The organism is Nocardia sp. CDC153 (assembly GCF_035818515.1).
GTDB lineage: Bacteria > Actinomycetota > Actinomycetes > Mycobacteriales > Mycobacteriaceae > Nocardia.
In genome coordinates this window covers 795,293-850,114 of sequence record NZ_JAYKYU010000004.1, presented here as the reverse complement: position 1 = coordinate 850,114, position 54,822 = coordinate 795,293, and the positions used below count along the sequence as shown (strand labels likewise).

Sequence of the window (54,822 nt, the reverse complement as noted above, 5' to 3'; positions counted from 1 at the left end):
GGATACCGCGTCGGCCGCTTCCGCCGACGACAAGCTGGACATCGGCGTCCTCAAAATCGCCGGCGTCGTGGTGCTCGGCGCGATCATGTCGATCCTCGACGTGACCGTCGTGACCGTCGCCATCCCCACCTTCCAGGACAAATTCCACACCACCACCGCCATCGCGGCGTGGTCGATGACCGGCTACACCCTGGCCCTGGCCACGGTCATTCCGCTGACCGGCTGGGCCGCCGACCGATTCGGCACCAAACGCCTCTACATGATGGCGCTGGTGTTCTTCGTCATCGGCTCGGTGCTGTGCTCGACGGCCTGGAACATCGAGTCGCTCATCGCCTTCCGCGTCGTCCAGGGCCTGGGCGGCGGCATGCTCATGCCCCTGGGTATGACGATCATGACCCACGCCGCGGGCCCGCAACGCATCGGTCGCGTCATGGCCGTGCTGGGTGTGCCCATGCTGCTGGGCCCGATCATGGGTCCGATCCTGGGCGGCTGGCTCATCGACTCGTTCTCCTGGCACTGGATCTTCCTGATCAACCTGCCCATCGGCATCATCGCGCTGGCGTTGGCGTTCATCGTGTTCCCGCGCGACAACCCCGAGCCCTCGCAGACCTTCGACTTCGTCGGCATGCTGCTTGCCTCGCCGGGTCTGGCGGCGTTCCTGTTCGGTGTGTCCTCGATTCCCGGTGAGGGCACGGTGGCCTCGGCCAAGGTGCTCATCCCGGCGGTGATCGGGCTGATCCTATTGGTGGCGTTCGTGTTCCACGCGCTGCGCACCGAGCATCCGCTCATCGACCTGCATCTGTTCCAGAACCGCTCGCTGCGGTTCGCGGTGCTGACCATGACGTGTTTCGCCATGGCGTTCTTCGGATCCGGGCTGTTGTTGCCGACCTATCTGCAGCAGGTGCGCGGTGAGTCCACGCTGATGGCCGGTCTGCTCATCGCCCCGCAGGGTTTGGGCGCGATGTTGACCATGCCCATCGCGGGCCGACTGGTCGACAAGATCGGTCCCGGCAAGATCGTGCTCACCGGTATCGCCGTGATGTCCCTCGGTATGGCGTTCTTGACCCAGGTCAGCGCCAGCACCCCGTATCCGATGCTGTGCGCGGTGCTGTTCGTGATGGGGTTGGGCATGGGCTGCACCATGATGCCGACCATGACCGCGGCCATTCAGACCCTCACCCACGCCCAGGTGGCGCGCGGGTCGACGTTGATGAACATCGTCAACCAGACCGCCGGATCCATTGGCACGGCCACCATTTCGGTGGTGCTGACCACCCTGCTCAACCGCGGCGACACCCTCGGTTCGCGTGGGGTTCCGGTGCCGCCGGGCGTGGCCGATCCCTCGCTGGCCAACGCTGCGATCGGGTCGCGCCACAGCGAGCAGCTCGCGCATCTGCCGCAGTCGCTGCTCAGCGAGGGCTTCGATCTGGCGGCGCGCGCGTTCTCCCACACCTTCGTGGTGTCGCTGTGCATCCTGGTGGCCACGCTGATTCCGGCGTTCTTCCTGCCGCGCAGCAAACCCGCCGTGCCCGCGGACGCGAGCGACGCACCCGTGGTCGTGCACTGAGCGCGACAGTGCACTCGATGCCTGCTGTGGCCCATCCGGAAGGCGATTCCGGATGGGCCACAGCGCGTTTCAGGGCAGTTGTGAGCCGGTGGTGGACAGGTGCTCGCCGTAGAAGGCGATCAGACCCGTCGCCGAGGCGATCGCCGCCAGCAGCCAGAAGCGGATGGTGACCGTGGTCTCGGGCCAGCCGGTCAACTCGAAATGGTGATGGAAGGGAGCCATTTTGAACAACCGGGTCCGGGTGGTGCGGAACATGACGATCTGCAACAACACCGACAGAATCTCGGCCACGAACAACGCGCCCACGGCCACCATCAACAACTCGGTGCGGCTGGTGATCGACAACCCCGCGAGCAGCCCACCCAACCCCAGCGCACCCGTATCACCCATGATGATCTTCGCCGGAGCCGCGTTCCACCACAGGAATCCCACACACGCCGTCGCCCCGGCCGCGCACACGATCGACAAATCCAGCGGATCACGCACCGTATAACACCCCGGCACCGCCCTGAGTGCACACGAATGGCTGTACTGCCAGAACGTGATCAACACATACGCACCCAACGTCAACCCCATCGAGCCCGCGGCCAACCCGTCCAGGCCGTCGGTGATGTTGACCGCGTTCGACCACGCCGCCACCAGAATGCAGGTCGCGGCCAGAAACCCGATCAGCCCCAGCGACACCGTCGAGACGTCCCGCACGATCGAAATCTGCTTGCTGCCCGGCGTCAACCCGCCCCCACCCCGAAACTGCAGCGCCAACACCCCGAAAACCACTGCCGCACACAGCTGCCCGAGCCACTTGCCCGACGCGGTCAACCCCAGACTGCGCCGCTTGGACAACTTGATGTAGTCATCGAGAAACCCCACCGCACCCAGCGCGGTCGCCAACCCCAACACCAACAACCCCGACGCCGTAGGCCCGCTCTCACTGTCATGGCGCCCGATCAGATGCGCCCCCAAATACCCACACCACATCCCCAACAAAATCGCCAACCCACCCATGGTCGGCGTCCCCCGCTTGGCCAAATGCGTCCGCGGCCCATCCTCCCGAATCGGCTGCCCCAGCCCCCGCCGCGCGAACACCCGGATCAACAACGGCGTCACCGTAATCGACACCGCCAACGCCACCATCGCCGCCACCAAAATCTGCCGCATCCGCCCCCCTCGAGACCCAATCCGGACACATGCTAACCGCCCCACCCCACCCCGGCCGCCCCACAACACCCCGCCCGCACCACCCACCGCCGGACACCGCGGCTCTCCTGTCGGAGCCCCTGTCACGTCGAATTCGGTGCGATGGGCCTATTCGTGCACAAATCGCTGTGGGAGGACAGGTTTCTGTCAATTCAGCGATCATTGTGCAGGTTTTGGCCCGTGATCAACTTCGGGTGGGGCGGATTGGGGTGGCCGCCAACGAGAGTGAGGGCTCGGGGCTCGGGGACTCCCAGCATCAGCAGGGTGGTGATCGTGGCTGGGCGAGGGTCGGGGGGTTCGGTCGACAGGGTGTGGTCGGCGATGGTGAAGACGGCGCTGTAGGCCAGTTGGCTCAGGATGGCTGGGGGGAGGTGGTGGGCGAATGCGCCGGTGTGTTGGCCTCGTTGGACGAGGTTGGCGAGGAGGTCGTCGATCGGGCCGAGCAGGCTGTGGATCTCCTCGCCGTATTCGCCGCGGCGCAGCGCGACCAGGACTCGGTAGCGGTGCGCCACCGGCCACAGGCGGGTGATGAATTCGGCCCATGCGGCGTCCGCGGCGGTGTCGGAGGTGTCGACTTCGGTGAGCACGGCGGTGATTTCGGTGACCGCGCGGCCGGTGAGTGTGCGCACCAACTCCAGGCGCGAGGGGAAGTGGCCGTAGACCGTGCGGCGGACGACACCTGCGGCGGAGGCGATTTCGCCCATTCCGGCGTCGGGGTCCTCTCCCAGCACGGTGAGAGCAACCTCGAGGATGCGGTCGCGTGTGTCGTTCATCGCGCGCGCTCGGGAGGACTCGGTAGACACCACACCATCATTGCACACTGGTGTGCAACGGAGCAGTTTGCACACCAGTGTGCAATGAAGAGTTGTGCTTCGAAGCTCAGGAGAAGGCAATGCCCGCTCAGAAGGCAACGGCCGCTCAGAAGACAATGGCCGCACCGACATCCCCGCTCGTACGCCCGTTCACCATCTCGATCCCGGACACCGAGATCGACGACCTGCGGCAGCGACTGGCCAGAACTCGATGGCCGGATCCGGAAACGGTGGGGGACTGGTCGCAAGGGGTCCGCCTGGCCAACGCCCAATCGTTGATCGACTACTGGCAGCGCGGCTACGACTGGCGGCGCCTGGAATCCGAACTCAATCACTTTCCCCAATTCCTGACCGAGATCGATGGGCTCGACATCCATTTCCTCCACGTCCGCTCCCGGCATCCCGGCGCGATGCCGCTGCTGCTCACTCACGGCTGGCCGGGCTCGATCCTCGACTTCGTGAAGCTGATCGGCCCGCTCACCGATCCGGTGTCCTTCGGCGCGGACGCCGCCGACGCCTTCGACGTCGTCGTCCCGTCGCTGCCCGGGTTCGGGTTCTCCCAGAAACCCACGCGCACCGGGTGGACGGTCTCGCGCATCGCCAGCGCGTGGGTGGAGCTGATGCAGCGGCTGGGCTACTCGAAATGGGTTGCGCAGGGCGGAGATTGGGGTGCGGTCGTCACCACCGCCCTCGGCGCCATGCGACCGGAGGGGCTGCTCGGGATTCACCTGAACACCCAATACGCTTTTCCCACACCGATACCCGACTCCCTGTCGCCCGCACAGCGCGACGCCGTGGAGTCCCTGGCCCGCTACACCGGCGAACTCGGTGGGTCCAATCACCTGCAGGGCACCAAGCCCCAGACCGTCGGCTTCGCGTTGGCGGACTCGCCCGCCGGGCAGGCCGCCTGGATCTACGAGAAGTTCCAATCCAAGACCGACAACCACGGGCTCGCCGAGGACGCCCTCAGCGTCGACGACATCCTCGACGCCATATCGCTGTACTGGTTCACCAACAGCGCCGCCTCCTCCGCCCGCATCTACTGGGAGAACAGATCAGCCACCTTCGCCGGTCCGAAACTGAGCCTTCCGGTCGCGGTGACCGTCTTCCCGAAAGACATTCCCCGCCTGCCACGAAGCTGGATCGAAGACACCTACAGCACCCTGATCCACTACGGCGAGGCCGACAAGGGCGGACACTTCGCCGCCCTGGAACAGCCCGAGATCCTCGTCAGCGAGATCCGTACCGGCCTGCGCGCCCTCCGCTCCTGACGTCGACGCGCACGGGCATGTGATGGGCTCGACGGGTTATTCCCGCAGTGACTCAGGAGGTCATCATGGGAGCGTTGAACAAACTATTGGGTGCGGTATTGGGCATCCTCGGAGCCGTGCTCGGCGCGGTGCTGGGTATCGTGGCGGGACTGGTCTGGCTGGTCGGAATCATCTTGTCCGCCACCATCATCCTGGCACCGGTCGGCATCCCCGTCGTGAAGCTCGGCAAGAGCCTTTTCTCCATCTCCGGCAACCTGATGCACCTGTCGTAACCTCGCGGTTCGAATCGCGAAGGCCGAATCCCGCCAGCGTGGAGATCGAGTCGCTGTGAGGGTGGGGAGCATGACAGTCGATGTGATGACCAGGCTGCGGGACTTCTACGCGGCCGAGGCCGCCTACCTCACCGAGGGCGCCGAGTTCGAGCAGATGGCCGCGCATTTGGCCCCCGATGTCGTGATGTATCAGGCGTCGAGCCTGCCCTACGGCGGCGAATGGCATGGGCACGAGGGGTTTCGCAGGTTCATAGCCGCCATGGGCGACAACTGGGACGGTCTGTGGTTCGACGAGCAGCAGTTCGTCAGTGACCGGGATCGGGTCGTGGTCTACAGCCGCGGGCGGCTGCGCGCACGGCGGACCGGCCGGACACTGGAAACCTCGCTCCTGCAATGGATCAGCTTTCGAGACGGCTTGATCACCGAGTTTCGCCCGTACTATCACGACACGTCCGCGGTGTTGGCAGCACTGACCGAGTGATCTCGCCGGAGGAAGGCGAGCAGGTTCGGGCCTCCGCGCAGGCACCAGAGCGCGATCACCGGGTCGCAGATCGCGCAGCCCAGGGAGGAGTTGTGCGCGAAGGGGACGATCGGGTGGCCTTTGAGGTGGTGCAGGACATCGCTGGCGGTGTGCAGTAGCCAGGCGATACCGATGAATGTCCACGAATCCAGGCCGCGGAACGCGCAATAGGTGATGGCGGCGGCGAACGCGTACTCCCACGCCCCGAGCCCACCGCCACTGAGATAGGCGGCCCCGGCCCCGGCGACCATGATCGCATTGAAGGTGCGGCGATGCGGTTCGCGGATCAGCGACATGAGCAGGGCGTAGACGCCGCCGATCAACAGCGGCACAACGACGGTGGCGACAGCAGAAACCATGACCGGGTGACTCCTGAGAGCAGGCTCGGGGGAACGAATCGGACACGAAGCTATCGCCCTGTCGAGTCCGGTCCCAGTGGCCTTTCCGCCACACATCCACGGAAAAACGCCACCGTCGCTCTGCCAGTCCAGTCACCGTCGCCTCGGCGCTAGCGGCCTGTTCACGGCCATGACGCGAATCCGACGATGGGGTAGCTTCACGCCATGCACACGGTCGCGGTTCTGGCCTTGGACGGGGTCATACCCTTCGATTTGTCCACTCCCGTCGAGATTTTCGACCGCACCCGCCTGCCCGATGGCCGCCGCGCCTATCAGGTCCGCATCTGCGCCGAGCGGCCGGAGGTGGACGCGGGCGCCTTCACGCTGCGTGCGCCCTGGGATCTGGCCGCGGTCGCCGAGGCCGACACCGTGATCGTTCCAGGGGTCTCCCATCCGACCGTCCCACCCTCGCCGGCCGTGCGCGACACCATCCGCGCCGCGGCCGCGGCGGGCACCCGGATCGCCTCCATCTGCACCGGCACATTCCCCCTCGCCGCGACCGGCCTCCTGGATGGGCTGCGGGCGACCACGCATTGGGTCGTCGCCGACCTGCTGGCGGCCACCTATCCGCGCGTCGAGGTCGACCCGGACGTGCTGTATGTCGACAACGGCCACGTCCTCACCTCCGCGGGCGCTTCGGCCGGACTGGATCTGTGCCTGCACCTGATTCGCCGCGACTACGGCTCGGCCGTGGCCGCCGATGCCGCCCGACTGTCGGTCATGCCCCTCGAACGCGAGGGTGGACAGTCCCAATTCATCGTCGAGCAGCTTCCATCCGCATCGCACGGGGCCGGACTGGAGCCGCTGCTGCTGTGGTTGCAGGACAACATGTCCCGCGAACTCACCATCACCGACATCGCCGCCCAAGCAGGCACCAGCACCCGAACCCTGTTGCGGCAGTTCCGCACTCACACCGGCACCACCCCGCTGCGTTGGCTACACCGCGCCCGCATCCGCCGCGCCCAGCACCTGCTCGAGACGACCGACCACACCATCGAACGCGTCGGCACCCAAGTCGGATTCGGCTCCCCGACCGCGTTCCGCGACAATTTCAAACGCACCGTCGGCGTCTCCCCGAACGCCTACCGCCGCGCCTTCCGATGAAACGGTCGGGGACCGTCCCGACGGGCGGCCAGACGATCTGGCCGTCACGGCATTTCGGGCGGGTCCTGTGAAGTGCGCACCGTGAGCGAGCGTGGAGGGCATGCTGGTTCTGACGGGGTGAGGAGGGGGTATGGAAAGCGCACCGAGCAGGACGGCGATGTTCGCGGCCGTGTCGCGTGGATTGTTTCGCCTGGAAACGGCGCCGCCGTGGGTACTCGACGATGTGCTGGCCCTGGTGCTCGTCGGCCCGATCTGGCGGCAGCTGCGAGATCGGTTCGACCCACTGTTCCCCGCCCCGGTCCGCCTGGAATCACGCGCGGCGGTCTGCACCCGCAGCCGCTACGTCGAGGACCGGCTGACCGCTGGCGCTTTCACCCAATACGTGATTCTCGGCGCGGGGCTCGACTCGTTCGCATGGCGGCGCCCGGATCTGCTCGCCTCGCTGACGCTGTTCGAGGTCGATCACCCTGCCTCCCAAGCCTGGAAGCTCGAGCGAGTCCGCGAACTCGGTCTGCCGCTGAGCGACTCACAGCTATTCGTGCCGACAGATTTCGAGGCCGCACCGATGCAGGATGCGCTCCGCGCCACCGGATTCGACTGGACCCAACCGACAATGTTCTGCTGGACCGGCGTCGCCCCCTACCTGACCGCACCGGCAATCGAATCGACACTGCACACCATCGCCACAGCCGCCCCCGGCTCCGAAGTGGTGTTCTCCTACCGCGCCGAGGACGCCGCCCTCGACAACACGGGAACCGAATTCGCCCGCATCTACACCCCGATCGCCGCCTCCGTCGGCGAGCCCCTCCACCCCGGCTGGCCAGCATCCAAGATCGAGACCCTGATCACCCACTGCGGCCTGACCGTCGTCGACCACCCCACCCGCACCGACCTCCAACACCGCTACTTCCCCAACCGCCCAGACGGCCTGCGCCCCTACACCTTCGAAACCCTGGTCACCGCACAGGTCACCTGAGCGTCGGCGTCTGGAGGGGTTCGGTTGGAGGTCTCGGCGATAGTGATCTAGGTTGATTGTCGTTCGATTTGCTTGTGGTGGGGGAAACACGTGTTCGGCTTCTACGTGGTGATGCTGTTCGTCAGCGGAATCGTCGTGCTCGGTGTGGCGCTGCTGGCCTCCGGAATGCACCGCGGCCGCCGCATTGTCAACTGTCTCCTCGGCACCGCGTTCCTCGGTTACGGCATCTACCTGGCCGCGTTCTTCCACAGCGGTGAGTACCGAATCTTCTTCTGGGTCTTCATCCTGCCGTTCAGCGTGCTCGCCGACGCCGTCCGCACCGCCGAAGCCCCCGCACCCCGGCGGCCCGCGGCGCGCCGCCCGAGCACTCCCCGCCGCCGCCCAGCCCCGGCGCCGACTCCGAGTCGTACTGCCGCCACCCGCGAACGCAGGGCCGCGGCCAAGGCTGCCCAACTCGAGGCCCTTCGCGCCAAGCATGCCGCCGGAAGCGACGCGTCCGACGATCGCGCGCCATCCACACCTGTCTGACCAAAGTAGGGACGTTGAGGCTATTTCGAGGCTCGGAACCTCGGAGGGGTGAACGAACCGGCCACCGGTGATTGTTAGCGTGAGGTATGAGGACCGAGGGTGTGCGGCGGGAACAGTTGCGAGAATTTTTGCGCGACAGGCGTGCCCGGGTCAGGCCTGAGCAGGTGGGGTTGCCTGCTGCCGGGCGTCGGCGCACGCCGGGGCTGCGGAGGGAAGAGGTTGCGGTGCTCGCCGGGGTTGGGGTGTCGTGGTATACGTGGCTCGAGCAGGGGCGGGATATCACCGTGTCCGGTGAGGTGCTCGACGCGGTTGCCGGTGCCTTGCGTTTGGATGCGGTCGAACGTGCTCACCTTTACGTTCTGGCTGGGCTGAATCCGCCGTGTCGGGCCGGGGACAGCGGGCCCGAGATCGCCCCGGCGCTGCGCAATCTGCTCGACGCCTGGGATCCGCGTCCGGCCGTGCTGCGCGATCGGTACTGGAATGTGTTGGGGTTCAACGATAGTGCCCGCGCCGTGTTCGGCTATGCGGGGCCCAGGCACAACTGCCTGGTCACCTACTTCACCAATCCGCGGTATCTGGCGATGCGTGAGGTGTGGGCCGAGGCTGCTCCCGCGGTCGTGGCCGCATACCGCGCCGACTCCGCCCTGTGCCCCGGAGACCCCGGATTCGATGCGGTGTTGACCGAACTGTCTTCGCGCAGCGACGAATTCGCGGCCCTGTGGGCGCGTCACGATGTCGGCGTCGCACGCCAGTCGGTCAACGCGCTGCGTCACCCCGAGGTCGGTGAGCTCTACTTCGACACCACCCCGCTGACCGTCACCGACCAGCCCGACCGCCACATCGTGCTCTACAACCCGCGCCCCGACACCGCGACCGCCGAAGCCCTCGATCGGCTTCGGCGGTTGCGGCTGGCCGCTCCGGCCTGAAACCCGCTCAGCCCTTGACGACCTGGGTGCCGTCGGCGAAATTGTCGTGCCAGCCCTGCTTGGTGGGGCTCGCGCCGACCGTGACCGCGATGGCGATGGCCGCGCAGAACCACAGCAGGCCACCGACCCACGGGATCAGGTTGAGCAGCATGTAGGCGTTGCGCTTGGCCGAGTCGGCCAAGCTGGGGCGGGGTGCGCCGCCGGAACCGTTGACGTGCAGGCCCAGCAGCTTCTTGCCGGGAGTCGCGCCGGCGAGGACCTCGAAGGCCACGAAGTACAGGAACCCGAAGCCAGCGCCGGGAATGACCGACGCCCAGCCCGGCAGGCCCGAGGCGTGCTCGAGCGCCCAGAACACGATGCCGCCCACGATTCCGGCGATGATCCAGTCGATGAACCGCGCGACCGCGCGCGGACCCAGGCCCGCCGGGGTCACGCCCATGATCGGGCCCGCGTACGGCTGTCCCGTGTACGGCTCGTACCCGTATCCACCCGTGGTCATGAATGTCTCCTTGCCTCGACCACACGAAAGCTCTCCCACCATCGTGCGTCGCCCACCCGTGCCGCCGCATCAGGGAATCCCCTGGCACCGACCCTGAACTTGCAGGTCACCCGAGGATGACGCGGGTCACCGTCGCAAAGGTGGTGGTGCCACACCCACGATAAACGCGCACTGTTTGCCCACCCGCCGCCCCGGCAGGGTTATCGCCATGACACACAACGCAACCCGATTCGACGACAAGATCGCCCTCATCACCGGCGGCAGCAGCGGCATGGGATTGGCCACCGCGCAGCGACTCATCGACGAAGGCGCACAGGTCATCGTCACCGGGCGTGACAAGCAGCGCCTCGACGCCGCGGTGGCGCAACTGGGGCAGCGGGCCACCGGCATCGCCGGCGACGCCACCGACACCGCAGACCTCGCGGCGCTGACAAGGGTGATCGGCGAACGCTTCGGACGCCTGGACGTGGTGTTCGTCAACGCCGGAATCGGTGCGTTCCAATCGATTCCCGACGTCACCCCCGACGAGTTCGACCGGGTCGTCGCCATCAACTTCAAGGCGGCGTTCTTCACCGTCCAACACAGCCTGCCGCTGCTGGTCGACGGCGGCGCGATCGTCATCAACGCCTCGTTCGCGCTGTATCGGGGCACGCCCGGCACCGCCCTGTACTCCGCGACCAAGGCCGCCGTGCACAATCTGACCCGCACCATGGCAGCCGAACTGGCGCCCAAGGGAATTCGCGTGAACTCGGTCAGCCCCGGCTACACCGACACCCCGGCCTTCCGGGCCGAAGTCAGCGCCGACGCGCAGCGGGCCGCCGCGTCACTGGTGGCGGCCGGGCGCATCGGCACCAGCGAGGATGTCGCGGCGGCCGTGGCCTTCCTCGCCTCGACCGACGCCTCCTACATCACCGGCCAGGACCTGCTCGTCGACGGCGGCCTGACCACGCTGGTACCCACCACCATGGTGTGAGCGCCCCACCACGGTTCAGGAGGCGCGCAGGTCCGCGGCCGGGTCGGCGGTGATCCGGCCCGAATCGGTGTCGTAGTCGTACAACTCGGCATAACGGCCCCAATCGATGGCCAACTCCAGCTGCCGCCGCGCGTCCTCATCGGAGAACCCGCGCTTCAACAGATCCAGGATGAAATCCGCGCGCACGGTCTCGTCGCTGCTGCCCACCAACGCCGAACAGATCGTGCGGACCAGCGGAGCGCGGCGGCGGGCCTGCGCGGCGAAAATCGCCTTACTGGCCTGGATGTCGGCATTGGTGAAGTTCGCCCCGACATTGGTCAAGATCACGTCACCGGATTCCACCAGCAGAAAACCCAGCAGCGCCGCGGCATCGACCAATGGCATCAGATCATCGAGCTCGAAGTTGAGTTCGTCGGCGACCACCGGCAGATCCGCGCGCCCGCTATTGCCGTAGACCAGCTCGAGCAGACCCGCGATCCCGCCCACCGAGGCATCGGGCAGCGGCACCGCGAACGGGGTCGAGGTATCGGCCGGTGCCGCGGCGACTTCGGTGTCGCGCCCGGTCAACAACCCGTAGATCTGATCGACCAACGCCACGAAACCCGGTGCGCGGCGATTGCGCGGGCGCGGCTGATCCACGCTGACCTCGGCGATGATCCGCCCCGGATTCGACCCCAACACCACCACCCGGTCGGCCAACTGCACCGCCTCCTCGATGTTGTGGGTCACGATGCAGATGCATTTGGTGGGAAAGTCCTTGGCCGACCACAGATTCACCAGTTCGGTGCGCAAGTTCTCCGCGGTCAACACATCCAGCGCCGAGAACGGCTCATCCATCAGCAGCAGGTCCGGCTCCAACACCAGGGCGCGCGCGAACCCGACCCGCTGCCGCATCCCACCCGAGAGCTCCTTGGGATAGGCGGTCTCGAAACCATCCAGACCGATGCGGTCGATCGCCTCGAGGGCACGCTGGCGGCGCTCACCGGGGGCGACACCGCGCGCGGCCAAACCCAGCTCCACATTGTCCTGCACGCTCAGCCACGGCATCAGCGCGAAGGACTGAAACACCAGCGCCGCACCGGGATTCGAGCCACGCAACGGCTCGTCACGGTAACGCACCTCGCCCTTGGTGGGTGCGAGCAGGCCCGCGATCAGCCGCAACAGCGTGGACTTGCCCGAGCCCGAACGGCCCAGCAGCGCCACGATCTCGCCCTCGCGCAGTTGCAGATTCACCCCGTCGAGCACATTCAACGGCTCCCCGGACGCGCCGGTGAACGACATGTCGATGTGCTCGAGGTCGATCAGGACCTCGCCGGTGGCAACGGTATCGGTCATGGGGGCCTCCTTGGTTACAGCGAGTAGCGGCGCTGGGCCAGGGCGTAGAGTCGCCGCCAGAACAGCCGGTTGATGCCGACCACGAACGTGCTCATGACCAGCACGCCGATGAGGATCCGCGGGCCGTCACCGACGCGGGTGGCCTCGGCGATGTAGGCGCCCAGACCCGTCGCGGTCAAGGTGGTGTCACCGGAGGAGACGATCTCGGCGACGATCGAGGCATTCCACGCCCCGCCCGCCGCGGTGATCGCACCGGTGACGAAACTGGGGAAGATGGCGGGCAGAATCAGCCTGCGCCACCACAGGTTTCGCGGCAGCCGCAGATTCGCGGCCGCCTCACGCAGATCATTGGGCACCGCCGAGGCGCCGGCGATCACATTGAACAGGATGTACCACTGCGCACCCAAGGCCATCAGCAGGATCGAGGCCCACTGCAGGCTCGCGCCCGTGGCCACCAACACCCCGGTCACCAGCGGGAACAAGAAGTTGGCGGGGAAACTCGCCAACACCTGCACGATCGGCTGCGCGAGCCGGGAAACCTTGGGGTTCAACCCGATCCACACCCCGATCGGCACCCACACGATCGTCGCGAAGATCAACAGCACGATCACCCGCAGCAGGGTCAGCAGCCCCAGCCACGCCGCATGGCCGACCTCGCCGAAACCGGCCGTCGACGCGATGTAGTGGGCCATGGCGATCACACCGGCGACCAGCGCCCCACCCACCACGACCGTGAACACGATATCGGCGGCACGCCGCCGGGCCGCGGTGACATACAGCGGGTATTCGGCCAGCCCGAACACGCGCATGAACCGGTCCACCGGATACACCAACGGCCCGAACACCCGCGCGAGCAGTCCGGGAATATGGCTGCGGCGCAACAGATCCAGCATCAGACTGCGCGGGGCGTCCGCGGATTCGGTGTCCTCGACCCGGAAGCGCTCGGCCCACACCGTCAGCGGCCGCCAGAACAACACATTGAGCCCGACCACCATGACGATCATGACCGCGATCGCCAACAGCATCCGACCGGTCTGCGACTGCGCGTTGGCACTGGCCACATACGAACCGATACCCGGCAGCGCGTAGGAGCGATTGTTGACGCTGATCGCCTCGGACGCGGTCAGGAAGAACCAGCCGCCGCCGAAACTCATCATCCCGTTCCACACCAGCGGGAACATCCCCGAGGGCACATCCACCCGCCAGAACCGCTGCCAGCGCGACAACCGCAGATTGCGGGAGGCCTCATCGAGCTCGCGCGGCTGCGACACCAGCGAATGATGGAACGCGAAGGCCATGTTCCAGGCCTGCGAGGTGAAGATCGCGAAAATCGACGCGCACTCCAAACCCAGCGACGAACCCGGGAACAGGGCGATGAATCCGGCCACGGTCACCGACAGAAAACCCAGCACCGGCACCGACTGCAGAATATCGAGCGCGGGCAACAGCACCTTCTCCGCGCGCGGCAGCCGCGCCGCGGCGGTGGCGTAGACGAAGGTGAACAGAATCGAGAGCCCCAACGCGGCGAACATGCGCAGCAGCGACCGCGCCGCATAGTAGGGCAGCTCGGCCGGATCGGTGGAAATCGTGGTGGGCGCGGTGTTCTCGTCGAAGGGCACATGCATGCCCGCCGACACCTTCACCACGATCCAGATCAGCACCGCCGCGCCCGCGAACACCGCGATATCGGCCCACCGTGAGCGCGGCCGATCCAGTACCCCGCGCGAAGGATACGAGCGCAGTGTCGCGTTCACTGCTCGGTCTCCACCGGCGGGGCCACCGTGCGCCAGCCGACACTGGTCACCGACGGCTCCAGGCTCAACCGGCTCACCGCCGCCTCCATCTGCCGGTCGTCGCGGCGGTCGCCGGTCAACTCCGCGCGCACCTGCACCCGACCCTGCGTGGTGTCGTGACTCGAGATCGAGTTCAACCGGAAATCGGTGCGCGTCAACGACTGCACCAGCAGCGCGCGCACATGCGCCTCGTGCGCGTCATCGGTGTCGGCGGTGAAGGAGTAGAGCGCCTCGTGGGCCTCGGGGCCGTCGGTGAGCGGGCGATCCACCGAGCGCGCCACCGTGCGCAGCGCGGTGTTCACCACGACCACGGCCACCGTGCCCGCCGCCGCGGTCGAATACATGCCCGCACCCGCGAGCGAACCCACCGCCGCCGAGCACCACAGCGTCGCGGCAGTATTGAGCCCGCGAATATTGAACCCGTCGCGCAGGATCACGCCCGCGCCCAGGAAGCCGATACCGGAAACGATCTGCGCCGCAACGCGAGTCGGGTCGGCGTCACTGCCATGGAAGCCGTGCGCCGACAGCAGCACGAACAGGGTCGCACCGGCGGCGACGAGCGCGTTGGTGCGCAGTCCGGCCATGCGGGCGCGGAACTGACGCTCGAACCCGATCACCGCACCCAACCCGACACCGGTGCCGAGTCGCAGCAGCATTTCCCACGTGGTCATTGCGATCTCCGAAAAGGGGATGACGGCGCACTCCGACCTCGGACGCTACAGGGGTGCCGGTAGCGAACGGCAGATTGCGGAGGTGTCGCCTAGTGAACGATTGGCTAACGGAACACGATCCGGACCATCGGGCACGACCACCACCTCCTCAGACGCACAACACACGCGTGCCAACAGGGTGGGACCAGCGAGAATTCACTGGAAGCGGCACCACCCCTCGTAAGACCTTCAGCACTCCACGGCGTGAACCCACCATCTGGCGGGAGCCGGTCGGGGCGGCCCCTTAACTCGGGGCAACCTGTCCTGATCCGGGGCGTCTCTCGACGTTCGGGATCGCCGGCCTGTATCCGTGAAGGAGCCTCAGTTAACGACGGCACCTTGCGGGGGCCAGTAAACACCCGGGTCGCGCCGATCGCAACCCGGATGTGAGCGCGGTCGCTACCGCACCGAGCCCGCGTTGCGCGAGCCGTCGAGAACCGTCCGCAGTGCCAGTCGCACCACACACGCCACCGCGACGGCGGCGGCGAACAGTTGCACCGCGTGCAAGGTTCCGGTGGTTCCGGCGAGCAGGCCGACGCCGATCACCGGGCCGCCGGTGCCGCAGTAGCCCATGACGTAATAGGTCGAAAGCACATCGGCGTGGCGGTCGGCCGGGGCGGCGGCGTTGACCGCGGTCAGGCCCGACAGGAATGCCAGACCGTGCCCGGCACCGGCCAGGAGTGTGGCCGCCAGCAGGAGCGTCAGCGAGGAGACCGCGCCCGCCAACGCCAGCAAAGCAAGTCCGGCGGCCAGCAGCGGCAGGCCCGTACGCTCCAGGGCCCGTTCGGATTTCCCGTACCCGATCAGCTGGGCCACCGACCAGGCCACCGGGAGCACGGCCGCGGCGGCACTGCCGACCACCAGGTTCGTACTGCCCGACAGGGTCGCGGCGTAGGTGGGGACCAGGGTCAAGAACACACCGACCACCGCGAAACCCAGGAACGCGGACGATCCGGCCGCGGCGAAGGTGCGGCCCATGCCCGAGGGAATGCTGGGCCGCCGCGGCCGCCACCGCACGCCGGTGGACGCCGAGGGCAGAAGGGCCAGGAACACGCCCGCGGGAACCAGCAGCACCAGGTGCACCACGAACGGCATCACGTACGGTTGCGGAAAGTATTGCGCGACAACCGCACCCAGCATCGGCCCCACGCCCATGCCGCCGGCTGTCGCCATGGCCGACACCAGCGCGGCCCGGCGTCGATCACCGCGCGGTTCCACCTCGGTGATGGCGGCGGTCAGCGCCCCCGAGGCCGCGCCCATCGCCACGCCCTGCAGGACCCGCGCCGCGAACAACCACGCCAGACCGGTGGCGAGTGCGAAGGCCAGCGTGCCCAACGCCGCCACCGCCAGCGCGGGCAGCAGAATCGTGCGGCGGCCCAACGCATCCGAGGCCGGACCCGCCAGCAGCAGCGACGGAATCAACGCGCCGACATAGGCGGCGAAGACCAAGGTCAGCATCAATGGCGAGAACCCGAAACGCTGCGCGTAACCGTGATACAGCGGCGTCGCGAGATTGGTGCCGGTGAACAGGATCAACAGCGCGTAGGCCGCACCCCAGAATCTCAGTCGGCTCCCGACCGGTGAAACCTGCTGTGCCACCGGTACTCCGGTGCCAGCAGCAGGGGATTGCTCGATCGCCACGGTTCCTCCCAACCTCGTTATGTTCGACAATTCCGAACATAACAGGATGTTCGGATTATGTGAACATGTGGATTACCATTGCCCCCATGGCCAGCCGAACCGCCACCGAACTGGTGCACCCCGCCCGCGCCGACCTGCGGTTCACCACCGTCCTGGCCGCCCTCGCCGACCCCGTCCGCCTCACCATCGTCACCCGCCTGGCCGCCGCCGCAGGCGAGGAACTGGCCTGCTCGACCTTCGACCTCCCCGTCAGCAAATCCACCCAGAGCGGCCACTTCAAAACCCTCCGCGAAGCCGGCATCATCGCCCAACGCGACGAAGGCACCCGCCGCCTCAACCGCCTCCGCACCGAAGACCTCGAAGCCCGCTTCCCCGGCCTACTCGCCATGGCAATCACCCACGGCCCCAAGGCGATCGGGGCGGCCCCGGCCTCGTCATGAAATTGCGACGAGGCAAAGTCGATGCCAGCCCGCAGGCCTAGCTACTCCCAGTATCACCTCGTCTTCACCACGCCCGTATAGATATTCGTCAGCGTCGCCGGGTGACGACCACACCCCTACCTGGACGCCAGTGCTGGATCACCAGCAGTTCCGCAGCCTCATCGACCGAGGTCAGAACAGCATCGGTGAGCTCGAGCCGAAAGTTGTGCACCTCCGGCGCAGACCCCAGCGCCGCCTTCGCCGCTCCGGTGACCTCGACCGCGACACCCATCACCTTGGCGTCGCCCTCGTCAGGGTGGGCATGAATCGCACACCGCCCGTCCCGCCGCAAATCGGCCGCCTTCACCGCGCCGGGCATAGAACCGAACATGAGATCCGACCCAACGAACTCCACCTCCGATCCACTCACCCGAGGACCCCCGTCACGACGCAGTGTCGCCAACACATGCGTCTTGTGACCCTCGAACCGCGCCCGCACCGCCGCCGCCAATTCCGGTGCCTCACTACTGAAGTCCAGCCACGTCGCCATCGTGCCAGAATGCCAGCCCCCTCCGACAACCTCTGTGTGGAACGCGAGGATGACCTTTACTGCTGGTCCTGCTCCCCGCGGCTCGTGGATACTTCGCTTACCCGAGGTAGGGCTGACTTCGACCTTCGGCATGGTGCTGGAGTCGAAGCCGCACCGTGTCGTGCACGGGTACATCGGCCAGCTCGTCCGCGCTCAGGAACCGTACCGAGGTCGACTCGTCGCTGACTTCGATGCGCCCGCCGACAACACGCCCGTAATAGGTGATGTTGAACTCTTGGCGGATCTCCCCGTCCTCGTACTCGATGATGTGCTCGGGGTCGGTGTAAATGCCGAGCAGGCCGGTGATCTCGATATTTAGACCGGTTTCCTCTCTGGTCTCCCGAACCACGCACTGCTCCAACGTCTCTCCGATATCCATGACCCCGCCGGGGAGACTCCAGTTTCCGGAGTCGCGGCGACGTTGCATGAGGATGTTGCCGCCTTCGTCCACGATCAGCGCGGAACCTCCGGGAACGAGGGTGTTCGCCTTGGGCGCGTTCGGGTCTCGGTAGTAGTCACGTCGTGAGCCCATGACCTCTCCTTGCCGCTGGTGCCGGACTTGCCTGCCGCCTCGGACGATAGTGCGGAGGGCGGGGATGGTCGCAAGGGGCGAGGAGGTGAGCTTGCTGGTCGGGAGGGGTGGGGTGGGTGGGTTGTGGGGCGGGCGAAGGTGGTGAGTCGGCGTGGTGGGGGTGGACGCGCTAAGGTGCGCGGGGTTGAGTTCAGTAGTCGGGCAGGGAGATTCACCATCAGCATCGAGCGAACCGCGGGTTTGCCTGTGGGCCTGCATGTTACGAAGACCGTGTGTAATGCCGCGACCGGCTTGTTGTTCGGGGCGGGGGTGGTCGCGATATTGGCGGGGACCTATAGCGGGGTCGGGGTGGATTTGAAATTGGTCGGGGTGGGGTTGTGGGTGTTGGCGTTGATCGCTCGGATCGGGGTGTTCGCGATAACGCGGTCGCGGTCGGGGCACGCCGAATAGGGGTGAGTAGTACGGCCGGATAGGGCCGAAGGTCGCGCGGGGAAGGGCGAGGTTGTTCGCCCGTGGCGAGCCGGTGCCGGGATCGGGGGGTGCGGCTGGCACGATGTTGCTGTGGAGTGGGCGTTCGGTCTGGTTGTGCTGGTGTCGGGGGCGGTGGCACTGGCCGCCGGTGCGCGGCGGCTGGGGTTGGGCGAGCCGTTCGTGCTCACCGTGGCCGGGGTGATCGCCTCGTATCTGCCGTTCGTGCCGGAGTTCGACATCGAACCCGAGCTGGTGTTGCTGGGATTGCTGCCGCCGCTGCTGTACACCACGGCGATCCGCACCTCGCTCATCGACTTCCGGCCCAAGAAGGTCTCCATCACCCTGCTGTCGGTCGGGTTGGTGCTGTTCACCGCGTTCGCGGTGGGCGGGGTGGTGTATTGGCTGCTGCCGGTGCCGTTCTCGGCGGCGGTGGCCATCGGCGCGATCGTGGCCCCGCCCGACGCGGTCGCGGCCACCGCGGTCGCGCGGCGAGTCGGGATGCCGCGCCGGATCGTGACCCTGCTCGAGGGCGAATCGCTGTTCAACGACGCCACCGCACTGGTCACCCTGCGCACCGCGGTGGCGGCCATGGCGGGCAGCATCACCCTGTGGGAGGCCGGCGCGGATTTCATCGGCGCGGCCGGTGGCGGTGCCCTCATCGGTGTCGTGGCCGCGATGGTGCTGGCGTTCCTGCGCCGCCGCATCACCGATCCCGTACTCGACACCAGCGTCTCGCTGCTGGCCCCCTGGATCGCCTATCTGCCCGCCGAAGCCGTGCACGCCTCGGGTGTCATCGCGGTGGTCACCTGCGGTCTCATCCTGGGTCACGGTGCGCCGCAATGGCAGAGCGCGGCCTCGCGCATCGCCGAGCACACCAACTGGCGCACCATCCAATTCCTGCTCGAGAGCGCGGTTTTCCTGCTCATCGGTCTGCAGGTGCGTCACCTGGTCGAGGCCGCCTGGCACAGCGGACTGCCGCATTCGACGGTCGTGGCGACCTGCGTGGCCGTGCTGGTGACCGTGATCGTGGTGCGCCCGATCTGGGTGTACCCGGCCACCTACCTGGCCTGGCAGGTCGAGGGCAGGCGACAGGGCAAACCCAAGCCGCACTGGACCGGTCCGGCCGTGGTGGCGTGGGCGGGTATGCGCGGCGTGGTGACCCTGGCGGCGGCCCTGCTGCTACCCGCCGACACCCCCGAACTGGCGATCCTGCAGCTGCTGGCGGTCGTGGTGGTGGGCGGAACGCTGCTGCTGCAAGGACTTTCGCTGCCCGCCCTGGTGCGGGTGCTCAAACTGCGCGGCCCCAGCCAGGCCGAAGACCTTCTCCAGGAAGCGAATCTGCTCCAGCAGGCCACCGCCGCGGGCCTGAAGGCCCTCGAGGAGAACATCGCCCCCGAAACCCCACCCGACGTGGTCGACGCCCTGCGCAACCGAGTCGTGGTGCGCGCGCAGGCGGCGTGGGAGTTGCTGGGCCGCTCCGAATCCCAGCGTGTGACCCCCAGCGGTGAATACCGCCGCCTGCGCCTGGCCATGCTGGCCGCCGAGCGCGAGACCGTGCTACGCATCCGCGATGCCGGCCAGGTCGATCAGGAAGTGCTGCAGGCGGTCATGGCCACCCTCGACATCGAGGAATCCACCATCGACCGCATCTCCGAGGCCGAGGACGACGACGGCCTGCCCCTGAGCTCCCCCCTCACCGCCGGTGCCTGCGAGCATCTGCGCGAAGCCCCCTGCGTGCGCGTGCCCGACACCCCCGACGCCTGCGGCGAATGCCTCGACGAGGGCCTGGTCTGGGTCCACCTGCGCATGTGCCTGGACTGCGGCCACGTCGCCTGCTGCGACTCCTCACCCGGCAATCACGCCACCAAACACTTCAACAACACCGGCCACCCGGTCATGCGCAGCGTCGAGCCCGGCGAATCCTGGCGCTGGTGCTACCTGGACGAACTACTCGGCTAGACGCCGGTTTCCGTGCTGTGACCTGCACCCCTTGACTTTCCCATCGGGAAAGTGGACTCTTACTTTCCAGGTAGGAAAGTAAGGGAGGAATCATGGACGGCATCGCTCCGGACCAGGCCCGCGCCGCACTCGAAGCAGCGCGACGCGCACAACGGCAGGTCGCCACCGAAGTCGGCCTGCCCCGCTGGTACTGGTGGGGAATGGCGTGCGGCTGGATCGTTTTGGGGGTGATCGGAGACTTCGGACCGGCGTGGCTGACCGCGGCGGCGACGCTGATCTTCGGCGCCGGACACTCGACGATCGCCTCGCGGTTACTCGATGGTCGACGGCGCACCGATCAAGTGCAGGTCAGCGCCGCGGTCGCCGGGCGGCGCACGCCGCTCGTGGTCATCGGCATGCTGCTGGGCCTGGTCGCACTGACCGTCGTGGCCGCGCTCGCGCTCGACGCCGACGGCGTTGCCCATCCCCGCACCTGGTCGGCGATCCTCATCGCCGCGGTGATCGGCTTCGGCGGCCCGGAGATCCTGCGGGTACTGCGCGGGTGGGCACGCGCATGAGCGAGGCTCGCTTCGATGAGCTGATCCACCCCAGCACCCGACTGAGTCTGGTCGCGACCCTGGCCGCCGCGGACTGGGCCGAATTCGCCTTCCTCAAGGAACGACTGAACCTGTCCGACTCGGCCCTGTCCAAACAACTCGCCACCCTCGAGGAAGCCGGGTACGTGGCCACCGAGCGGCGACTGGACGGCAGTCGCCGCAAGGTCCGCGCCCGCCTGACCCCCACGGGCCGAAAAGCTTTCGACGGCCACATCGCGGCCCTGCAGGAAATCGTGACCGCCGCGTCCCCGCCCGAGGACCACGCGCGCTGAGACCTCAGTTGCGGTCGGCCATGGCCTTGGCCGACCAGCGCACCGCGTAGCCGACCACGAAGCACGGCAGCGACATGAGGACGAAAACGGCGAGGGCGACGACGAATCCGCTCGCGACACCGAGAATCCAGGAGGCCAGGGCCGGGTTGCAACCCGAGCTCAACCCCGGGACCGAGGTGCAGTCGTGGAAGCTGCGGGGCCCGGAGTAGCGGCCCCACACCGCGATTCCCGCCCACACCAACAGGGCGACGACGGTGTTGAACAGGTAGCCGCAGCGCACCAGTTTGCGCACGAAGATCAATGCGCCGAGTTGGTCGGAGTAGAGGCCGTCGGCGACCTCCTCGCTGACGCCCAGATGTCGCCCCCACAGGGAGGGCTCGGGAACGTCGTGGGTGGCCGGGGGATTGGCGTACTGGCTTTTGGCCATGGTGCTCGCGATGCCTTCGTGCATTGACTGAAACGATCGACCGTGATCATTCCAGCGCCGCCGGTTTCGCGAAGACTTTGCGGGCGAATCGGCCCACATGCGCCGCCGGGCCGCGCGGACGGCGTCGCCGAGCCGGGATCGGGACCGACTCGGCGACGCCGGGTTTCGCGGCACCCGCAACGGTGCGGGACGCGGGTGCGAGCCTCGGGGAAGCGGACTCGCGGGGTGCCCACCGACCGGGGCGTCTGCGCATGTGCGCCCCTTACGGATTCGGACAATCGGAACGGTAGCGGTGCGTTAGCTGTTTCGCGACTCGAGCGTGGAAATTAGGGGATCCATAGGGGCTCGGGAGTTTTCGCTTCAAGCCGCAGAAGCCTCACGGTTGCCAGTGATCATCAGAGGCGCCTTCGCCGTGGCGAAGTGCGGGCCGAGTAGCCCGATACGCGCGTGTCGCTGACCCTGAACGCAGACACTGCCTATATGCGCCAATGGCGTCGCAGGTCCCTCATTCATCTGTTCATCTGGGGAGATGATCGACGATGATCCGGTCACGGAAGTCGGCCCTCACCGCATTCACCACCTTCGCCGCCATCCCGGCGGCCCTCGTCCTCGCCGCGCCCGACGCGTCCGCCTACGTCAGTAGCGTGAACGTGTCCAGCGGGTCGAGTATCAGTCTGGGCGGCGGCAATTACGGCACCAACTGCTCCTACACGGTCACCGTGAACGGCAGTCCAAACGAGTACGTCTGGCTCTACGACAGCGGCGCGGGCAGTTTCAACCCGCAGCAGTTCAGCCTCGGCAGCGGCGGCACCGCCACCTCGAGCTGGACGCCGACCTCCACCGGTCAGCACTTCGTGCAGGCCTGGTCCTACAACGGCTCGCAGTGGACCTGGGTCACGGTCGGCCAGGGCATCAATCTGGGCAGCGCCTGCGTGGTCACGAGCTGAGTCTCGCCGTCGGCGAGCCAGCCGATACCGATCGGTCCGGTGCCGGGTGTGCGTACCCGCCCGGCACCGGGCATTACTCTTGACCCGGTGCAGACCGAGCAACCGCCCTCCGACGCCGAACCCCGCATCTGGGGTGGCACGACCCTCACCGAACGCCGTGAGGCGCGCCGCGCCGCGCTGCTCGAGGCCGCACTGGACCTGATCGGCGAATCCGGGGCGGGCGCGGTCACCATGCGCGCGGTGTGCCGGCGCGCCAACCTGACCGACCGCTACTTCTACGAATCCTTCGCCAGCCGAGACGAACTGCTCGACGTGCTCTACCGCCAGATCGCCGAGGAATTCCTCGAACCCATGACCGCCTTCGCCGTCGCCGACGACCCCGACCGCGATCGCGCGCTCTCGGAAGTGCTGGTGGACAAGGTGCTCCAGGATCCGCGCAAGTCCCGGCTGTTCCTGGTCGAACCGTATTCCTCGACCGGACTGGGCCAGACCACCATCGCGGTCATGCCCGCCTTCACCCGCCTGATCCAGGACCACCTGTTCGTCCACATCGACGACCCGGTCCGACGTCGCCTCGCGGCGGTGACCATGGCCTCGGGCAACGCGGGCATGTTCTCGGCCTGGCTCAACGGCACCCTGCGCGCCACCCGGGAGCAGATCGTCGATCACCTGGTGCAGACGATCGACGCCTACCGCGGGATGTATCGCAGCTGAGGGCTACCGCCGAGCCGGCGTACTTCGCCTGTCACGGCACCGCGGTCACCGTCCGCCCGGCGCGCCCGCCGGACTATTCGGGGCGAGGGGCGGATTCGAAGGGTTTGCCCGCGTCGCGCCATGCGGTGATGCCGCCCGCCAGGCTGGCGGCGTCGAAGCCGGCACGGCGGGCGCGTGCGGCGAAGCGTAGCGAGACCTCGCCGACCGGGCAGACGAAAACCAGCGGGCGGGAACGGGAGAACGGGACGCCCTGGGTGAACATGTCGTCGAGTTGGTCGTCACGGATGTTGAGCGCGCCCGGGATGTGACCGATGCGGTAGGCCATCGCGCCTCGGGTGTCGACGATGGTGGGGTGGGCGCCGCGGTCGAGGGCCTCGAGCTCGTCGGGGGACAGGGTGGGGGTGGCGGTCAGCTCGCTCGGCGTCGGGGGCTCGGCGCGGCCGGGCTTGCCGAACAGTTCGGGGCGGCGTTTGCGGATGTAGGACAGGTAGGGTTCGAGGCGGTCGCAGACGATGAAGACCGCGGTGATCGGATCCGGTTGCGGGGGCAGGGTTTTCAGGAAATCGATGGCGGCGGCGTAGGTGGCTCCGCTGGTGGGTCCGGCCAGCACGCCGTGGGCGGTGGCCAGTGACACCGTCGCATCGACCGCGCGCACGGCTTCGATCGCCATGATGCGGTCGTAGAACTCGGGCTGGAACAGGCCCACATCCCACATCTCGGTTTCCGAGCGGATGCCGGGGATGAAATCGCTGCGCTCGGAGACCACGGCGATGGTCTTCAACTCCGGATTGTGTTTGCGCAGAAAGGTGGCCGTGCCGCGGGTGGAGCCGGTGGTGCCCAGCCCGCCGATCAGATAGTCGACGCGGGTGATGCCGTCGCGGGCCAGGTCCTCGTGGATCTCACGGCCGGTGCCTTGATAGTGGGCCTCGATGTTCTTCTCGCTGGTGTACTGCGAGGGGTGATACCAGGCCCCCGGTGTGCGGGCCATGGTCGATTCGATCACCGAATACACGTCGTTGGGCGCGGTCGGGTCCGGGCATTCCGAGAGCCCGGGTAGCTCCTCGATGTCGGTGCCCAACAGCTGCAACAGCTCTCGCACCTCGGCGACCTTGATCCGATTGGTGACCGCGCGCAACCCGATCCCGTGCATGGCCGCCAGAATCCGCAGCGCCTTGGCGGTATTGCCGCTCGAGGCCTCGATCAGTGTCTGCTTGCCCGCGACGATGTCGTCGAGATCGTCACGGATCATGCCCCACGCCACCCGGTCCTTGACCGAGCCGAACGGGTTGTAGAACTCGAGTTTGGCGTAGAGTTCCACGTGCGCGAGCCCGTGCACGGCCGGATCCAACCGCAGTAGCGGAGTATTGCCGATCAGTTCGGTGATGTGGTCGTAGCGCATCAAGCCACCTCGTGCCGGTAGTCAACGTCGGGGCACACCGCGAACGTCCCGGATCGTTGCACCACAGCCAGTTTCGGCGGCACCGAATGCATCGATGCACGCGCTGCCGACAAATCCATGTGGTAGGCGGCGGTATTCGGGAACACCAGGTAGTCCCCAGATTGTGGACACCGCGGTAGCCACACCTTGTGATTGGCGATCAGGTCACGCTCCAGACACAGCCGTCCGGCCAGAAACACACCCGTGGCACCGGAATTCGCGTCGGCATTGGCGCGCGCGGGCACCAGGAGGGGATCCACCATCACCTCCTGATCGGCCGGGGTGATGGTGTCGCGGCTCAAATCCAGGTTCACCAGGGTGCTGCCGTCGGCGGTCTCCTTCACGAATTCCACCCGCGCGACGGTGATTCCGGCATGGTCGACGAGCGCCTTGCCGGGTTCGAGCCAGATATCGAGGAGGTTCTCCGCCGCGATCTGGGCAATCGTCCGGCCCGCGTGCGCCTCGAGTTCAGTGTCGAGAAGATCGCTGAGCATCCTTTCGGCATCCACAGTGTTAGCGTATTTGTGAAAAACCGGCGTCCCGTGGACCGCGCCATCCTCGAGGTGGAAGCCGAAAGTGTTTCCCGCCCAGGTCATCTGCTCTCCGCGACCCAAAAGCGACTCGCGCAGCGCATGCACGTATGCATCGAATGCCTGTGCGTCAGCAGTGAATACCTGCCGGAAGCCACCCCCTATGTTGAGCACCGAAGGGGTCAAACCGGACGCGTATGCGCGTTCGGTCAACATCAGGCAACTCTCCACGGCCCGCACCCGTTCGGCGGGCTCACCCGAATCGAGGTGAAAAGCGAACCCGCGGAACTCGATCCGCTCCCGCTCGGCCGCCAACACCTTGATCACCGCGTCGACCCGATGCAAGGGCACTCCAAACCGACTGACCGGTGTGCCAGCGAATCCGCTGACCCGCACCAGCACCGGCACCCGCGTCCCCGGCCGCGCCAGCGCGGCAATGCGTTCGAGCTCCCACAGGTTATCCACATTGATCACCACCCCGGCCCCCACCAACTTTCGCAGGAACCCTCCACCCTTGGGTCCGGTCACCTCGATTCGCTCCGGCTCGAACCCGGCCGCCAACGCACCGTCCAGTTCGGCCGTCGAGGCAACATCGATCCCCACCCCCGCCGCCCGCGCGGTCACCACGAACGCCCGCGACTGATTCACCTTGTGCGCATAGCAGATCCGATACCCCGCCACCCGCGCGGCCAACTGCGTCCGCAGCCGCTCCAGGTTCTCGGCGAACACCTGCGGAAACACCAGATGCGCCGGTGTCCCGAACCCGGCCACCGTGTCCTCGACCAGCCCCGGCGTCGCCACGAACGCCCGCACCAGCGCATGCATCTTCGCCGGGAGTCCCGGCGGCGCGGCAGCGGTCATACCGCGGTTTCGGCCGCGGGCGCGGGCGTGATCAGGGTCGGGTTGTAGCCGCTGTCGCGCAATGCTTCGAAGGCGCGATGGCGGTTGCGGGGACTGCGGAACTCGGCGACCACCCGCTTGGAGATCAGATCGATGTCCTGCACTCCGATGCTCATCGACTCGAGCACACCGGTGACGGTCTTGATGCAGTGCTTGCAGGTCATGTCGGGGACATAGAAGACCCGGTCCTCCGCGGCCAGTTCCCCGGTCTCCGAACCGGTTTCGGCGGGCACCTCGGCCACGCTCACCCGGTCCACGATCTTGGTGAAGGCGTCGGTGAACTTGTCGATCACCACCGGCAGGATGCTGTAGTGCTCGCCGTCGAGCTGATGCGGCATGGCCGCCAGACACGCCGGGCGCGTCCCCGGCGGCAGCAGCGCGTACTGGCGCGAGATCAGATCCAGCTCATCGTGATACTTCGCGATCGCCTCGGCCACACTCAACCCCTCGACGTGGGTGGCGCGGCGCATGACCCGGTGCGCGTCCTCGATCGTCATATCCTTCATCGCCCGCAGCGTGGCCACGGTCTCGGCCGAGTACCGCACCGTCCCATCGGGTTGGGTGGTCAGGGTGACCGCGATCATGCCGCGCCGGTAGCTCGAGGCTTGCAGTTCCCAATACCAGCGGATCGCCACCGCCGCGTAGATCCCCGAATCCCGCATGCCGACCGCGAATTCGGCCGGGCTGCGATACGGGGTCCAGCGCGCCAGCAGCGCGTGCTGGGCCAGCGCCCGACCCGCCGCCTCGATGCCGACCCGGAAGATCTCGAACGGCTCGTGATCGGTGGTGGTGCCCTCGAGCACCGCCTCCTCGCGCGGGCTCAAGTCCGACATGCGTTGGGCCAGCGCGGTATCGGCCTGCAGCGCGTGCCACAGGGTCAGCACGGTCTCGCGCATGGCGATGGGCACGATCGGACCCAGGCCGCCGGAGTGGAAATGCCCGGTATTGGGGATGCCGTCGCTGTCGGTCCAGGCGATGCGGTGCGTCGCGCTGACCACCTGGTCGGCGCGGCACGGGCGCATGAACCGTTCGAGGTACAGCCGCTGCGACAGTGTCAGATGCGAACCGGGCTCGGGTTGCAGTGCCGCGCAGGTGTATTCGATGCGCCGCGGCGGCGGCAGCACGGGCGGCGCGCCCAGGCCGGGGCGGGCCAGCGCGGCCAGCACCCGGGAGGCGGCACGCCGGTCGTAGCGGGGTTCGGGGCCGGTGGTAGTCAAGAGACCTCCTCGGCAATCGTGGCGACGCACTCGGTGAATCGGTCGATCTCGTCGAAGGTGTTGTAGACGTGGGTCGAAACCCGCACCGAGTCCTCGTCCATCGGCACATCATCGGCGGGGACGCAGTGCGCGCCGGTGCGCACCAGGAACCCCAGTTCGCTGAGCACGAAGCCCAGGTCGGTGGCGCTGATCCCGTCGAGGGTGAACGACAGGATCCCGTAGCCGGTCTCGCACGGCGCGTAGGCCGGGCCGGGCAGGAACTCCACGCCCGGGATGGCGCGCAGGGAGGTGATCAGGCGTTGGGTCAGCGCGCGATTGTGGTCGGCGATGGTGCCCAGGCCCACCTCGGTGAGCACCTCGAGGGCCGCGCCCAGGGCCAGGATGCCCGGAATGTTCTGGGTGCCGCCCTCGAGCAGCTGCGGCATCGCCCCGGCCAGCAGGCCCGAATCGGTCAGCGACACCGCTGAATTCCCGCCCGGCAAGAACGGTGTCAGCTCACCATGGCGTCGACGACGGCAGTACAGCACCCCGGTGCCGGGCGCGCCGAACATCTTGTGCGCGGCGAACACCGCGAAATCGGCGTCGAGCTCATCGACGCGCACCGGCAGATGCCCGCCGGACTGGCTGCAGTCGAAACACAGCGCGATGTCCGGATCGATGCGCCCGCGCAGCTCTTCGAGGGTGGTCAGGGTGCCGAACACATGATGCAGATGCCCGACGGTGATCAACCGGGTGCGCGGGGTGATGCGCGCGGCCACATCCTCGATATCGGCCTCGCCGAGCTGGGTGAGCCGGTAGGGAACCAGTCGGATCCTGCGCCCGAACCCCTCGAGCAGTCGCCGCAGATGATGCCAGGGATAGACGTTGGAGGCGTGATCGCGTGGGCTGTAGAGGATTTCGTCGCCGTCGCGCAGATTCGTCAACGCCCACGACAGCGCCACCGCGTTCATCCCGGCCGTGGATCCGCCGGTGAACACCACCTCATCGGGTGCGGCCCCGATGAATTCGGCCATCGCCTCGCGCACCTCCTCGATGCGCCGGGTCAGGCTCGACGCCCACGGGTAGGTGCCGCGCCCGGCATTGGCGGTGCGCTCACTGTGATACAGGTGCACCGCGCGAATCACCGGCACCGGCTTCTGCGTAGTGGACGCCGAATCCAAGTAGATATCGGACGTTTCACCCAAACTGGGAAAAAGTCGGCGCACCGGCGGACGCGCCGGTTCCCGGGCGGCGGGCGGCGTGGGCGCAGAGGTCGCGGGTGCGGAGGCGCGCACCGTGCCCTCCTCCCAGGAGTTCGCGCTGGACCCTCACCAACGCTGAGTCATTTCAACGATACGCACGTTTACCGGTCCGCTCGAAGCTTCTCGCCGCCAAGAACTTTCGTCGGTGCGCCTTCGTTACCCCACCGAACAATCACCGCACTGCCCGACCGCGACGCCCCGATGTCTGCGGCCTCGATGCCACCGTCTCGACCACAAGGAGGCTTATTGCGGCGCTGGTTCAGCACCGCGGCGGCCATCATGGTGGGGAATCGGTCCAGTCGCTGGGCATTTCGGTCGAATGTGCCAAGCCGTGCCGGTGCGGCTCAGCGTTCGGGGCCGCCGGGGTTGCACATGGCCACGACGGTGGCGTCGTAGCCGACTGCGGGGCGCCAGGGTTCGAGGTTCCAGCTGGGTTTGTCGGGGGCCACGACGCGGGCCCATTCCCAGTGGCAGCGGAACTGGTCGTACATGCCGGGGGTGTCGGCGTCGGGGGCGTCGGTGAGGACTTCCTGCCAGGCGCGGTCGAGGGCAGCGGGGAAGGTGTCCTTGCGTCCGGCCTGGGTGGGGTAGACGTGCAGGCGGCGGCCGTCGATCTCGTCGGTCCACTCGGTGTGATCGATGAGCGGCTGATCCGGATAGGGATCGACGGTCGGCAGCCCGGCCACGGCGGAGGCGGTCGGGGCGGGGGCCGGGATGGGGGCGGCCGAACCGGCGGGAGTGGGCGTGGTCTCGGTCGGGCGCGGGGCCAGGGTCAGCGAACTCACCACCACCGGCGCGGACTCCTCGGCCGCACCGCAACCGGTCAGTACCAGTGCCAGTGCGAGCGCGGGCGGGCCACCCGCGAGTTTCCAACGCCGCCGCATGGGCTCTCGCCCCTTTCCATCCGATCCATCCGTCCGGATCCGACGCTACCAGCGGCGATCACCCGCGCACCGAACCCGCAGGCTACAAGGAACTTCCGCGTTCCGGGTTTGCTCGCGCTGGTCAATTGGCCCAGACAGCACCTACGATGGCACGCGCAGGGCGGTTGGTGAAAGAGGTGACCGTCCGGCACCCTTGGTACCGGATGATTGCTGACTGGTAGGGGCTCGATGAACGCCGCGACTGTGAAACTGCTTGTCTGGGAGTGCGATAACACCCTGTGGGACGGGGTGGTCTGCGACTCCACCGCCGGAGCGCTGCGCGCCGACGCCGCGCGCTCGCTACGCATCCTCAACGAACGCGGCGTCATGCACGCCGTGGCCTCGCGCGGCGAATGGGCCTGGACGGTAGAACAATTGCGCCGCCACGGCGTGGCCGAACGCTTCGCCGCCGTCGAGGTCGGCTGGGGCCGCAAGTCCGCCGCCATCAGCCGCATCGCCGAAACCCTGGGGGTCGGCCTGGACCAGGTCGGCTACATCGACGCCGAACCCCTCGAGCGCAGCGAGGTAGCCCACGCCCTCCCGCAGGTCCGCTGCTACGCCGCCCGCCACGTGGATGTCCTCGCCGCCCTTCAGGAATTCCGCGCCCCCGCCGGAGACGTCCCGCCCCCCACCTCCCCGATGGCCCACATCCACGCCCGCTGACTACACGCCTCGCAACTGCTCGATCGTCGATTCGGACAGAGTGGAACTGTCATCCCCCGCGTCCTCACTGCCGACAGTGGCGGGAGTCGAAGCATTCGGTGGGGAGTGGCTGGTCCTCCAGCCGCGAGGACCGCAACTCGGCAGAGGCGACAGGCCCATGTCGCCGCCGTCGGGCGAGGAGCTTCACCCGCACGCCATGCCAACTCGCGCACTCGGCGACCACGCCCCAGGGGTACGGAAAGGAGCAGGCTCGCCGATCACCCGGCGAGCCTGCTCCTGTGTTGGCCTGCTGCAGTTGCGATGCCGCGGCAGTGGCTATGGTCGTGGCTCAGGCGGGTGTGGATTCGGTGTCGCCGCCCCGGATTTCGACGATCGGCAAGACCAGTGCCGCTGGAGCGCTCGCGGGGACCATCGGATGCATCGGTGCAACGGGTGCAATTCGGACGTAGCCCTGGTCCTGGGCGGGGCGGGTGTCGAGTTCACCCTTGTTGGGCCACATGGCCGCTGCGCGTTCGGCCTGCGCGGTGATCGTGAGGGACGGGTTCACGCCGAGGTTCGCCGAGACGGCCGCGCCGTCGACCACGCTCAGGGTCGGGTAGCCATAGACGCGGTGGTACGGGTCGATGACTCCGTGCTCGGCGTCCGCGCCGATGACCGCACCGCCCAGGAAGTGCGCGGTCAGCGGGATATTGAACACCTCGCCCCAGGAGCCGCCCGCGACGCCGCCGATCTTGTCGGCCACCGCGCGGGTGACCTGGTTGCCGACCGGGATCCAGGTCGGATTCGGTTCGCCGTGGCCCTGTTTGGAGGTCAGCTTGCGCCCGAACAGGCCGCGCTTGGTGTAGGTGGTGATCGAATTGTCCAGATGCTGCATGACCAGCGAGATGATGGTGCGCTCGCTCCAGTTCCTCACCGACATGAACTGCACCAGGGTCAGCGGGTGCAGCAGCACCGTCCACAGGAATCGCAGCCAGCGCGGGATCTTGCCGCCGCCGTCGACCATGAGGGTCTGCAGCAGGCCCATCGAGTTGGAGCCCTTGCCGTAGCGGACCGGTTCGATGTGGGTGTCGGGGGTCGGGTGGATCGAGGAGGTGATGGCGACACCGCGGGTGAAGTCGATGTCCGGATTCACCTTGCGGGTCGCGGCACCCACGATCGACTCGGAATTGGTGCGGGTCAGCACCCCCAGGCGCGGCGACAGTTTCGGCAGGACGCCCTTGTCGCGCATGGCGAACAGCAGCTTCTGGGTGCCGCGGGTGCCTGCCGCGAGGATCACGTGCCTGGCGGTGTAGGTCTTGGGCTGCTTGCGCACCCACGCGCCGGTGCGCTCGGTCTCCACATCCCAGGTGCCGTCCGGCAGTGGACGCAGGGTGGTGACCGTGGTCATCGGGAACACTTGCGCGCCACCGGATTCGGCCAGATACAGGTAGTTCTTGACCAGGGTGTTCTTGGCATTGTGGCGGCAGCCGGTCATGCACTCGCCGCATTCGATGCACCCGGTGCGCCGCGGCCCCGCGCCACCGAAGTACGGGTCGGCCACGGTTTTGCCCGGCTCGCCGAAGAACACCCCGACCGGGGTCTGCACGAAGGTGTCACCGACACCCATATCCTCGGCAACCTGCTTGAACACCTCGTCGGCCGGGGTCATGTGCGGGTTGGTCACCACACCCAGCATCTTGCGGGCCTGCGTGTAATACGGCATGAGCTCGTCGTGCCAGTCGGTGATGTCACGCCACTGCGCGTCCTGGAAGAACGGCGCGGGCGGCACATAGAGGGTGTTGGCGTAGTTGAGGGACCCGCCGCCCACGCCCGCGCCCGCCAGAATCAGGACATCGCGCAGCGGGTGAATGCGCTGAATTCCGTAGCAGCCCAGCTTGGGAGCCCACAGGAACTTCTTCAGATCCCAGCTGGTGTCGGGCAGCTGATCGTCCTCGTAGCGCTGCCCGGCCTCGAGGACGCCGACCTTGTACCCCTTCTCGGTCAGGCGCAGCGCGCTCACACTGCCGCCGAATCCGGACCCGACGATGAGCACGTCGAAATCGGTGTCGCGTTGGGTCATGGAATCTCCCTATGTCGTCGTCGACAAAGTGTGGCGGCGGTTACGCTAACGCCGACAGTTGCAACTGTCAACGTCACTCCATCGCGGTATCTATGCTGTTCGCGTGGACCGATACAGCCGACTCCAACTCGCCGAACTCAGTGGTGTCGCCGCCCGCACCATCCGCTACTACCACTCGGTCGGCGTGCTGCCCAAGCCCGGCCGCGCGGGCAAGGAAGCTGTCTACGGTCCCGAACACCTCGACCGTCTGCGCGCCATCACCGCTATGCAGTCGCGCGGCCTGCGCCTGGAAGCCATCCGCGAGGTCTTCGCCGCGGAGGTTCCGGCGGACGGGGATTGGCGTGAGCTCTTCGATCCACGCTACAGCGGCGAACCCGAAACCGGCACGCTGCTCGACGACGACGCCCTCACCGAACTGCTCGGCGACCGCCGCCCCGAAATCCTCGACGACCTGCTCGCCGCGGGCTACCTCGAACGCCGCGGCGAATCCTGGCACGTCCCCGAACCCGCCATGCTCTCCGGCGCCCTGGTCCTCTACGACGTCGGCACCGACATCGCCCTCTCCGGCGTCCTGCGCAAACTCATCCGCACCCACATCGCCGCCCTCGCCGACGACATGGTCCGCACCATCCGCGACGCCGCGGGCGCCGAGTACACCGGCGAGGGCGTCCGCCCCGACCTAGACCGCTTCCGCGACCGCTTCCGAGCCGCCGCCCACGAGGTCGGCGGCGCCACCCTGGTCGAGGAAATCGAACGCGCAGTCCGAGAACAGGACACCTGAGCGACGAGCATGCGATTCGGCAGGCAAACGTCGAGAAGACGGCTGCTGGATTGCATGCTCGTGGGTCAGGGGGCCGGGGTGGGGATGGTGACGGGGGAGTCGCAGCTGGCGGGGGGATCGACGAGGTGGCAGTCGGAGGGGAAGCGGACCGGTTCGTAGGCGGAGGGGACGCCGTTGGAGGTGATGATCTGGCGGTAGGTGCCGACGGCGTCGGTGGGTTTTCGGGTCAGGGTCGGGTCGGTGAGGACGTCGACGGTGTAGAGGCCGAAACGTGGGGTGTAGGAACCCCATTCGTAGTTGTCGGTCAGGCTCCAGTAGTTGTAGCCGACGATGTTCATGCCGTCGGCCTTGGCGCGTTGCAGCCAGTAGACGGTGTCGCGCAAATGGTCGGAGCGGGTGTAGCCGTCGGCACGGGGCTTGCCGTTCTCGGTGGGCATGCCGTTCTCGACGATCCACAGCGGCTTGCCGGGGAACAGGCGTGAATAGTGTTGCAGCGCGTAGTAGATGCCCTCGGGGCGGATGGGCAGGTCCCACATTCCGGTCGGGGGCGCGGCCGAGCCGTCGGGGAGATTGACCGTATTGCCTTGCGGCGGTTCGTATCCGAAGTAGTAATCGACGCCGATGAAGTCGAGCTTGTCGCCGATGCGGTCCATGAGCGGCCCGTTGACCTGCGATTCCGCCCCGGCCACGTAGCCGACATTGCTGGTGACCAGCGCCTTGGGCTGCACCTGGTGGATGTAGTCGTAGATCTCGTTGTGCACCTGGGCGACCTTGTCGAGCATCTCGTCGGCCACGGTGTCGTTCTGGCGCACCTCGTGCATGATGTAGGCGACCGGCTCGTTCACGGTGACCCACACCGGATTTCGCGAGGTGTAGCGGTCGACGACCTTGCGGGCGTTGGCCAGCCAGTCCGCCACCATGTCCGGGTTGCGCCAGCCGCCGCGGTCGGCCTCCCAGCCGGGGTAGACCCAATGGTCCAGGGTCAGCATGGGTTCCATGCCGTTGGCCACGATATCGTCGACGACCTGGTCGTAGAAGGCGAAGCCCTGCTCGTCCCACACCCCGGGTTCGGGTTGCAGCCGCGCCCATTCGATGCCGATGCGGAACACTTTCACCCCCAGGCTCGCGGCCAGGGCGATGTCGTTCTGGTAGCGGGAGCGGAAGTCGATGGAGTTGCGGTAGCGGTCCCAGTCGGAGTTGGCGTCGATGTAGTGCATCCAGTTGCTGTCGGGCGCGTGGCCCTCGGACTGGAATCCCGACGCGGCCACGCCCCACAGGAAATCCGATCCCAGCCCGCCGCGCGTGGAGTTCGACGGGGGTGTGGCGGGGGTGGCGTGGGCGGCACCGGCGACCGGCAGCAGGGTCGCGGCCGTGGCGAGCCCGGCCAGCGCGAGGGCGTGCAGGCGTCTTCGCATCGGGGCTCCTCCTCCGGGACGAGTGGTCGGAATGTCCCGATTCGGAGCGTAGCTGTCAGTTAGCTGAATTCTGGGGCAGCGGCGGGCGTGTCGCGCCGTCCGGTTCGTCCGGTCTCCCGCCGGTCGAGCCGCTGTTTTCCGGTCCGGAAAACCCGTGCGCGGCCCTCACCAGCGGCTTCGCCCGCCCGTGTGCGATCGGAGATGTCGTCGCCGACCGCGCCGCGGCTACCTTTCGAGTCGTACCGGCCTGTGGCCCAAGCGGTTTCAGGAGGGGGAGCCACAGACCGGTGCAACCAGCCGGGGAAGCAATGCCAGTGCCCCGGCATCTACCACCGCATCGGCGGCACCGAGGTCTAGCGCGGGGCGGTGACCGGATCCGCGCAGCTGTCGAGGGCATCGACCAGCGAGCAGGTCGTCGGCGGCCGGGTGGGCGCGTACCCGGCCCCGACACCGCCGTCGTGGGTGATGGCGCGGTAGGCGTCCACGGCGTCGGTGGGGTGGCGGGTCAGGCTCGGATCGGTCAGCACGTTGACCGTGTAGAGGCCGAATCGCGGTGAGTAGGAACCCCATTCGTAGTTGTCGGTGAGGCTCCAGTAGTTGTAGCCGATGACGTTCATGCCGTCGGCCTTGGCGCGTTGCAGCCAGTAGACGGTGTCGCGCAGGTCGTCGGCGCGGGTGTAGCCGTCGGCGCGCGGTTGGCCATTGTCGGTGGGCATGCCGTTCTCCACGATGTAGAGCGGCTTGCCGGGGAAGCGATCGGCGAAGTGGCGCAGCGTGTAGTACAGGCCGTCGGCCTGCAGCGGCAGCTTCCACAGTTCGGAGGCCGCGAAGGCGCTGTACTGGGCGGCGACCTCGGGCGAGAGGCCGTAGTAGTAGTCGATGCCCACGTAATCGAGCTTGGCCGCGATCAGATCGAGCATGCCGCCGTTGACGAGCGGGTCCGCGGCGGGCACGTAGGCGACATTGCTGGTCACCATGGCATCGGGCTGGCGGGCGTGGATGTAGTCGTAGATGCTGTTGTGCGCCTGCGTCAGTCGCGACTGCATGGTGAGCACGTCGGCGGCGGGCAGCCCGCCATTGCGGACCTCGTTCATGATGTAGGCGAACGGCTCGTTGATGGTGACCCACATCGGATCGGCCCAGGTGTAGCGATCGACGACCGTGCGCATGGTGGTCAGCCAGTCCTCGACCATGCCCGGGTTGGCCCAGCCCCCGCGATCGGCCTCCCAGCCCGGGTACACCCAATGGTCCAGGGTGATCATCGGCCGCATGCCCGCCGCGACGATGGCCGCGATCACCTTGTCGTAGAAGGCGAATCCGTTCTCGTCCCACACCCCCGGCTGCGGCTGTACCCGCGCCCATTCGATGCCGAGGCGGTAGGTGTTCACGCCCAGATCCTTGGCCAGGGCGATGTCGGAGGCGTAGCGGTCGTAGAAGTCGACGCTGTTGCCGTAGCGGTCGTAATCCGGGTGGTCGGCCACGTAGCGCGACCAATTGCTGTCGGGCGCATGGCCTTCGCTCTGGAAGCCGGAGGCGGCCACACCCCAGTGGAAGTCCGCGCCGAGGGCGGGCAGTCGCGCCGGGTCGGGTGTCGCGGTGGCCGGGGTCGCGCTCGCGAGCAGCGCGGTCGCGGCGGCGGCCAGGGCGGCGACGGCATGGCGGCGGGTGTACGCGCGCATGGGGCTCCTCATCCGGCGAACAGTTAATTGGGCAGGCGTCCAGCATTATTGCCGACGCGCGCCCACACCAGCCGAGGTTCGATCGAATCGCTCGGTCCGGGCGCGTCGGCAAGATAGCGGCAGGCTAACCCGGCCGAATCCAACTCCTCCAGCACCACCCACCCCGTGTCGCGCAACCGCCCAACAACCCAGCCGACCCGCTCGGCCCCAACATCGAACACGATCTCCACTCCACCCGAGCAACGTTGCAGCACCTGCAATCCCGCATCCAGTGCCCGGTCCGCACCGCCGAGATGCACGGCGAAGACCGGCAGGCGGCGATCGAATCCCGCTGCGGCGGCAATGGTCTCGATATCGGAGTCCGCCAGCCGAAAGACCGGAACATTCCGGTAGGGATTGTGCGAGGCGAAAGTGTCCAGCGCACCGCCGAACACCACCACCTGCCGCGCCCCCGCCGACACCGCCTCCGCCAACCGATCCTCCGCATACCGCTGCCGCGCAGCACTCAACAGCCGCCGCCGCGCCCGCTCGCACCGCACCTCGATCCCCGCCATTCCGCTCGCCCGACTCGCCGACATGGCGTCCGCCAACCGATCTTCGGCATCCCGCTGCCGCGCAGCACTCAACTGTCGCCGACAGACCTGCGGCACCTCGGAAGTCGCCACCGCCGCCACGCTCACTCGCCCGGCGTGCCGAAATCACCCTCCGGCCCGGAATCCGGTGCGCCGGAGGGCCCGTGCGGACCGCCGCCCGGACCAGCATGGCCGTGCGGTGCCGGGCCACCCCCCGGCGCGGCGGGACCGGAGGGTCCGTGTGGACCGCTCGGGCTCGGAAATCCCCGCGGGCCATGGCCGCCTGGACCTGGGTAACCCCGGGATTCCGGTCCGGTACCGGGGGGACCGTAGTGCGGTCCCGTGCCCGGTTCGGGGTGGGGCTGCGATCCGGGAGGGCTGGGGGGAGGGTTGCCGTGGGGGCCTTTCGGGTGGTGGTGGCCGCCGAAGGGCCAGCCTGGAATCTTGGGGAGGCCGGGGATTTTCGCCCATTCGGCGATCTTGGACCAGTCGGGCATTTCTGGCATGGGTGGCATCTCGGGCATGGGAGGCATGTCCGGGGTCGGGGGGATGGGTGGAATCGGGAAGCCAGGGGTGGCGGGGCCGCCGAAGCGTTGGAAGGCGGCTTGGCGTGAGGTGCCGAAGATTTCGCCGATTTCGGCCCAGGTGCGGCCTTCTTCGCGGGCCTGGCGGACCAGGGAGCGCAGGACGTCGTCGACGACGCCGTCGAGGCTGCGGGCCGCGCGCAGGGCCGCCATGACCGAGGGTGCGGGTCTGCCTTCGGCGGGGCGCAGGACCTCGGAGACGAATTCGGCGTTGGTGGACAACAGTTTTGCCAGGACCGCGCGCTCGTCGGCGGGGTCTCTGTGCCGTGGATCACTCATATGTAAATGCTGCCTTTACGCGAAACGGCCTGTCAAGGAACGATTTACACGATCGCGGATACTGGCCATTAGCTGAAAGAGGGGCGGTGCGTTTGGCCCCGCTATAACGTGTTCGTCAGCGATCAGGAGGTGCAGGGTGAGGACACCGTCGACATGACCGATCCCGAGAGATACACCGTCGACCACGAGCTGTTCGACCTCGTCCGCAAGGCCGGATTCGAGGGCCCGGCGTGGAAACTACTGGCGGACAGGTTGGTTCGCCACGGATTGGCGGTGCTGGGCCCCTGGATCCGCAGCGGTTGGATATTCAGTGTGGCCGAGCAGAAACGAATGCCGCTGCGCCCCACCCCGCAGGAACGCGTCCTGGTGGAGACCCGCTTCGCCGAGGACTTCGTGCAGGAGAGCGTCACCCGCGCCCTGGAACGCTTCCGCCGCAACGCCATCGACGGCGACGGCTGGGATCCCTATCTCGGTGCCAGCCTGGCCAGCTATTTCATCGGCGCGTGCGTGCTGGCCTTCGTCGAACAGTTCCGCCGCAGCCGCCGCACCGGCGACATCTACCAGTTCCAGGCCGTGGGCGCGGTCGCCATCGTCACCGAGGACGGCCCGGATCTCATGGAGGTGCTGGCCTCCACCGAGGACGTGGCGGCCTCGGTGGTCGACCGGCTGGCCTTCCGCAGCCGCCTGGCGGGCCTGAGCGACCGCGACCGCGGACTGGTGTGGGGCAAGGCAATGGGCATGCGCGGCAGTGAGATCCAGCATCTGTTCGACTTCCCGTCGGTCAAGGCCGTCGAGCAGCGCTGGGCCCGACTGAAACGAGACCACGGCTGGATGACCGGCCTCGACGGCAAGGAGGGCGACGCATGAGCCCGCACGACGCCCCCGACCTGCTGGCACGCATCGGCGAACTGCTCGACGAGTCCTCGCTCAACGAGCCCGCCCTGGCCCGCCTCTACGCCCGCATCCCGCGCCGTGCCGCCGAACTGCGCCGCCCGCGCGCCACCGGGTCGCCGCTGCTCCCCGATTTCGCCGCCCGCCTCAACGGCTTGTTCGCGACCGTGCGCGCCCCCGGGGAGCGCCCGCCCACCAATGGCGAGGTGGCCGCCCAGCTCACCGCGTGGGGTCACCCCATCTCCAAGCCCTACCTCGGCCAGCTGCGCTCGGGCCAGCGCACCGACCCCTCGCCGGAGACCATCGCCGCCCTGGCCCGCTTTTTCCGGGTCCGTCCCGGCTATTTCGCCGACGACGCCTACACTGCGGCCATCGAAAACGACTACGCCCTCCTGAACCGGCTTCAGTTCCAGGGCCTACGCGACCTGTCCACCCGCGCCTTCGACCTGAGCGAGGAGTCGCAGAACTTGCTCACGATCATGGCCGACCGCCTGCGCATCACCGAGGGCCTACCCGATCTCGGGGCGGGCGGCCACGAGTGAGGCCCGCGCGGATGGCAAACGGCGGAATGTATTTCATATATTCTGCCGCCGCCAGGTCCGGTAAAAGCGCTGGTCTGTCACCCTGACGGGGTGCCCAATCACGAACTTCCGGTCATCGATTCCGTCCCCGCCCAGACCCTGCCCGCCCGGGCCGGATCCACGCTGGGTCGGCGGCTGGTCGCGGAGTTCGCGGGGACGGCCGCGCTGGCGGCGGTGGTGATCGGCTCCGGAATCGCGGCCGAGCAGCTCTCGCCCGGCGATATCGGTCTGCAGTTGCTCGAGAACTCCACCGCGAGCGCCTTCGGGCTGGCCGTGCTGATCCTGGCCTTCGGTCCGATCTCGGGTGCGCACCTGAATCCGGTGGTGTCGCTGGCGGATTGGCTGAGCGGGCGGCGCGGCCGCAGCGGGCTCACCACCCGGGACCTGGGCGCTTACGTGGCCGCCCAGTGCGGGGGAGCGGTGTTCGGTGCGCTGCTGGCCAATGCCATGTTCGATCGTGCCGTGGTGCAGATCGCGAGCCATCATCGGGTGACCGGCGGTCATCTCATCGGTGAGATGCTCGCGGCGGCCGGACTCATCGTGGTCGGCTTCGCCGCGGCCCGACACGGCCGCGGGGTGGGCGCTGTCGCGGTGGCCACCTACATCGGCTCGGCCATCTGGTTCACCAGCTCGGGTTCGTTCGCCAATCCGGCACTGACCCTGGGCCGCATGTTCTCCGACTCCTTCACCGGCATCGCCCCCGCCTCGGTGCCCGCCTTCGTGGTGGCCCAGATCGTCGGCGGCCTGGCCGGTTTGAGCCTGATGACCCTGCTCTACCGGCCGACCGCCGACCGCTAGTTCCCGCCGCGCGTCGTCGAGGGCACCGCGAAGGAGGTCCGGTCGCCCGACCAGCCCTCGGCCGGAACCAGCTTCTCCACCTCGGCCAGGTCGTCGGAGCCGAGTTCGATCGCGCCCGCCGCCGCGTTCTCCAGAATTCGCGCCGCCCGGCGACTGCCCGGAATCGGCACCACATCCGGGCCCTGGGCCAGCAGCCACGCCAGCGCCAGCTGTCCGGCCGAAATGCCCAGGCGCGCGGCCAGCTCGCGCAGTGCGGCAACCTGGGACAGATTCTCGTCGAGGTGCTCGCCCTGGAAACGCGGGTCATTGCGCCGGAAATCGCTGGTCGCCACGGTGCTGGCATCGAGTGTGGCGGTGAGCAATCCGCGACCGAGCGGGCTGTAGGGCACGATGCCCACCCCGAGTTCCCTCGCCACCGGGACGATGTCGCGCTCGGGCTCGCGCCACAGCATCGACCATTCGAACTGCACCGCCGCGATCGGCGCCACCGCCACCGCCTCGCGCAGCTGCTGCGGCGTCGCCTCCGAAATCCCCAGGTGACGCACCTTTCCGGCCGCCACCAATTCGGCCATGGCCCCGATGGTTTCGCCCACCGGCACCTCCGGATCGATCCGGTGCAGGTAGTACAGGTCGATCACCTCGCGGCCCAACCGCTCCAGCGAGGCCTCGCAATACCCCGCCACATGCTCGGGTCTGCCGTCGAGCCCCACCCCGGCCTCGGTGCGGACGATCCCGAACTTGGTCGCCACCGCGACCTCGGTCCCGGCCAGCGCCTGCCCCACCAGCCGCTCGTTGTGCCCGCGCCCATAACTCATCGCGGTGTCGAACAACGTGATCCCCGCATCGACCGCCGCTCGAATCGCCGCCGTCGACTCCGCGTCATCGGCCTCCCCGTACCCCTGGGAGAACCCCATACACCCCAGACCCACCGCCGAAACCGTCAAACCATCCCCGAGTCGCTGTTCACGCATGCCGCCCATGCTGTCAGCCGCCGACCGCGCCGACCAATCGGATTCCCGATGAAATCCATTGGTTCGCAGATGGATCGGAGTCGCCGATCCATCGGATCGCTGGTGGTGACCGAGCGTGCCGCCAACGGGTTGCTGTCGGTCCGGCGTGAGGTGCGCGCCGCCGAAGCATCCCGGACCAGCGCGATTGTGGTCGCGATGCACCGCGACAGTTCAGTAATGGTCGGTCGACTAATTGCCGTGGCTCGGACCTCGGGTTCGCTCCACGGCGCCGATCGTGTCCTTCCCCAGCGAGGGCTCGCGCTGCGAACCGCGATCAAATGCGGTGAGCTGCACGGCCTCCGGGTTGCGGTTTGCTCGGAGATACCGAAAGGTAAGGGGAGACATTGGATTCTGCTATGGTGGCTCCGCCGATTTCAGGATCGGCCGGACGACAAGAGAATTGATGAATCAAGACAACGCCGTGCTGCTTTCCTGGGTTCTCGCCACCGCGCTCGTGCTAGCCGTGGTCGGTTTGCTGCTTTTGTGGCGCGCGGTGCGCGCCGAACGCGGGCGGGTTGCCGCCCTGCGCGCGGAACAGACCGATCGGGATGCCGCGGTCGAGGAGATGATCGCCAATCTCACCGACAACGTCCTGCCTGCCATCGGCGCGGCCGTGCGTCGCTCGGACCCCGACAATCCGACCGTCGACCTGCCCATCGTGCTCGAGCGCACCCGCATCGCGGAACTGGTGTGGCAGTGGACCGCCCGCTGCGGTGAGGAACTGCTGAAGGTCGCCACCGAGACCCGCGACCGGGTCCGGCGCGAAGCCGAGACCGAGACTCAATTGGCGCTCGCACAGGTCGAATCCGACCGCCAGACCGCCGTCGCCCAGGCCGAGGAGATGGCGCAGCTGGCCATCGCCCAGGCCGAGGAGGCCGCCCGCGTCGCGGTGGCACAGGCCAACGAGGCCGCGCGCACCGCCGCCGACGAGGCCGCCGCCGCGGCCCGCGCACAGGTGGAGAGCACCGCCCGCGATGCCACCTCGGCCGCGGTGCGCGCCTTCGGCGCATCGGTGGTGAGCCTGGGCGCGGACGTGAGTCAGGTGCTCAGCGCCGCGCTGCGCAAGCACCGCAATGACGAGACCTTCGAAACCCTCACCCGCATCGACCATTCCGTGCAGCAGATGATCCGTCAGGCCCAGTCCTACGTGATCGTCTGCGGTGGTCTGCCCGGGCGGCGCTGGCCGCAGCAGACGCTGACCGACGTGGTCGGCGGTGCGACCGGCCGCGTGCGCGACTACACCCGCGTGCGCGCCACCGAACTCGACCGTCCGGTCATCAGCCGCGTGGTGGAACCGCTGGTCCACACCCTGGCGACCCTGCTCGACAACGCGCTGCGCTACTCGCCGCCGACCTCGTTCGTGGACATCGGTTTCCAGGAGGGACACCACGGCGTCACCGTCATCATCGACGACGCCGGTGTGCGCATGAATCCCGAGCAGCTCGAGGAGACCCGCCGGGTGCTCGCGGGCGATCAGGTCGTCGACATTCACGCGCTCGGCCCGACCCCGCGCGTCGGTTTCCCCGGTGTGGCCGCGCTGGCCCGCCGCTACGGCTTCTCCGTCTACATCGACGGTCCCAATATGTATGGCGGCATGCGCGCCATGGTCTTCATCCCCGAGACCCTGCTCGCCGCACCGGCCCCCGCGGTGGTGGCCGCCCCGACGCCCGTGCCCGCACCCGCTCCGGCCCCCGCGCCGGACCCGGAACCTACGGTGGTGGCCATGGATTCGGCTCCGACTGACCTCACCCCCGGTGGCCTGCCCAAGCGGCGCCGCCGCTCCGCGACGGTGTCCGTAGCGGCCACCGTGCGCGCGGTCGACGCGGATTCCGGTTCCGCGCGACCCGAAATCGCCGCTGCCTGGTACAGCGGCTCCCGACGCGGTCGAGCGGCCGCGTTCGAGCACTCCGAAGGGATGACATCGTGACCGGTACACCCGCGACGGCAGTGAGTGAAACCAACCGTCTCGCCTGGTTGCTCGACGATCTCGAGGTGCCCGGGGTCCGATTCGGGGTCCTCCTGTCCGAGGACGGCCTACGCATCGCCCACACCGGCGGGGTCAGCATCGACGACGCCGAACGCTTCGCCGCCGCGGCCTCCGGATTGCGCGCCCTGGGCAAGGCGCTGGCCGAATTCTGCGGCGGCACCACCGACAACGCGGTGCGCCAGAACATGACCGAGTACGCCGACGGCATGATCTTCATCACCGCCGCCGGAGCCGGTGCGCTGCTGGGTGTTTCGACCACTCAGGACGTGGACGTGAGTCTGGTCGCGCACCGCATGAACGAACTGGCCGTACGGGTCGGACGCGAGCTCGGCAGTATGTCGCGGACGAGAGCGGATTCGCACCGGTCATGAGCCGACCGCGGCGCGATCCCGATCTGGTTCGGGCGTATGTGCGCACCGGCGGCCGGTCGCGACCCACGCGGGCGCTGGATCTGGTGAGTCTGGTTGTCGCGGTGGCCGATCCGGCCCCCGGCACGAGTCCCGATGCCCGCCGCATTCTGCAACTCGCCCGGCGCGGCGTGCTGACCCTGGCCGAACTGGCCGCCCACCTGGACATGCCGCCGTCGGTCGTGAAGATCCTCGTCGCGGATCTGCTCGACGGCGGCCAACTGGCCATCCCGACACCGGTGCAAGAGCTGCCGGGCAAAGCCCTCTTGGAGGAGGTACTCGATGGACTCCGCGCTCTCTCCGCATGAGCGCGTCGTCGACTATGTGCCGCAGACCGTCACCCGCACCGTCAAACTGCTGGTGGCCGGAAACTTCGGCGTCGGGAAGACCACGTTCGTAGGCAGCGTGTCGGAAATCAGGCCGCTGCGCACCGAGGAGACGATCACCGAGGCCAGCGTCGGCGTCGACGATATGGCCGGGCTCCCCGGGAAGACCACCACCACGGTGGCCATGGATTTCGGCCGCATCACCCTCAATCCGCGATTGGCGCTGTATCTGTTCGGTACGCCCGGCCAGCGGCGGTTCGTTCCGATCTGGGAAGACCTGGCCGTCGGTGCGCTGGGTGCGCTGGTGCTCGTCGATACCCGCCGCCTGGAACGCGCCGACGAATCGCTATCGATTCTCGAGGAGCGGGGTGTGCGGTATGCGGTGGCGGTCAACGATTTCGAAGGCGCGCCCAGGTATCCGCTGGACGAGGTGCGCGATGCGCTCGATCTCGATGCGGGGACGCCATTGATGCGGTTGGACGCGCGCGACCGCAATCCGTGTCTGCAGTCGCTGATCACCCTGGTCGAGTACCTGCTGACACCCGTCTAAGCCAGAGTCGAGGGCCAGGCCCGGTCGTCGACCGTCAGCCAGGGCTCGGTGGCGGCGGAGGTCGGTGGGGCACCGGTGAATTCGCGGACCTCGCGGGTGAAGTGGGACTGGTCAGCGTAGCCGGTGTCGGCGGCGACGCGGGCCGGTGCGTGGCCCTGGACCAGGCGGTGCACGGCGTGGTCGAAGCGGACCAGTTTGGCGGCGCGCTTGGGTGTCAGGCCGATCTGCGCGCCGAAGCGCGACCACAGGCGTTGGCGGGTCCAGCCCAGTTCGTCGGCGAGGTCCTCGACGCGGAAGCGGCCGCGGCTGGCCATGATTCGCTCCCACGCGCGGGCGACTTCCGGATCGACCGGGAAGGCGTTGGCGGACCGCTCTGCCAGCAGTGCTTGGACCAAGGCGAATCGTTGCGGCCAGTCGGGTGCGTCGTGCAGTCGTTCCCGCAGGCGCGCGGCCGCGCGGCCCCAGACCTGCTCGAGCGCAACGATATTCTCGCCCAGCTCGGCGGGCGGGAATCCGAGGATGGCGGGCGCGACCAGCGGTGAGAGTCGGACCTGGACGCAGTCCAGGCTTTTCACGCGGGCCGGGGCGGCGGTTCCGGCGAGGCCGCGGATCAGGCTGGCCGAATGGGCGCGCCCGGACGCGTCGCGGACCTCGAAGGAACGGTCACCGAATTCGATGACGATGGTGACGGCCGGATGCGGGATGGCGTGCAGGGTCTCGGGGGCGTCACCGCGAATCCGGAACCCCGCCATATCGACACCGCTCACCGCGGGCATGCGCGATGGTCGCGCGATCTCCCAGGCCACGATCCGATTGTAGGAGTACCGGAGTCGTATGGGCGCCGGCGCTCTGGCGGTGACATTTCTTCAAGACGAATCCCGTTGTGCGGCAGGAAGGTAGGGGCATCACTCGAATCTCGAAGGAGCTCTCATGCGTCCACACCGCATGGCCCACATCGCCGCCGCGGCCCTGCTGACCTTGTTCGGAGGGACCGGGGTGGTCGCGGCCACCGCCCGTGCCGACTCGGCTCAGGATCAGCTGATCGACCTGCCCGGCGGGGCCATTCACATTGTCACCAGCGGTATTCCCGACGCCCACGCGGTAGTGCTGATCCACGGGCTCGGCGCGTCCGCGTCGTGGTGGGACCCGGTGATGCCCGCGTTGGACGGCAAGTACGTCGTCCGGGTGGACCTGTTGGGGCACGGCCAATCGGCCAAACCCGCTAGTGGCTACAGCATTCCGGAACAGGCGGCACGGGTCGGCACGATTCTCGACCGGCTCGGCGTCACCCGTGCCACGGTGATCGGGCACTCCTCGGGCGGCTACGTCGCCACCTCCCTGGCCGAACAGCGACGGCCCCTCGTCTCGGCTCTCGGCCTGATCGATTCCGGTCCGCGCCTCGACGCCTTCACCGACAACGGACCGGTCGGTGAGCTGCTGTTCAATCCCGCTATCGGGCAACCGCTGTGGCCGCTCCTGCCCGACGCGGCCGTCCGAATGGCGATGAGCAGCGCTTTCACCCGCAACGTCCAGATACCCGATCGGTGGGTCTCGGACCTACACGGCATGACCTATCGCAGCGTCACCGCGACCTCCGCTGCCTCCGACGACTACCTCACCGAACGCCCCGAACCGGCCCGCCTCACGGACCTGGTCCTCCCGACACTGGTCATCTACGGCACCCGGGATCGCCGCTGGCAACCCAGCTCCTTCGACGACTACCGCCAAGTCCCCGCCGCCCGAATCGAACCCCTCGACTGTGGCCACACGCCCATGGCCGAAGACCCCGACCACACCGGAGCACTGCTGCGCGACTTCGTCGACGAGCACTAGCCCCGGTCAGTACGGGCGCGGCCGCCAACCGGGCGGCGGGTCCTCGCCGACCCGTCCATCCACCGCTTCACGCAGCAGATCCGCATGACCGGTATGGCGGCCGTACTCCTCGATGAGGTCACACAGCAGTCGCCGCAGATTCGCGTGGCGTCCGTCCGGCCAAGAGACATGAACGAACTGATCGACACCACCGGCCGCCAACGCCGCGTCGAGCTTCGCCCGCGAGCGGGCGACCGTGGAATCCCACAAGGCGTACAGCTCCTTCGGGGAGTCCGCGGCGGCCGAAGTGAAATCCCAATCCGGATCCGCACGCCAATCGACGCTGTCCCAAGGCGCGCTGGGCCGTTCACCCGAGAGTTTCGCGCCGAACATCTCATCCTCGGCACGAGACAGATGCTTGAGCAACCCACCCAACGTCAACGCAGACGCCCCGACCCGGGCATTCAATCCGGCCTCATCAAGGCCATCCGCCTTCCACCGAAACGTCGCCCGCAGCCGCTCCAACGCACCGACCAAATGCTCGGCCTCACTCCCCGCCAACGGCGGCTCCCACGGCGTATCGCCCTCGGTCGTCCCCATCGCCCCACCCTGCCACACTCGACGACTTTGATTAAGGTGGCCCGGTGGGGTTTTCCGATTACGGTCCGGGCGATGTCGTCTACTTCGCAGAGGGCCCATTCACCGGCATCTGCGCCGTAGTGCGCTCCGTCGATTCACACCGCGAAGAACTACGAATCGATTTCGGTGAGGGATTGGTGCACCGCGAGGGCAACGTCCTGCGCGAACGCCGGCACACCCTCACCGTCGGATTCCACGAAGTCGAACTCCTCTAACCCAAGCTCGCGGCAGCGGGTCTACAGGCCGAGTTTGGTTACGGCGTTGTCTTCCAAGGGGTTTGCGGTGCGGATGTAGGTGTGGACGGTGCGGGGGTTGGACCAGCGGCCTTGGCGCATGATTTCTCGGTCGCTGGCGCCGCCCAGGGCGGCTTGGGTGGCGAAGCCGGAGCGGAGGGAGTGGCCGGAGAAGAGGGTGGGGTCCAGGCCGGCTCGGGCGGCGTAGCGTTTGACCAGTTCGGCGACGGCGCGGCCGGACATAGCGGTGGGGGAGATGGTGCCGTGGCGGGAGATGGATGGGAACAAGGGGAGATTGGGGGTGGGGAGGGTGGGGCCGGTGAAGCCGTGGCAGCGGTGGATGTGAGGGTCGGGGGGTGGGGTGGTGGTGAGCCAGGTGCGGAGGTCGGTGTGGGTGTGGGCCTCGCGCAGGCGGGTCCAGTCGGCGAAGGCGCAGACGGGGCAGGTGTGGGGGTGTTGGCCGCGGGGGAGGGCGACGCGTTGTTCGGCGATGCCGGTGGGGTCGGTTTTGGTGGTGGGGAGTTGGATGAGCAGGAGGGGCTCGCCGGTGGAGTGGTCGGTGGTGACGGTGACGTCGGTGACCAGGAGGGCGGCGATTTCGCTGCGGCGCAAGGCTCCTGCGAAACCGACCAGCAGGAGGAGGGTGTCGCGGCGGCGGGCCGGTTCGGTGGGCCAGCCGGGGGCGGGCAGTTCGGCGAGGAGTTGGTCGAGGGTGTGCAGGAGGACCGGGCGCTTGCGTTTGGGCTGGGTGCGCCGGGTGCGGCGGATGCCGCGCAGGGTCAAGCGGACCACGTCGGCGCGGGTGGGCGAGGGCAGGCCGTTGGCGGCGTGCACGGCGGCCAGGGCGGCGGCCTTGCGCTCCAAAGTGGCTGCGCTGAACGCCCATTCGCCGTTCTCGCGACGGGCGTCGGCCGCCGCGGCCAGGTACACCGCGACATCCAGGGCGTCCGCGGGCAGTGCCTGGCGCGACTCGCCCGCACACCACGCCGCCCACGCGATCCAGTCGGTTCGATAGGCGCGCAGCGTATTCGCCGACTGCGAGGCTTCCAGATACCGCCGCAGCGACCCGGCCTGCACCTCGTCGAACCGATCGCGCACCAGCTTCAGCGCGGCGGCGTCGACGAGCACACTGCGCACCCCACGCCGCAGCTCACCGCGCACCTCCTCGGGCACCGCGATCACCGCGCCATGTTCCACCGGCGACTCCGCGCCCTGCCGAGCCCGCGACTCGACGCCACGTTGAACCTGCGACTCCGCGTCGTGCTCCACCGGTGACCCCGGGCTGACCTCCGTCGGCTCTGGCATGGGTTCGACCCTAGATTGAAACTGTGTTCCCGTTGCAGCAGACCCCGATTCACGTGTCCGACGAAACACTCGACGACCTACGCCGCCGGCTCGCCCTGACCCGCTGGTACGCCGACGACGGCAATGCCGACGGCTTCTACGGTGTGCCGACCGCCTACCTGCGCGAGCTGGTCGAGTACTGGCGCACCGACTTCGATTGGCGCGCACAGGAAAAGGCCATCAACGCCTACGAGCACTACCGCGTCGAGGTGGACGGCGTGCCGATTCACTTCCTGCGGAAACCCGGTGTCGGCGACAATCCGATCCCGCTGATCCTCACCCACGGCTGGCCCTGGACCTTCTGGCACTGGTCCAAGGTCATCGACGCGCTCGCCGACCCCGCCGCCCACGGCGGTGATCCCGCCGACGCCTTCGAGGTGATCGTCCCGTCGCTACCGGGATTCGGCTTCTCCACCCCGATCCCGCGACGCCCGGACCTCAACTTCTGGAAGATCGCCGACCTGTGGCACACCCTCATGACCGAGGTCCTGGGTCACCACCGCTACGCCGCGGCCGGTTGCGATGTCGGCGCGATGGTCACCGGCCAACTCGGCCACAAGTACGCCGAGGAGCTCTACGGCATCCACATCGGCTCCGGCCAACGACTCGATCTGTTCACTGGGGAACGCGCCTGGGACATCACCGGCGGCCGCCCGATCCCCGAGGGCCTGCCCGCCGACGTGCACGCGCGAATCATCGAGCTGGAGAAGCGATTCGCCGTCCACCTCACCGCCCAGATGCTCGCCCCGGCGACCCTGGCCCACGGCCTGACCGATTCCCCCGCGGGCATGCTGGCCTGGATCCTGGAACGCTGGATGCACTGGAGCGAACTCCCCGACGGCGACCTCGAGGCCGTCTACACCAAGGACGACCTGCTGACCCACGCCACGATCTGCTGGGCGACCAACTCCATCGGCACCTCGATACGCCTGTACGCCAACCACAATCGCTATCCCTGGACCCCTTCGCACGACCGCTGGCCGGTGATCGAGGCACCCACCGGCCTGACCTTCGTCGCCCACGAGAACCCGCCCGGCGTGACCACCGCCCAACGCGCGCAGCACTTTCGCGACAGCGACCGCGGCAGCTGGTACAACCTGGTGAATGTCACCGCCCACGATCGCGGCGGCCATTTCATTCCCTGGGAGGTCCCGGTGGAATGGACCGACGATCTTCGCCGCACCTTCCGCGGTCGCCGCTAGCCGACTCGTCCGCCGAGCTTGCCGAGCGATGGCTCGCGGCCCGACGGACCGGTCCGGAAAACCTGTCAGGGGGCTTTCCGCGATCGGTGGCGAGGTGCGGATTCTCAGGCGGCGCTGGATGCGGGCGTGAGCGCGAAGACCGGTATTTCCCAGGACAATTTCGCTTGGAAATCGGCCAGGAACGGCGAGATTTCGAGCTGCCGCTCCCACAGCCGCTCACGATCGTCCCCGGTCAGAAGGGTCGCGGTGACGGGCCAGGATTCGGTGCCGACCTCGATGGTCGCGGCCGGGTTTGCCAGCAGGTTGTAATACCAACCGGGCCGATTCCCACGGCCGCCATTGGCGGCGAAAACCACCAGCCGGTCCCCGTCGCGCCCGTAACCCAACGGCCAGGTGCGAGATTCCCCCGACCGAGCCCCGGTGGTGGTGAGCAACAGCAGGGGCGTGTTCTCGAACTGGCCGCCCACATGTCCGCCTCCGGAGCGGAATTGCTGAATGATGTCCTCGTGCAGCCGCTGACGTGCGATATCGGTCACGCGCGCTGCAACCTCATTGCCGCACCGGCTATTCCACGCCGCCGCGCCGGTTTACCTCAGTGCTGCAGCCGCCACGCCGCATCCGGTTTCGGAAGCGGCCAGGTCCAGCCGTATTTGGCGCGCAAGTCCAGCAGTTGCTGCCGTCGCGCGCAGGACTGCTCGCTATCGCCGTCGCCCTCGATGCAATTGCGGTGGATCCACATCATGGCCTCCACGGTGCCCGACAGGCGCATGGCACCGTGCTCAGGCATACGATGATGCTTGAGCACAGACGGCGTGTCCGACATGGCCCAATCATCCCCCACAAGAGCCTTGCTGTCGTGCAGTCCGAGGAGCTTCGCCTCTTGCGTGAGGAGTCGCACATGTGCCGACTGTTCGGATTATCAGCCGCGCCGCACCGGGTGCGCGCCACCTTCTGGCTGCTGGACGCGCCCGACAGCCTCGCTCAGCAAAGTCACCGCGAACCCGACGGGGTCGGTTTGGGGACTTTCACCGCCGCGGGCGCGCCGCTGGTGGAGAAACAACCCATTGCCGCCTATGAGGATCGGCGTTTCGCGCAGGAGGCGCGCGAACGCGAATCGGAAACCTTCGTGGCGCATGTGCGCTTCGCCTCGACCGGTGGGTTGGTTCCCCGCAATACGCACCCGTTCGAGCAGCGCGGGCGCTTGTTCGCCCACAACGGGGTGCTGCACGGACTCGACGAGCTCGAGCGGGAACTCGGTGACTATCGCGGACTTGTCCACGGCGACACCGATTCCGAACGCTTCTTCGCCCTGATCACCCAGCGGATCGACCAGCACGCGGGTGATGTCACCGCGGGCATCGCCGATGCGGTCGCCTGGATCGCCGAGCGGCTGCCGGTGTACGCGCTCAACCTGATTCTCACCACCGCGACCGAGCTGTGGGCGCTGAGATACCCCGAGACCCACGAACTGTACGTCCTCGAACGCGCCGCCGGCGGCGTGCCGGGCGATCAACGCCTCGACCACGGCACCGGCACTGGAATCCGGACCCGAAGCGGCCACCTGGCCGATCACCCCGCCGTGGTGATCGCCAGCGAACGCATGGACAACGACCCCGGATGGCGCGCGCTGGCCTCGGGCGAGCTGCTGCATGTGACGGGCCGTCTCGACGTGCGATCGAGCATCATCGCGGATTCGCCACCGCGACACCAGCTTTCACTCGCCGATCTGGGCACCCACGCGGCGGCCTCCCAAACCGCGCGTTGACCGCCACGCAACACTCACCCCACGCGCGAAGCCTTCGCCAACTCGACTGTCGCGGCACGCAATTCGCCGATCGAGTCGATCGGAGCGAGGTACCCGATCCGGGTTACGGCGATGCCGCGCGGCGTGGTGACCCGCAGATCCAGGCCGTACCGGTCGGCGCGCTCACAGACCGCGGCCGTCGCGTCCGGGTAGCCGCCGCGGGCGTGGGCCATGTCCAGCAGCGCGTCGGCGTGGTCGTCGTTGAGGTGCGCGATCGCTCGGGCGGCGTGCGGAATAATGGGATCGGCTGTGGCGGTGGCGTATTCGTCGGCGCTGGCCGAATCCATGCGCCCGTAGCCGCCGACCCAGCGGGCGCGCTGGACCCGCAGCACCCACACGGTGAAGTCGCTGAAATCGATATAGGTTTTGGCGGAGGGTACCGCGGCCAGATGCGCCTCCCGCGCCGCCGCGGCCTCCTCGCCCACAGGGCGTTCGGCGATGCCCGCCAACGTCAATCGGGTTCCGGCCAGCGGATCCGAGGGCAGGTCCGGTGCCACGATGGACACGCTCGCGCGCGGATCGCCCGCGAGATTGCGGCCGTGTTCGGCGAGCCGGGAGACACAGAGCACCGGTTGGCCCGCCAACAAGCCGTACGTGACGAAACTGGCCCAGGGGCCGCCGTCGGCCGAGAGCGTCGCGAGTGTGGCCGTATTCGTCGCGGCGGCAACGGTTCTGGCCTCATCGGCGGGGGTCGGCCGGGTGGTGATCGCGATCGGGGTCAGCGGCGGGGGAGTCGAGGGCGCATCGCCCGGGTCGCCGTGGTCGAGTGCCATAGCGCACAGGCTACCGCGCGGGGATTTTCTAGCGTGTTCGGGCGGAAAGGGACTGTTCAGTCGGGAAGGATTGGGACCGAAAGCCCCTCACCGCGTCGCAGCAGGGCGGCCCGGGTGACCGTGCCCGCGCCGAAGCGGTCGCGCAGCGCGTCCAGGGTCGAATCCAGGGTCGACTCCGCGCGGGGCTCGAACGGCAGTGACAGTTGCATGGTGTCGGCATTGTCGAGATTGGTCAGCGAGAGTCCGATCAGGGTGAGGCCACCGCGCTCGTGAATCAGCGGCCGAGCGGTGTCGAGCAGCGTGCGGGACGCGCGCAGGATGACCTCGCCGCGGTCGGTCGCCTCCGGGAGGGTATGCGAGCGCGTCGCGCGGCTGAAATCGTCGAAACGCATGCGCAGCACGACCGTTCGACACACGCGGCGGGCGGTGCGCAGCCGATGCCCGAGCCGATCTGCCAGACCGTGCAGATACGCCTCGATCTCCTCGTCACTGCGATGTAGGCGGCCGAGCGCGCGCTGCGCACCGATCGAGCGCCGCCGCCGACCGGTGTCCACTCGGCGCGGATCCCTGGCCCACGACAGCGCGTGCAGTTGTCGACCGACCGCCGGTCCGAGCACCGCCGCCAACGGTCCCTCACCCATCTCCGCCAACTGTCCGACCCGCGTGATGCCCCGTTCCCGCAGTTCCCGCGCGGTCACCTCGCCCACACCCCACAGCCGCTCGACCGGCAACGGATGCAGGAACTCCAACTCCTTGTCCGGCGGAACCTCCAGCAGCCCATCGGGTTTGGACACCGCGCTGGCGACCTTCGCCAGGAACTTCGTGCGTGCCACCCCGACCGAGATCGGCAACCCGACCTCCGCCCGCACCCGCGCCCGCAGCGCCCGGGCGATATCCACCGGCGCGCCCGCGATCCGCCACAGCCCGGCGACATCGAGGAACGCCTCATCGATCGAGATGCCCTCCACCTCCGGCGTGGTGTCACGGAAGATCTCGAAGACCCGCTTGCTGGCCTGCGAATACGCCGACATGCGCGGCGGCACCACGATCGCGTGCGGGCACAGACTCAGCGCCTGCCGCACATTCATCGGCGTCCGCACGCCGAACGCCTTCGCCTCATAGCTCGCGGCCAGCACGACCCCGCCCCCGACCAGGACCGGTCGCCCGCGCAGCCGCGGGCTATCGCGTTGTTCCACCGAGGCGTAGAAGGAGTCCAGGTCGGCATGCAGAATCGCCGCCCGTTCGGGGCGCTCCGCAGGGTCGGCGACAAGTCTGGACATAGAACATATGTTCGCATACCCGTCGGTCTCGTGCGTCGACCTTCCAGGGAGAGCCGTCCAGTGGCTGCCCGCCCAGGCAGCCCAACCAGTGGGTGCGGCCACAGACGCGGGGGAGGATAGGGTTCGGGCCGTGGGAGATTCGATCACTGACACCGAGCATCGAGCGCGGGAACTCAACCCGGTGACGTACGCGGCGGCTCCGGACGGTACCCGCATCGCCTACCAGCTACACGGTGCCGGAGCGCCACTTGTTCTCCTGGCCGGGCAGGCCAACAACCACCATTGGTGGGACGCGATTCGAGCCGACTTCCACCCCGCGCACAGCACGCTGACGCTCGACTACCGCGGCACCGGCGACAGCGACAAGCCCGATACTCCGCACAGCACCGAACAATTCGCCGAGGATGTCATCGCTGTCCTCGATCACCTCGGCATCGACCGCGCCGATGCCTACGGCACCTCCATGGGCGGCCGAGTAGCGCAGCACCTCGCGGCCCGTCACCCACACCGGGTAGGTGCCTTGATCCTCGGCTGTACTTCACCCGGCGGCCCGCACAGTGTCGAACGCAGCAACGACGTCCGCCGCTCCCTGGCCCAATCCGATCCCGAAGCCGCCCAACAAGCCCTCCTCGAGCTGATGTACACCCCCCACTGGCTTACCAACCACCCCGGCCCACACCACACCCTCGGCGATCCCACCATGCCCGCCCACTCCCGCCGCCACCACCTCACAGCCAGCACCCGACACAACGCCTGGGACCTCTTGCCCCACATCACTTCCCCCACCCTCGTCCTGCACGGAACCGACGACCTCCTCAACCCCACCGCCAACGCGCCCCTGCTCGCCACCCGAATCCCCGACGCCCAACTCCACCTGATCCCCCAGGGCCGCCACGCCTACTTCGAAGAATTCCGACACCTCGCCAGCCCCGCCGTCCTGGACTTCCTACACCAAGCCTCAGCCCTATAGACATCAGCCAAGTCCCCGTTGCGTGCCGTCCACCTCGAACTGCGGCCGCAATCGCAGACGTCCGCCGTTAGCCCAGGGAGATGATCCAGCCAGAACCTTCGTCGCAGAGCAGGATGCAGCCGCCCGGCAGGCCATTACCCGGTTGCGGATAGCTCGGATTCACGTCGCCCGGTTGCGGATAGCTGGGATTCAGGTTGCCCGGTTGCGGATAGTTCGGGTTCAGATACGGGCCCAGGGCGATCGCCGGGAGCAGTGCTGCCGCTCCGAGCAGAGTGATGACAGCCATGGCGGTCCATTGCCCCGCGAGCCGCACGGTAAACGCGGGACCGAGTGTGCGCGCGGCGAAAGACCAGTACGGCAGCGCCCACCGGGATTGACGCGGCCGACGGCGACCTCGATGCGCGGGAACGTCTGCTCGGTGTTGACCGCAACAACAACCAGGCGCGCGAGTTCGGCCGGTACTTCGCCGTTGTCGAAGTTGCTGAG

The 54,822-nt window shown here is 67.9% G+C and carries 60 protein-coding genes and 1 riboswitch (2 of these 61 only partly in view); of the genes, 30 read left to right on the top strand and 30 right to left on the bottom strand.

The features are described from left to right. A protein-coding gene (locus VMT65_RS26585) for a DHA2 family efflux MFS transporter permease subunit (protein WP_326311122.1) crosses the window boundary here: on the top strand, nucleotides 1–1,567 show its 3' portion. Its footprint begins 14 nt before the window's first position; the window shows 1,567 of its 1,581 coding nt (coding positions 15–1,581); its start codon lies beyond the left edge, outside the window; its stop codon occupies nucleotides 1,565–1,567. A 69-nt stretch (nucleotides 1,568–1,636) separates the two neighbouring features. Here VMT65_RS26585 and mraY read toward each other — a convergent pair whose 3' ends face one another. Together mraY and VMT65_RS26575 are read right to left on the bottom strand one after the other, a co-directional pair. Next, nucleotides 1,637–2,725, bottom strand: coding sequence for a phospho-N-acetylmuramoyl-pentapeptide-transferase (gene mraY / locus VMT65_RS26580; RefSeq protein WP_326311121.1), 1,089 nt, complete (start codon nucleotides 2,723–2,725; stop codon nucleotides 1,637–1,639). 191 nt (nucleotides 2,726–2,916) lie between these two features. After that, complete coding sequence (locus VMT65_RS26575) at nucleotides 2,917–3,537, bottom strand: TetR/AcrR family transcriptional regulator (protein ID WP_326311120.1); 621 nt, start codon at nucleotides 3,535–3,537, stop codon at nucleotides 2,917–2,919. Nucleotides 3,538–3,656: 119 nt separating this feature from the next. On the opposite strand from VMT65_RS26575, the gene VMT65_RS26570 reads away from it, so the two are divergent. The 3 genes from VMT65_RS26570 (at nucleotide 3,657) to VMT65_RS26560 (ending at nucleotide 5,600) form a co-directional block, all read left to right on the top strand. Beyond that, a complete protein-coding gene (locus VMT65_RS26570; RefSeq protein ID WP_326311119.1) occupies nucleotides 3,657–4,847 on the top strand; it encodes an epoxide hydrolase family protein in 1,191 nt (396 codons plus the stop codon). A 65-nt stretch (nucleotides 4,848–4,912) separates the two neighbouring features. Continuing rightward, nucleotides 4,913–5,119 (top strand): hypothetical protein, encoded by a 207-nt coding sequence (locus VMT65_RS26565; protein WP_326311118.1) that lies wholly within the window; start codon nucleotides 4,913–4,915, stop codon nucleotides 5,117–5,119. Between the two features lie 70 nt (nucleotides 5,120–5,189). Beyond that, the gene (locus VMT65_RS26560; RefSeq protein WP_326311117.1) at nucleotides 5,190–5,600 is read left to right on the top strand and encodes a nuclear transport factor 2 family protein; all 411 of its coding nucleotides are present in this window, start codon (nucleotides 5,190–5,192) and stop codon (nucleotides 5,598–5,600) included. On the opposite strand, the gene VMT65_RS26555 is transcribed toward VMT65_RS26560, so the two are convergent. Next, the gene (locus VMT65_RS26555; RefSeq protein ID WP_326311116.1) at nucleotides 5,561–5,998 is read right to left on the bottom strand and encodes a DUF6010 family protein; all 438 of its coding nucleotides are present in this window, start codon (nucleotides 5,996–5,998) and stop codon (nucleotides 5,561–5,563) included. The genes VMT65_RS26560 and VMT65_RS26555 overlap by 40 nt on opposite strands. Nucleotides 5,999–6,202: 204 nt before the next feature. Here VMT65_RS26555 and VMT65_RS26550 point away from each other — a divergent pair, with 204 nt between their 5' ends. The 4 genes from VMT65_RS26550 to VMT65_RS26535 all read left to right on the top strand — a co-directional run bounded on the left by VMT65_RS26550 (nucleotide 6,203) and on the right by VMT65_RS26535 (nucleotide 9,571). After that, nucleotides 6,203–7,141, top strand: coding sequence for a GlxA family transcriptional regulator (locus VMT65_RS26550; RefSeq protein WP_326311115.1), 939 nt, complete (start codon nucleotides 6,203–6,205; stop codon nucleotides 7,139–7,141). A 130-nt stretch (nucleotides 7,142–7,271) separates the two neighbouring features. Beyond that, the gene (locus VMT65_RS26545) at nucleotides 7,272–8,117 is read left to right on the top strand and encodes a class I SAM-dependent methyltransferase (RefSeq protein WP_326311114.1); all 846 of its coding nucleotides are present in this window, start codon (nucleotides 7,272–7,274) and stop codon (nucleotides 8,115–8,117) included. 90 nt (nucleotides 8,118–8,207) lie between these two features. Beyond that, a complete protein-coding gene (locus tag VMT65_RS26540; protein WP_326311113.1) occupies nucleotides 8,208–8,645 on the top strand; it encodes a hypothetical protein in 438 nt (145 codons plus the stop codon). Nucleotides 8,646–8,731: 86 nt separating this feature from the next. Further along, nucleotides 8,732–9,571, top strand: a complete 840-nt coding sequence (locus VMT65_RS26535; protein ID WP_326311112.1) for a helix-turn-helix transcriptional regulator — start codon at nucleotides 8,732–8,734, stop codon at nucleotides 9,569–9,571. A 7-nt stretch (nucleotides 9,572–9,578) separates the two neighbouring features. Here VMT65_RS26535 and VMT65_RS26530 read toward each other — a convergent pair whose 3' ends face one another. Next, nucleotides 9,579–10,070, bottom strand: a complete 492-nt coding sequence (locus VMT65_RS26530; protein WP_326311111.1) for an RDD family protein — start codon at nucleotides 10,068–10,070, stop codon at nucleotides 9,579–9,581. A 208-nt stretch (nucleotides 10,071–10,278) separates the two neighbouring features. Between VMT65_RS26530 and VMT65_RS26525 the strand changes: the two genes are divergently transcribed. Then, complete coding sequence (locus VMT65_RS26525) at nucleotides 10,279–11,043, top strand: SDR family NAD(P)-dependent oxidoreductase (RefSeq protein WP_326311110.1); 765 nt, start codon at nucleotides 10,279–10,281, stop codon at nucleotides 11,041–11,043. Nucleotides 11,044–11,058: 15 nt separating this feature from the next. Here VMT65_RS26525 and VMT65_RS26520 read toward each other — a convergent pair whose 3' ends face one another. The 4 genes from VMT65_RS26520 to VMT65_RS26505 form a co-directional block, all read right to left on the bottom strand. Continuing rightward, nucleotides 11,059–12,378, bottom strand: coding sequence for an ABC transporter ATP-binding protein (locus tag VMT65_RS26520; protein ID WP_326311109.1), 1,320 nt, complete (start codon nucleotides 12,376–12,378; stop codon nucleotides 11,059–11,061). A 14-nt stretch (nucleotides 12,379–12,392) separates the two neighbouring features. Then, nucleotides 12,393–14,132, bottom strand: coding sequence for an ABC transporter permease (locus VMT65_RS26515; RefSeq protein ID WP_326311108.1), 1,740 nt, complete (start codon nucleotides 14,130–14,132; stop codon nucleotides 12,393–12,395). Further along, a complete protein-coding gene (locus VMT65_RS26510; protein WP_326311107.1) occupies nucleotides 14,129–14,842 on the bottom strand; it encodes an MgtC/SapB family protein in 714 nt (237 codons plus the stop codon). Before VMT65_RS26510 ends, VMT65_RS26515 begins: the two co-directional genes overlap by 4 nt. 205 nt (nucleotides 14,843–15,047) lie before the next feature. Continuing rightward, nucleotides 15,048–15,221, bottom strand: a riboswitch (M-box (ykoK) riboswitch). A 59-nt stretch (nucleotides 15,222–15,280) separates the two neighbouring features. After that, the gene (locus VMT65_RS26505) at nucleotides 15,281–16,522 is read right to left on the bottom strand and encodes an MFS transporter (protein WP_326311106.1); all 1,242 of its coding nucleotides are present in this window, start codon (nucleotides 16,520–16,522) and stop codon (nucleotides 15,281–15,283) included. Between the two features lie 86 nt (nucleotides 16,523–16,608). On the opposite strand from VMT65_RS26505, the gene VMT65_RS26500 reads away from it, so the two are divergent. Beyond that, the gene (locus tag VMT65_RS26500; protein ID WP_326311105.1) at nucleotides 16,609–16,962 is read left to right on the top strand and encodes an ArsR/SmtB family transcription factor; all 354 of its coding nucleotides are present in this window, start codon (nucleotides 16,609–16,611) and stop codon (nucleotides 16,960–16,962) included. 88 nt (nucleotides 16,963–17,050) lie between these two features. Here VMT65_RS26500 and VMT65_RS26495 read toward each other — a convergent pair whose 3' ends face one another. Both VMT65_RS26495 and VMT65_RS26490 read right to left on the bottom strand, forming a co-directional pair. Beyond that, nucleotides 17,051–17,491, bottom strand: a complete 441-nt coding sequence (locus tag VMT65_RS26495; RefSeq protein ID WP_326311104.1) for a pyridoxamine 5'-phosphate oxidase family protein — start codon at nucleotides 17,489–17,491, stop codon at nucleotides 17,051–17,053. 97 nt (nucleotides 17,492–17,588) lie between these two features. Then, nucleotides 17,589–18,062, bottom strand: a complete 474-nt coding sequence (locus VMT65_RS26490) for an NUDIX hydrolase (RefSeq protein ID WP_326311103.1) — start codon at nucleotides 18,060–18,062, stop codon at nucleotides 17,589–17,591. Between the two features lie 561 nt (nucleotides 18,063–18,623). Between VMT65_RS26490 and VMT65_RS26485 the strand changes: the two genes are divergently transcribed. From VMT65_RS26485 to VMT65_RS26475, 3 genes are all read left to right on the top strand, one after another. Beyond that, nucleotides 18,624–20,492: a Na+/H+ antiporter gene (locus tag VMT65_RS26485; protein WP_326311102.1), complete on the top strand. Its 1,869-nt coding sequence runs from the start codon at nucleotides 18,624–18,626 to the stop codon at nucleotides 20,490–20,492. 92 nt (nucleotides 20,493–20,584) lie between these two features. Next, nucleotides 20,585–21,049, top strand: coding sequence for a hypothetical protein (locus tag VMT65_RS26480; protein ID WP_326311101.1), 465 nt, complete (start codon nucleotides 20,585–20,587; stop codon nucleotides 21,047–21,049). Next, nucleotides 21,046–21,360 carry a winged helix-turn-helix domain-containing protein gene (locus VMT65_RS26475; RefSeq protein ID WP_326311100.1) on the top strand — a complete coding sequence of 105 codons (315 nt, stop codon included), beginning with the start codon at nucleotides 21,046–21,048 and terminating at the stop codon, nucleotides 21,358–21,360. Before VMT65_RS26480 ends, VMT65_RS26475 begins: the two co-directional genes overlap by 4 nt. A gap of 4 nt (nucleotides 21,361–21,364) precedes the next feature. On the opposite strand, the gene VMT65_RS26470 is transcribed toward VMT65_RS26475, so the two are convergent. Further along, complete coding sequence (locus VMT65_RS26470) at nucleotides 21,365–21,811, bottom strand: hypothetical protein (RefSeq protein ID WP_326311099.1); 447 nt, start codon at nucleotides 21,809–21,811, stop codon at nucleotides 21,365–21,367. Nucleotides 21,812–22,326: 515 nt separating this feature from the next. On the opposite strand from VMT65_RS26470, the gene VMT65_RS26465 reads away from it, so the two are divergent. Continuing rightward, entirely contained in the window at nucleotides 22,327–22,734 is a 408-nt protein-coding gene (locus tag VMT65_RS26465) for a hypothetical protein (RefSeq protein ID WP_326311098.1), read from the top strand. Nucleotides 22,735–22,821: 87 nt separating this feature from the next. Beyond that, entirely contained in the window at nucleotides 22,822–23,448 is a 627-nt protein-coding gene (locus tag VMT65_RS26460) for a TetR/AcrR family transcriptional regulator (RefSeq protein WP_326311097.1), read from the top strand. A gap of 73 nt (nucleotides 23,449–23,521) precedes the next feature. Here the strand turns inward: VMT65_RS26460 and VMT65_RS26455 are convergent, their stop codons facing one another. From VMT65_RS26455 to VMT65_RS26435, 5 genes are all read right to left on the bottom strand, one after another. Beyond that, entirely contained in the window at nucleotides 23,522–24,847 is a 1,326-nt protein-coding gene (locus VMT65_RS26455) for a pyridoxal-phosphate dependent enzyme (protein WP_326311096.1), read from the bottom strand. After that, nucleotides 24,847–26,277: an alanine racemase gene (locus VMT65_RS26450; protein WP_326311095.1), complete on the bottom strand. Its 1,431-nt coding sequence runs from the start codon at nucleotides 26,275–26,277 to the stop codon at nucleotides 24,847–24,849. The genes VMT65_RS26455 and VMT65_RS26450 overlap by 1 nt, the downstream gene beginning before the upstream one ends. Continuing rightward, nucleotides 26,274–27,533, bottom strand: a complete 1,260-nt coding sequence (locus VMT65_RS26445) for a heavy-metal-associated domain-containing protein (protein WP_326311094.1) — start codon at nucleotides 27,531–27,533, stop codon at nucleotides 26,274–26,276. The genes VMT65_RS26450 and VMT65_RS26445 overlap by 4 nt, the downstream gene beginning before the upstream one ends. Further along, complete coding sequence (locus tag VMT65_RS26440) at nucleotides 27,530–28,807, bottom strand: aminotransferase class V-fold PLP-dependent enzyme (RefSeq protein WP_326311093.1); 1,278 nt, start codon at nucleotides 28,805–28,807, stop codon at nucleotides 27,530–27,532. Before VMT65_RS26440 ends, VMT65_RS26445 begins: the two co-directional genes overlap by 4 nt. Before the next feature lie 311 nt (nucleotides 28,808–29,118). Further along, entirely contained in the window at nucleotides 29,119–29,658 is a 540-nt protein-coding gene (locus VMT65_RS26435; RefSeq protein WP_326311092.1) for a DUF2599 domain-containing protein, read from the bottom strand. Between the two features lie 228 nt (nucleotides 29,659–29,886). On the opposite strand from VMT65_RS26435, the gene VMT65_RS26430 reads away from it, so the two are divergent. Continuing rightward, complete coding sequence (locus VMT65_RS26430) at nucleotides 29,887–30,360, top strand: hypothetical protein (protein ID WP_326311091.1); 474 nt, start codon at nucleotides 29,887–29,889, stop codon at nucleotides 30,358–30,360. Between the two features lie 328 nt (nucleotides 30,361–30,688). Here the strand turns inward: VMT65_RS26430 and VMT65_RS26425 are convergent, their stop codons facing one another. Beyond that, nucleotides 30,689–32,419, bottom strand: coding sequence for a GMC family oxidoreductase (locus VMT65_RS26425; protein WP_326311090.1), 1,731 nt, complete (start codon nucleotides 32,417–32,419; stop codon nucleotides 30,689–30,691). Between the two features lie 103 nt (nucleotides 32,420–32,522). Between VMT65_RS26425 and VMT65_RS26420 the strand changes: the two genes are divergently transcribed. Then, entirely contained in the window at nucleotides 32,523–33,200 is a 678-nt protein-coding gene (locus VMT65_RS26420) for a MerR family transcriptional regulator (protein WP_326311089.1), read from the top strand. 65 nt (nucleotides 33,201–33,265) lie between these two features. On the opposite strand, the gene VMT65_RS26415 is transcribed toward VMT65_RS26420, so the two are convergent. From VMT65_RS26415 to VMT65_RS26400, 4 genes are all read right to left on the bottom strand, one after another. Next, nucleotides 33,266–34,615: a family 1 glycosylhydrolase gene (locus VMT65_RS26415; protein ID WP_326311088.1), complete on the bottom strand. Its 1,350-nt coding sequence runs from the start codon at nucleotides 34,613–34,615 to the stop codon at nucleotides 33,266–33,268. Nucleotides 34,616–34,968: 353 nt separating this feature from the next. Then, nucleotides 34,969–36,294, bottom strand: a complete 1,326-nt coding sequence (locus VMT65_RS26410; RefSeq protein WP_326311087.1) for a family 1 glycosylhydrolase — start codon at nucleotides 36,292–36,294, stop codon at nucleotides 34,969–34,971. Nucleotides 36,295–36,317: 23 nt separating this feature from the next. Further along, complete coding sequence (locus tag VMT65_RS26405; protein ID WP_326311086.1) at nucleotides 36,318–36,959, bottom strand: class I SAM-dependent methyltransferase; 642 nt, start codon at nucleotides 36,957–36,959, stop codon at nucleotides 36,318–36,320. An 11-nt stretch (nucleotides 36,960–36,970) separates the two neighbouring features. Next, on the bottom strand, nucleotides 36,971–37,729 hold the full coding sequence (locus VMT65_RS26400) for a hypothetical protein (protein ID WP_326311085.1): 759 nt from the start codon (nucleotides 37,727–37,729) through the stop codon (nucleotides 36,971–36,973). Nucleotides 37,730–37,882: 153 nt separating this feature from the next. Between VMT65_RS26400 and VMT65_RS26395 the strand changes: the two genes are divergently transcribed. The 3 genes from VMT65_RS26395 to VMT65_RS26385 all read left to right on the top strand — a co-directional run bounded on the left by VMT65_RS26395 (nucleotide 37,883) and on the right by VMT65_RS26385 (nucleotide 39,999). Further along, nucleotides 37,883–38,596, top strand: coding sequence for a hypothetical protein (locus tag VMT65_RS26395; RefSeq protein WP_326311084.1), 714 nt, complete (start codon nucleotides 37,883–37,885; stop codon nucleotides 38,594–38,596). 146 nt (nucleotides 38,597–38,742) lie between these two features. After that, nucleotides 38,743–39,162 (top strand): helix-turn-helix transcriptional regulator, encoded by a 420-nt coding sequence (locus VMT65_RS26390; RefSeq protein ID WP_326311205.1) that lies wholly within the window; start codon nucleotides 38,743–38,745, stop codon nucleotides 39,160–39,162. 90 nt (nucleotides 39,163–39,252) lie between these two features. Beyond that, nucleotides 39,253–39,999 (top strand): MIP/aquaporin family protein, encoded by a 747-nt coding sequence (locus VMT65_RS26385; protein ID WP_326311083.1) that lies wholly within the window; start codon nucleotides 39,253–39,255, stop codon nucleotides 39,997–39,999. On the opposite strand, the gene VMT65_RS26380 is transcribed toward VMT65_RS26385, so the two are convergent. Continuing rightward, entirely contained in the window at nucleotides 39,996–40,970 is a 975-nt protein-coding gene (locus VMT65_RS26380) for an aldo/keto reductase (RefSeq protein WP_326311082.1), read from the bottom strand. The two genes, VMT65_RS26385 and VMT65_RS26380, sit on opposite strands and share 4 nt — an antisense overlap. Nucleotides 40,971–41,412: 442 nt before the next feature. Here VMT65_RS26380 and VMT65_RS26375 point away from each other — a divergent pair, with 442 nt between their 5' ends. The 4 genes from VMT65_RS26375 to VMT65_RS26360 are packed head-to-tail and all read left to right on the top strand — an operon-like array spanning nucleotide 41,413 to nucleotide 44,279. Further along, nucleotides 41,413–42,936: a sensor histidine kinase gene (locus VMT65_RS26375; protein WP_326311081.1), complete on the top strand. Its 1,524-nt coding sequence runs from the start codon at nucleotides 41,413–41,415 to the stop codon at nucleotides 42,934–42,936. Next, nucleotides 42,933–43,367 carry a roadblock/LC7 domain-containing protein gene (locus tag VMT65_RS26370; protein ID WP_326311080.1) on the top strand — a complete coding sequence of 145 codons (435 nt, stop codon included), beginning with the start codon at nucleotides 42,933–42,935 and terminating at the stop codon, nucleotides 43,365–43,367. Before VMT65_RS26375 ends, VMT65_RS26370 begins: the two co-directional genes overlap by 4 nt. Then, nucleotides 43,364–43,711 (top strand): DUF742 domain-containing protein, encoded by a 348-nt coding sequence (locus VMT65_RS26365; RefSeq protein ID WP_326311079.1) that lies wholly within the window; start codon nucleotides 43,364–43,366, stop codon nucleotides 43,709–43,711. Before VMT65_RS26370 ends, VMT65_RS26365 begins: the two co-directional genes overlap by 4 nt. Next, the gene (locus VMT65_RS26360; RefSeq protein WP_326311078.1) at nucleotides 43,686–44,279 is read left to right on the top strand and encodes a GTP-binding protein; all 594 of its coding nucleotides are present in this window, start codon (nucleotides 43,686–43,688) and stop codon (nucleotides 44,277–44,279) included. The genes VMT65_RS26365 and VMT65_RS26360 overlap by 26 nt, the downstream gene beginning before the upstream one ends. Here the strand turns inward: VMT65_RS26360 and VMT65_RS26355 are convergent. Next, nucleotides 44,276–45,085, bottom strand: coding sequence for a helix-turn-helix domain-containing protein (locus tag VMT65_RS26355; RefSeq protein ID WP_326311077.1), 810 nt, complete (start codon nucleotides 45,083–45,085; stop codon nucleotides 44,276–44,278). The two genes, VMT65_RS26360 and VMT65_RS26355, sit on opposite strands and share 4 nt — an antisense overlap. Nucleotides 45,086–45,209: 124 nt before the next feature. Between VMT65_RS26355 and VMT65_RS26350 the strand changes: the two genes are divergently transcribed. After that, on the top strand, nucleotides 45,210–46,112 hold the full coding sequence (locus VMT65_RS26350; protein WP_326311076.1) for an alpha/beta fold hydrolase: 903 nt from the start codon (nucleotides 45,210–45,212) through the stop codon (nucleotides 46,110–46,112). 6 nt (nucleotides 46,113–46,118) lie between these two features. On the opposite strand, the gene VMT65_RS26345 is transcribed toward VMT65_RS26350, so the two are convergent. Continuing rightward, nucleotides 46,119–46,691: a mycothiol transferase gene (locus VMT65_RS26345; protein ID WP_326311075.1), complete on the bottom strand. Its 573-nt coding sequence runs from the start codon at nucleotides 46,689–46,691 to the stop codon at nucleotides 46,119–46,121. A gap of 44 nt (nucleotides 46,692–46,735) precedes the next feature. Here VMT65_RS26345 and VMT65_RS26340 point away from each other — a divergent pair, with 44 nt between their 5' ends. Further along, entirely contained in the window at nucleotides 46,736–46,945 is a 210-nt protein-coding gene (locus tag VMT65_RS26340) for a hypothetical protein (RefSeq protein ID WP_326311074.1), read from the top strand. 21 nt (nucleotides 46,946–46,966) lie between these two features. On the opposite strand, the gene VMT65_RS26335 is transcribed toward VMT65_RS26340, so the two are convergent. Beyond that, nucleotides 46,967–48,268: a site-specific integrase gene (locus VMT65_RS26335; protein WP_326311073.1), complete on the bottom strand. Its 1,302-nt coding sequence runs from the start codon at nucleotides 48,266–48,268 to the stop codon at nucleotides 46,967–46,969. A 23-nt stretch (nucleotides 48,269–48,291) separates the two neighbouring features. On the opposite strand from VMT65_RS26335, the gene VMT65_RS26330 reads away from it, so the two are divergent. After that, nucleotides 48,292–49,509 (top strand): epoxide hydrolase family protein, encoded by a 1,218-nt coding sequence (locus VMT65_RS26330; RefSeq protein WP_326311072.1) that lies wholly within the window; start codon nucleotides 48,292–48,294, stop codon nucleotides 49,507–49,509. A gap of 104 nt (nucleotides 49,510–49,613) precedes the next feature. On the opposite strand, the gene VMT65_RS26325 is transcribed toward VMT65_RS26330, so the two are convergent. After that, nucleotides 49,614–50,045 (bottom strand): nitroreductase/quinone reductase family protein, encoded by a 432-nt coding sequence (locus VMT65_RS26325; RefSeq protein WP_326311071.1) that lies wholly within the window; start codon nucleotides 50,043–50,045, stop codon nucleotides 49,614–49,616. Nucleotides 50,046–50,101: 56 nt separating this feature from the next. Then, nucleotides 50,102–50,296: a hypothetical protein gene (locus tag VMT65_RS26320; protein ID WP_326311070.1), complete on the bottom strand. Its 195-nt coding sequence runs from the start codon at nucleotides 50,294–50,296 to the stop codon at nucleotides 50,102–50,104. 111 nt (nucleotides 50,297–50,407) lie between these two features. On the opposite strand from VMT65_RS26320, the gene VMT65_RS26315 reads away from it, so the two are divergent. Continuing rightward, nucleotides 50,408–51,274, top strand: coding sequence for a class II glutamine amidotransferase (locus VMT65_RS26315; protein WP_326311204.1), 867 nt, complete (start codon nucleotides 50,408–50,410; stop codon nucleotides 51,272–51,274). Between the two features lie 14 nt (nucleotides 51,275–51,288). Here the strand turns inward: VMT65_RS26315 and VMT65_RS26310 are convergent, their stop codons facing one another. Next, complete coding sequence (locus VMT65_RS26310; protein ID WP_326311069.1) at nucleotides 51,289–52,086, bottom strand: HugZ family pyridoxamine 5'-phosphate oxidase; 798 nt, start codon at nucleotides 52,084–52,086, stop codon at nucleotides 51,289–51,291. 56 nt (nucleotides 52,087–52,142) lie between these two features. Further along, nucleotides 52,143–53,366 (bottom strand): DNA polymerase IV, encoded by a 1,224-nt coding sequence (gene dinB / locus VMT65_RS26305; protein WP_326311068.1) that lies wholly within the window; start codon nucleotides 53,364–53,366, stop codon nucleotides 52,143–52,145. A gap of 181 nt (nucleotides 53,367–53,547) precedes the next feature. On the opposite strand from dinB, the gene VMT65_RS26300 reads away from it, so the two are divergent. Beyond that, on the top strand, nucleotides 53,548–54,336 hold the full coding sequence (locus VMT65_RS26300; RefSeq protein WP_326311203.1) for an alpha/beta fold hydrolase: 789 nt from the start codon (nucleotides 53,548–53,550) through the stop codon (nucleotides 54,334–54,336). Nucleotides 54,337–54,403: 67 nt separating this feature from the next. Here the strand turns inward: VMT65_RS26300 and VMT65_RS26295 are convergent, their stop codons facing one another. Further along, complete coding sequence (locus tag VMT65_RS26295; RefSeq protein WP_326311067.1) at nucleotides 54,404–54,622, bottom strand: hypothetical protein; 219 nt, start codon at nucleotides 54,620–54,622, stop codon at nucleotides 54,404–54,406. Between the two features lie 44 nt (nucleotides 54,623–54,666). On the opposite strand from VMT65_RS26295, the gene VMT65_RS26290 reads away from it, so the two are divergent. Next, nucleotides 54,667–54,822 carry the 5' portion of a hypothetical protein gene (locus VMT65_RS26290; RefSeq protein WP_326311066.1) on the top strand. 123 nt of this gene lie beyond the right edge of the window, so only the first 156 of its 279 coding nucleotides appear in the window; it begins with the start codon at nucleotides 54,667–54,669; its stop codon lies off the right edge, out of view.

Coding starts and splice junctions, on each gene's coding strand:
- mraY (WP_326311121.1), bottom strand. CDS start 2,725: ATGCGGCAGATTTTGGTGGCGGCGATGGTGGCGTTGGCGGTGTCGATT.
- VMT65_RS26575 (WP_326311120.1), bottom strand. CDS start 3,537: ATGAACGACACACGCGACCGCATCCTCGAGGTTGCTCTCACCGTGCTG.
- VMT65_RS26570 (WP_326311119.1), top strand. CDS start 3,657: ATGCCCGCTCAGAAGGCAACGGCCGCTCAGAAGACAATGGCCGCACCG.
- VMT65_RS26565 (WP_326311118.1), top strand. CDS start 4,913: ATGGGAGCGTTGAACAAACTATTGGGTGCGGTATTGGGCATCCTCGGA.
- VMT65_RS26560 (WP_326311117.1), top strand. CDS start 5,190: ATGACAGTCGATGTGATGACCAGGCTGCGGGACTTCTACGCGGCCGAG.
- VMT65_RS26555 (WP_326311116.1), bottom strand. CDS start 5,998: ATGGTTTCTGCTGTCGCCACCGTCGTTGTGCCGCTGTTGATCGGCGGC.
- VMT65_RS26550 (WP_326311115.1), top strand. CDS start 6,203: ATGCACACGGTCGCGGTTCTGGCCTTGGACGGGGTCATACCCTTCGAT.
- VMT65_RS26545 (WP_326311114.1), top strand. CDS start 7,272: ATGGAAAGCGCACCGAGCAGGACGGCGATGTTCGCGGCCGTGTCGCGT.
- VMT65_RS26535 (WP_326311112.1), top strand. CDS start 8,732: ATGAGGACCGAGGGTGTGCGGCGGGAACAGTTGCGAGAATTTTTGCGC.
- VMT65_RS26530 (WP_326311111.1), bottom strand. CDS start 10,070: ATGACCACGGGTGGATACGGGTACGAGCCGTACACGGGACAGCCGTAC.
- VMT65_RS26525 (WP_326311110.1), top strand. CDS start 10,279: ATGACACACAACGCAACCCGATTCGACGACAAGATCGCCCTCATCACC.
- VMT65_RS26520 (WP_326311109.1), bottom strand. CDS start 12,378: ATGACCGATACCGTTGCCACCGGCGAGGTCCTGATCGACCTCGAGCAC.
- VMT65_RS26510 (WP_326311107.1), bottom strand. CDS start 14,842: ATGACCACGTGGGAAATGCTGCTGCGACTCGGCACCGGTGTCGGGTTG.
- VMT65_RS26500 (WP_326311105.1), top strand. CDS start 16,609: ATGGCCAGCCGAACCGCCACCGAACTGGTGCACCCCGCCCGCGCCGAC.
- VMT65_RS26495 (WP_326311104.1), bottom strand. CDS start 17,491: ATGGCGACGTGGCTGGACTTCAGTAGTGAGGCACCGGAATTGGCGGCG.
- VMT65_RS26490 (WP_326311103.1), bottom strand. CDS start 18,062: ATGGGCTCACGACGTGACTACTACCGAGACCCGAACGCGCCCAAGGCG.
- VMT65_RS26480 (WP_326311101.1), top strand. CDS start 20,585: ATGGACGGCATCGCTCCGGACCAGGCCCGCGCCGCACTCGAAGCAGCG.
- VMT65_RS26475 (WP_326311100.1), top strand. CDS start 21,046: ATGAGCGAGGCTCGCTTCGATGAGCTGATCCACCCCAGCACCCGACTG.
- VMT65_RS26470 (WP_326311099.1), bottom strand. CDS start 21,811: ATGCACGAAGGCATCGCGAGCACCATGGCCAAAAGCCAGTACGCCAAT.
- VMT65_RS26465 (WP_326311098.1), top strand. CDS start 22,327: ATGATCCGGTCACGGAAGTCGGCCCTCACCGCATTCACCACCTTCGCC.
- VMT65_RS26455 (WP_326311096.1), bottom strand. CDS start 24,847: ATGCGCTACGACCACATCACCGAACTGATCGGCAATACTCCGCTACTG.
- VMT65_RS26450 (WP_326311095.1), bottom strand. CDS start 26,277: ATGACCGCTGCCGCGCCGCCGGGACTCCCGGCGAAGATGCATGCGCTG.
- VMT65_RS26435 (WP_326311092.1), bottom strand. CDS start 29,658: ATGCGGCGGCGTTGGAAACTCGCGGGTGGCCCGCCCGCGCTCGCACTG.
- VMT65_RS26430 (WP_326311091.1), top strand. CDS start 29,887: ATGAACGCCGCGACTGTGAAACTGCTTGTCTGGGAGTGCGATAACACC.
- VMT65_RS26425 (WP_326311090.1), bottom strand. CDS start 32,419: ATGACCCAACGCGACACCGATTTCGACGTGCTCATCGTCGGGTCCGGA.
- VMT65_RS26415 (WP_326311088.1), bottom strand. CDS start 34,615: ATGCGAAGACGCCTGCACGCCCTCGCGCTGGCCGGGCTCGCCACGGCC.
- VMT65_RS26410 (WP_326311087.1), bottom strand. CDS start 36,294: ATGCGCGCGTACACCCGCCGCCATGCCGTCGCCGCCCTGGCCGCCGCC.
- VMT65_RS26400 (WP_326311085.1), bottom strand. CDS start 37,729: ATGAGTGATCCACGGCACAGAGACCCCGCCGACGAGCGCGCGGTCCTG.
- VMT65_RS26395 (WP_326311084.1), top strand. CDS start 37,883: ATGACCGATCCCGAGAGATACACCGTCGACCACGAGCTGTTCGACCTC.
- VMT65_RS26380 (WP_326311082.1), bottom strand. CDS start 40,970: ATGCGTGAACAGCGACTCGGGGATGGTTTGACGGTTTCGGCGGTGGGT.
- VMT65_RS26375 (WP_326311081.1), top strand. CDS start 41,413: ATGAATCAAGACAACGCCGTGCTGCTTTCCTGGGTTCTCGCCACCGCG.
- VMT65_RS26365 (WP_326311079.1), top strand. CDS start 43,364: ATGAGCCGACCGCGGCGCGATCCCGATCTGGTTCGGGCGTATGTGCGC.
- VMT65_RS26360 (WP_326311078.1), top strand. CDS start 43,686: ATGGACTCCGCGCTCTCTCCGCATGAGCGCGTCGTCGACTATGTGCCG.
- VMT65_RS26350 (WP_326311076.1), top strand. CDS start 45,210: ATGCGTCCACACCGCATGGCCCACATCGCCGCCGCGGCCCTGCTGACC.
- VMT65_RS26345 (WP_326311075.1), bottom strand. CDS start 46,691: ATGGGGACGACCGAGGGCGATACGCCGTGGGAGCCGCCGTTGGCGGGG.
- VMT65_RS26335 (WP_326311073.1), bottom strand. CDS start 48,268: ATGCCAGAGCCGACGGAGGTCAGCCCGGGGTCACCGGTGGAGCACGAC.
- VMT65_RS26320 (WP_326311070.1), bottom strand. CDS start 50,296: ATGCCTGAGCACGGTGCCATGCGCCTGTCGGGCACCGTGGAGGCCATG.
- VMT65_RS26315 (WP_326311204.1), top strand. CDS start 50,408: ATGTGCCGACTGTTCGGATTATCAGCCGCGCCGCACCGGGTGCGCGCC.
- VMT65_RS26310 (WP_326311069.1), bottom strand. CDS start 52,086: ATGGCACTCGACCACGGCGACCCGGGCGATGCGCCCTCGACTCCCCCG.
- dinB (WP_326311068.1), bottom strand. CDS start 53,366: ATGTCCAGACTTGTCGCCGACCCTGCGGAGCGCCCCGAACGGGCGGCG.
- VMT65_RS26295 (WP_326311067.1), bottom strand. CDS start 54,622: ATGGCTGTCATCACTCTGCTCGGAGCGGCAGCACTGCTCCCGGCGATC.